Here is a 56,483-nt window from a genome sequence, read left to right on the forward strand (position 1 = left end):
ATCTGGCGCGGGACGCGACGCGCTCTGCGCGTCGCCCCACACGTTGCTGCGCAACGCGTGGGCCCCTCCCTTTGCCGGCCTCTCCCCGCCCCTGTCGGGGCAGCCCCTCAACAGAGGGGCTTGGTCCTCCAGATGCATCACGGGAGATCCGCGCGGTGCGATGCGCGGCGGGAATCACGCCGTAGTGACCCTGTACTGATCTGGCGCGGGACGCGACGCGCTCTGCGCGTCGCCCCACACGTTGCTGTGGAACGTGTGGGCCCCTCCCTTTGCCGGCCTCTCCCCGCCCCTGTCGGGGCAGCCCCTCAACAGAGGGGCTTGGTCCTCCAGATGCATCACTGAGATCCGCGCGGTGCGTGGATGCTGTTCCTGCTGGCAGGCTCATCCACGCATGGCGTGGATCTACCGGGGATATCCGTGCGGACGCTGCGGGTTACCATGTACGCATCACCTGCTGGAGCTTTTCCCCATGACCGCTGAAATCCTCGTTCCCGTTTCTTTCGGCGAGCTGCTGGACAAGATTTCGATCCTGCAGATCAAGTCCGAGCGCATCAGCGACGAGGGCAAGCTGGCCAACGTGCGCAGGGAGCTGTCGGCGCTGGAGCAGACCTGGATGGCACACCCGGCGGCCGTGAAGGACATCGCCAGGCTGCGTGCCGAGCTGAAGGTGGTCAACGAGCAGCTGTGGGAAATCGAGGACGACATCCGGCTGAAGGAGAAGGCGCAGGCGTTCGACCAGGGCTTCATCGACCTGGCGCGCAGCGTGTACCTGCGCAATGACGAACGCGCGCGCATCAAGAAGGCGATCAACCTGGCGCTGGGCTCGGCGTACGTGGAGGAGAAGTCCTATCAGGATTACGCGCAGCGCGTGTAATCCCGGGCGGCCTGCCGCTCACCCCAGGTGGTCGGCGACGTAGCGTTCGAAGGCAGCGATACCGTCTTCCACGGTGATCAGTTCCATCACATCGTCGAACTCGATCTTGGTGCCCCACTTCAGATCGGTGGCCTGCTTGGCGAGGTACTTGCGTGCCGCATCGTCGTAGCGGTCCACGCAATAGCGACGATCCGAGTACGGGCCGCTGCGGTTCGGATTGCTGGCCGCATGCAGGCCCAGCACCTTGGCGCCCATCGCGTTGGCGATGTGCATCGGGCCGGAATCGGGCGTCATCACCAGGTTGGCGCGGGCCAGCAGGGCGGGCAGCTGCTTCAGCGTGTCCTTGCCTACCAGGTCCAGCGCCGGCGTGTGCAGCTGTGCCTGGATGGCGTCGGCCATGCTGCGCTCAAGTTCGCTGCGGCCGCCGCACAGCACCACCTGCCAGCCGCGCGTAACCGCGTGGTTGGCCACGGCGGCGTAGCGGTCGGCGTACCAGTTGCGGCGCACGTGGCTGGAGCACGGCGAGATCATCAGCACCGGGCGACCATCGTCGTGCCACTGCGCGGCGGCCCACTCATATGCCGACTGCGGCACGGCCAGGTCCCAGCTGACCTCGGTCTGGCGCAGGCCCAGCGGTTCGCAGAAGCTGCCGATGGCATCGAGCACATGGATGCCGGGACGGTCAGGAATGCGTTCGTTGATGAAAAGCCCATGCAGGTCCTTCGAGCGGCTGCGGTCGTAGCCGATGCGGCGCTCGGCCGGAATGAAGGCCGACAGCAGGTTGGCGCGGAACGCGACCTGCATCTGCAGCAGCGCTTCGAAGCGCCCCGGCGGCAGCTGCCTGCGCAGTTCCTTGACCCCGGCCATGCCGCTCTTCTTGTCGTAGGGATGGAAGGTGACGCCGGGCAGGCCGTCGAGCAGCTTGTGGCCGACCTTGTCGATGATCCAGTGGATCGGCGTGTCCGGGCGCGCGGCCTGCAGGGTACGCACCAGGGGCACCACGTGGGTGACATCGCCAAGTGCGGACAGGCGCAGGAGGCACAAGGAGGAGGACGCTGATGCCATGTGTTGTTAGACTCAATGAAATGGTCGCATTCGACGCCAATGAAGCGCTGACGCCATGCCGCGAGGGTCGCGGCATCGGGGCCATTCTGTTCGACCGCGAGCGGCTGCGGCAAGCCGAGATCGGCCTGTTCTCGCCCCAGCACTGGGGCAGCAGGGCCCGGCCGGTGGGCGAGGGCGGCCGCGGCAGCGCCTGGTTCGTCGATGCGCCGTTCGGTGCCAGCGTGCTGCGCCACTACCTGCGCGGCGGCATGGCGGCCCGTATCAGCCATGACCAGTACCTCTGGCGCGGCTCGGACCGGACCCGCAGCTTCGCCGAATTCCGCCTGATGCGCGCCCTGCGCGAGAAAAAGCTGCCGGTGCCACGGCCGATCGCCGCGTTCTACATGCGCGAGGGCCTGCGCTACCGGGCGGCGATCCTGATGGAGCGGATCGAGGGCGTGCGCTCGCTGGCCGACCGCGCACTGGTGGCCGGCCGGGGGGCTCCCTGGGAGGAGACCGGGCGCCTGATTGCCCGTTTCCATCGTGCCGGCCTGGACCATGCCGATCTCAACGCGCACAACATCCTGTTCGATGGCAGCGGCCATGGCTGGCTGATCGATTTCGACCGCGGCGTGATCCGCATCCCGGCGACCGCCTGGCGCGAGCGCAACCTCAAGCGCCTGCTGCGCTCGCTGATCAAGCTGCGCGGCGAGCGCAGCGTGGAAGACGTGCAGAAGGACTACGCGCGGCTGCGCCGTGCCTATGACATGGCCTGGAACCGGGGCACCTGATGGACTGGGCGTTGCGTTTCCTCGGCGTCGGCAATGCGTCGGCGGTCGAGCTGGGGTCGCCGATGTCGGTGATCGAGCGCGATGGGCGCCCATGGCTGACCATCGATTGTGGTGGCGAAGGCCTGACCGCGTTCAAGGCGCACTACGGGCAGATGCCGCAGGCGCTGTTCGTCACCCATGTGCACCTGGACCACGTGGCCGGCTTCGAGCGCCTGTTCGTGGATACCTTCTTCAATGCGCACCGGCGCGGCAAGGTGCGCCTGTACGTGCCCGCCACGGTGGTGCCGCTGCTGCACAAGCGCATCGGGGATTACCCGAACGTGCTGGCCGAGGGCGGTGCGAATTTCTGGGATGCCTTCCAGCTGATCGTGGTGGGCGAGGCGTTCTGGCACGAGGGCGTGCGCCTGGAAGTGTTTCCGGTGCGCCACCACTGGCCGGAGACGGCCTATGGCCTGCGCCTGCAGGGCGCGCTGACCTGGAGCGGCGATACCCGGCCGATTCCGGAGATGCTGGCACGCTTTGCCAGTGACAACGAACTGATCGCTCACGATTGCGGCCTGCACGGCAATCCCTCGCATACCGGCGTGGACGATCTGGAGCGTGAGTACAGCGCCGAACTGCAGGCGCGGATGATGCTGTACCACTACGCCAGCGCGGCCGATGGTCTGGCGCTGGCTGCGCGTGGGCACCGCGTGGCGCAGCCGGGGCAGTGCGTGCCGCTGGCGAGCCCGACCGCCCCGCACGTGCTGGCCCAGGACCCGCCGTGAGCGGTACCGGCCAGCCCGCAGGTGCGGCGTTGGCTGCCGGGCTGGAGGCGCTGGAGCGTGCACTGCATGCGCCGCAGGTGCGTGCCGACCGCGAGCAACTGGCCGCATTGCTGGATGAGGAATTCAGCGAGATCGGCAGCTCCGGCCAGTGCTACGACCGTGCGGCCGCGCTGGTGGAGATTCCGCTGGAGCGTGCCCAGGTGCAGATCGAATCGGAGCAGTACGCCGTCTGGCTGCTGTCGCAGGACCTGGCCCAGGTGCGCTACCGCAGCCGCCATCACCTTGATGGGCCGCTGCAGCACTGGGTGCTGCGCAGTTCGCTGTGGCGCCGGCACGGGGACAGATGGCGCATGGTGTTCCACCAGGGCACGCCCGAGGCAGGGTAGCGCGGCGCCATGCCGGGCCAAGAATGCGAAGCCGGGGTCAGATCCCTTTGCCATGCAAAGGGAACTGACCCCAGTGCGGAAAAGGCGGTGGCCCCGCCGGCTGACCTCGGCGCCCGCGTCGATCGATACCGTTGCTGCCTTCCGGCCCTGGCGGGGTTTTCGACCTAGCGTCGCGAGGGGCCGACGGGGCCACCATAGAGACGTTGGCCGCCCGGTGGGCGGCCAGTTCACGGATCAGGGGAAACAGCGCGCGGCGCGCCGGAGACCACAGCCGGACTGCACATCGGGCTGGCCGATGGCAGACGCCCATTCTAGCGCAGGCAGGCCCATCGACGCCAGCTTCATGCACTGAATCGGCTGTAACCCGCTCCCGGCGGCGGCGGCCTGGGGCTGCCGCCGTTGCTAGAATGCCGGCCAGGAGGAACGACCTCCCCCACATCGGGAATCAAAGACCAGGACGGCCTGGCCCTACCAAGAGGAGGGCCGTCATGGCCTGGATCTATCTGTTGTTTGCCGGCCTGCTGGAAATCGTCTGGGCCGTGTCCATGAAGCAGTCCGAAGGCTTCACCCGGCTCACCCCCACCGTGGTCACCATCATCGGCATGATCGCCAGCTTCTGGTTGCTGGCGGTGGCCATGCGCAGCCTGCCGCTGGGAACCGCCTATACGATCTGGACCGGCATCGGCGCGGTCGGGGCGTTCGTGGTTGGCATTGTGTTCCTGGGCGAGCAAGTCAGCCCGATGCGGATCGGTGCGGCGGTGTTGATCGTTTCCGGCCTGGTGCTGATGAAACTCTCCAGCAGCTGAATTTATTTACTCATGGCGGGGAATGGATTCTCCGCCACATGCAGCAATATGCATTTTCGGCAAAACCATTTTGTCCGCCCCTGTTATTTGACGCACGTCATAAAAATAGGGCGCGTGATTCACATGCCGCTGGCACCGTCGGTCGCACAGTGCCGCCATTCGTCGGGCGAAATCGGGGAGTTTTCGCCTTGACGGACGCGCTGGCGCACCTGTCCCCGGGTGCGATCGCGTGAAGATGTGAAGATTTTCAGGAGTTAATGCCTTCAGGCCTTGTTCCCGTTCGGGGAGCCGGGGTGGGCCGCATTGTCTCCAAAAAACCTGCCAGCTGTGCCATCCGGTCTTTTCATGGAGATTTACCGATGAACCGCATTTACCGTCTGGTTTTCAATCGTGCCCTTGGGGTAATGCAGGTTGCTTCGGAGGTCGCCCAGAACCCCGGCGGAAGCGCGGTCAGCGCAGGGCGGGTGCCGCGATTGCGGGCGCACCAGCTGGCGGCGGCTTTGGCCGCCACACTGGCCAGCGGATCGGCATTCGCAGCGTGCACCGGCACCACAACCGTAAACTGCGACAGCACCACCAACATCAACAACTACTCCAACGCGACCAACGGCCTCACGCTGAACATCGCCGCGGGTGCATTGCTGCGTACGCCGCCGGTCGTAGGTGGCGGCAACGCAGCAACGCTGACCGGCGACAACGTGACGGTCAACAACAATGGCACGATCGATCCGAGCTCGATCATCCTCGCCTCGCCCGGCCTGGTCATCGGCAATGGTTCTGCCAACAACAGCGCGATCGTCGTCAACAACAACGCCAGCGGACAGATCAAGGGTGTCGTCAACATCGCGACGCTGCTGGGCTTCGGTGGACAGGCGCTGGTGGCACAGAATGTCAACGGCACCACCACCATCAACAACGCCGGCCTGATCAGCACGTCGCTGATCGGTGCAGGCAGCGTTTCCGACGCGACCACGGTAGTGACCTATGGTGGTGCAGCCGCCAATGTGACCAACACAGGCACCATCGACGGACGCGTCGGCCTGGGTGCTTCTGGCGGTAACACGTTCCTCAATGCGGGGGCGGTCAGTGGCAGCGTTCACCTGGGTGATTCAACCGGCGGCAACACCTTCACCGCAGTGTCGGGTTCCAGCGTTGTGAGCGGCGGCGGCAGCGCTCTTGCCGGCGTGATTACCGGTGTCACCGGGGTAAAGGTTGCGGCTGCGGGATCGGTCGACGCCGGTACCGGCAGTGGTGCGGCCAACAACACGCTGGTGTTGCAGAACGTCGTCAGCGGTCCGGGGTCCGGCACCGGCGGAGCGGTGACCACGCTGGGCTGGAACCAGTACCTCAACTTCCAGAAGCTCACCGTCAACAGCGGCACCTGGAACCTGCAGGGTGCGTGGGCGGGTGCGGGTACGACCACGCTCAATGATGGCCTGGTCAATTTCAACAATGCCGGTTCCTTCGGCACAGGGCTGTTCACCGCCAACGGCGGTGCCATCGCCTCCGCCACGGCCGGTCTGAACCTGGCCAACGCTTTCAGCCTTGGTGGAAATCTGTCCCTGGCAGGGACCAATGCGTTCAGCCTGGGGGGCTTTCTGTCCGGTACTGGCGGGCTGACGGTCAACAACACCGGCATCGTTACTCTCGGCGGCGCAAACCTGTTCTCCGGCGGCGTCAACCTCAATGCCGGCGGCCTGGTACTGGGCAATGCCGGTGCACTGGGCAGCGGCAACCTGACCGTGGGTGGCAGCGCTTCACTGGATACGACGGCGGGCTTCACCCTGGGCAACAATCTGGTGATCAATGGCGGGGGCTCGCTGAACCTGCTCGGCAGCAATGCGTTGTCATTGAACGGTTCGATCTCCGGTGCCGGCAACCTGACCAAGAGCGGCGCCGGCACCCTCACCTTGAACGGCGCCAATGCGCTGACCGGCAGTTTCAACCTGGCCGGAGGCGCGTTGGCGCTGGGCGCGGGCGGCAGCCTGTCACCCACCGGTGCGATCACGGTCGGCGTCGGTACCACCCTGGACCTGTCGGCGGCCGCCAACCAGACCATCGGTTCGCTGGCGGGCCTCGGCGGTTCGGTCAACCTGGGCAGCCACACGCTCACCCTCGCGGGGCTGGGCGATACCAGCTACAGCGGCACGTTCGCCGCAGGCACGGGTGGCCTGGTCAAGCTGGGCACCGGCGTGCAGACCTTGTCGGGCGTGAACAACCTCAGTGGCGGTGTGGCACTCAACGGCGGCGGCCTGCTGCTGGGCAATGCTGCTGCGCTGGGCAGCGGTGCGCTCAGTGTCGGCGGCAACGTGACGCTCGATGGAACCACGGGGGCGCTTGCACTGGCCAACGCGGTCAACCTCGGTTCGGGTGCCAGCCTCAATCTGCTCGGCAACCAGGCGTTGACGTTCAACGGCGTGATCGGTGGCGCCGGTGGCCTGGTCAAGAGCGGTGCGTCGTCGCTGACGCTCAATGGCGCCAACACCTTCGGCGGCGGCGTGGCGTTCAATGCCGGCAGCCTGGTGCTGGGCAACGGTGGAGCACTGGGAACCGGTGCGCTGAATGTTGGTGGCGTGGTGTCGCTCGACACCAGCGCGGCGCTTGCGGTCGGCAATGGCATCACGCTGGGCGCGGGTGGCTCGCTCAATGTGCTGGGCTCGAACGCATTGACGCTGGGCGGCGCCATCGGTGGCACCGGCAGCCTGGTCAAGAACGGTGCCGCCACGCTTACGCTGGGTGGCGCGAATACCTTCACCGGCGGCCTGGCGATCAATGCCGGCAAGGTTGCAGTGGGCAGCGGCGGAAGCCTGGCCGCCGGCGGTGCGGTCAGCCTGGCCGGCGTTGGCGCGGACCTGGACATCTCGCTCGGCGGCAACCAGACCATCGGCGCGCTGTCCGGTATTGCCGGCAGCACGGTGACGCTGGGCAGCAGCACGCTCACCTTCGGTGATGCCACCAACCAGACGTTCGCCGGCGTGATCGGCGGCACCGGTGGCCTGATCAAGCAGGGCACCGGCGTGCAGACGCTGAGCGGCGCCAACACCTTCAGTGGCGGCGTGAATCTGACGGCGGGTGGCCTGCTGCTGGGCGACAGCAGTGCGATCGGCAGCGGGGCGTTGACGGTCAGTGGCAACGGTTCGCTGGATGCCACGACAGCGCTGAACCTGGGCAATGCGATCAACCTCGGCGCGGCCCTGACCCTGCCGGGCAGCCAGAACCTGGCCCTGGCCGGCAACATCACGGGCACAGGCAGCCTGGTCAAGAACGGCGCGGCGACACTGACCTTGAACGGTACCAACACCTTCAGTGGTGGACTGAGCGCGAACGCTGGCGCCCTGCTGCTGGGCAACAGCGGCGCACTCGGCACCGGGACGCTGGGCATCGGTGGCAACGTCTCGCTCGACGGCAGTGCGCCGCTGAACCTGGGCAACAACGTGGCACTGGGTGCAGGCGCCGCGTTGTCGCTGCCGGGTTCGCAGTCGATCACGCTAGGTGGGGTGGTGTCCGGTGCGGGCAGGCTGGTGAAGAACGGTGCCACCACCTTGACCCTCAATGGCGCCAACAGCTTCGGTGGCGGGCTGACCGTCAACGGCGGCGGCCTGCTGCTGGGCAATGCCGGCGCGCTGGGCACCGGTGCATTGTCGGTGGGGGCCAATACCACGCTGGACAGTTCGGTGGCGCTGGACCTGGCCAACAGCGTCAACCTCGGCGCCGGTGCGGTGCTGGATCTGCTGGGCAGCCAGAACGTGTCGCTGGGGGGCGTCATCAGCGGCACCGGCGGGCTGGTCAAGAACGGTGCGGCGACACTGGCGTTGAATGGCGCCAATACGTTCAGCGGGGGCGTCGGGCTCAACGCGGGCGTACTGCAGCTTGGCAACGCACAGGCGCTGGGTACCGGCCAGCTGGACGTGGGCGGCAACGCTTCGCTGGATGCCACTGCGGCGCTTTCGGTGGGCAACACCCTCGGCCTCGCCGCCGGCGCCAACCTCACCGTGCTGGGCAGCAATGACCTGACGCTGACCGGTCCGGTGTTCGGCGCCGGCGGGCTGATCAAGGATGGCGCGGCGCGCCTCACGCTGTCTGGCGCCAACACGTTCGGGGGTGGCACCACCGTCAACGCCGGCACGCTGGCGCTGGGGGCCGGTGGCAGCCTTGCCGCGGCCGGTGCGGTGGATCTTGCCGGTGCCGGTGCGACGCTGGACATCTCCGCAGCCGGTGCCGCGCAGACCATTGGCGCACTCAACGGCGTCGCAGGCAGCCAGCTGGCGCTGGGCGCGCAGTCGCTGACCTTTGGCGGCGCCGGCAACGGCAGCTTTGCCGGCGTGATCGGTGGCACTGGCGGCCTGGTCAAGACGGGTACCGGCGTGCAGACGCTGTCCGGTGCCAACACCTTCAGTGGCGGTGTTGCACTCAACGCGGGTGGCCTGATCCTCGGCAATGCCAGCGCGCTCGGCACCGGTGCGCTGGGCATCGGTGGCACTACCACGCTGGACAGCACGGTGGCGTTGAACCTGGCCAATGCAGTGAACTTCGGTGCGGGCACGCAGCTGACGCTGGGCGGCAGCAACGATGTCACGCTCGGTGGCGTGGTGGCCGGCAATGGCAGCCTGGTCAAGAACGGTACGGGCCTGCTGACCCTCAACAACACCAACACCTTCGGTGGCGGCCTGACCCTGAACGGTGGTGGCCTGGTCGTCGGTGCGGATGGTGCGCTTGGTACCGGCGCGCTGGCGGTGAATACCAGCACCACGCTGGATGCGGGCGCGGCAGTGACGCTCGGCAATGCGGTCACGCTGGGCTCGGGCGTTGCACTGACGGTGCCGGGCAGCAATGCGCTGACGCTGTCGGGCGTGGTCGGCGGCAATGGCAGCCTGATCAAGAACGGCGCTACCACGCTGACGCTGTCCGGTGCCAACACCTACACCGGCGGTACCACCATCAATGCCGGCACGCTGGCGCTGGGCACGGGCGGCAGCCTGGCCGCGGCGGGTGACGTCACGTTGGGCGCGGGCGCCGGCTTCGATATCTCCGGTGCCGGCAGCAGCCAGACCATCGGCGCACTCAATGGTCTGGGCGGCAGCACGCTGGCGCTGGGCGGAAACTCATTGACGTTCGGTACAGCCGGCAACGCCGCGTTCGACGGCGTGATCAGTGGCGGCGGGGGGCTGATCAAGGTGGGCGCGGGCGTACAGACGCTGTCCGGTGCCAACACCTTTGGCGGCGGCGTGACCCTCAATGCAGGCGGGCTGGTACTCGGCAATGACGCGGCGCTGGGCACCGGTGCATTGACGGTCGGCGGTGCTGCCACGCTGGATACCACCGGCCTGGCAACGCTGGCCAACAACATCGCGCTCAACGCCGGGCTGACCGTGCTCGGGACCAACGCACTGACGCTCAACGGCGTCCTTTCCGGTGCCGGCAGCCTGACCAAGAACGGCAGCGCGACGCTGACCTTGAATGGCATCAACACCTATACCGGTGGCACCAACATCAACGCCGGCACGCTGGCGCTGGGGGCCGGTGCCAGCCTGGCGGCGAGCGGTACCGTGAACCTCGCCACAGGTGCCACGCTGGATCTGTCTGCCGGCAGCGGCACGCAGGTGTTCGGAACCCTGGTCGGCAACGGTACGGTGAACCTCGGCGCCAACTCGATCGAAGTCGGCGGCGCCACCAATGGCACCTTCAGTGGCTCGATCGCAGGCACGGGTGGCCTGACCAAGGTCGGTACGGGCATCGAGACGCTGACCGGTGCCAACACCTACACCGGCGGCACCTTCATCACTGCCGGTACGCTGGCGATTGGTCCGGGCGGCAGCCTTGCAGCCACCGGCGCGGTGACGCTGAGCGCTGCAGGCACCGGCTTCGATATCTCCACCGCAGGGGCCAACCAGACCATCGGCTCGTTGAACGGCGTGGCGGGCTCGACGGTGAGCCTGGGTGCACAGACGCTGACACTCGGTGGTGTGGGCAACAGCCTCTTCGATGGCGCGATTTCCGGCACCGGTGGCCTGGTCAAGAATGGCGCCGGCGTCCTCACACTGGGAGGCGCCAATCTGTTCAGTGGTGGCGTCGCACTCAACGGCGGTGGCCTGGTGGTCGGCAACAACGCTGCGCTCGGCAGCGGTGCGCTGGCAGTGGGCGGCAACGCGACGCTGGACGCATCGACAGGCGTCAACCTGGCCAACAACATCGGGCTCGCAGCGGGCGCGAACCTCGACCTGCTTGGCAGCCAGGCGCTGACACTGGGCGGTGTGATTTCCGGTACCGGCGGCCTGGTCAAGGACGGTGCGGCCACCGTGACCCTGAGCGGTGCCAACACCTACACCGGTGGTACCACCATCAACAACGGCACGCTGGCGATCGGCGCGGGTGGCAGCCTCGCCGCGACCGGCGCGGTGAACCTGGCCGGTGCCGGCACGTTCGACATTTCGGCGGGCAACCAGGCCATCGGCTCGCTGGCCGGCGTCGCCGGCAGTACGGTGGCGCTGGGTGGCAGCACGCTGACCCTGGGCGGCAACGTGGACAGCACCTTCAGCGGTGCGATCAGTGGCAACGGCGGTCTGGTCAAGAACGGCGCAGGCGTGCAGACGCTCAACGGCGGCAGCACCTTCAGCGGCGGCGTAACGCTCAACGCCGGCGGCCTGGTGGTCGGCAACAATGCTGCGCTGGGCACCGGTGCGGTGACGGTCGCAGGCGCTGCGACGCTCGATTCGAACACAGCGGTCACCCTCGCCAACAACTTCACCCTCAACAACGCGTTGACCGTCCTCGGCAGCAACAACCTCACCCTCAACGGCAACCTGAGCGGCACCGGCAGCCTGACCAAGGAGGGAGCCGCAACGCTGACCCTGAACGGCACCAATACCTACACCGGTGGCACCAACATCAACGCCGGTACATTGGCACTGGGTGCTGGCGCGAGCCTGCACGCCAGTGGCATCGTCAACCTGGCCTCGGGTGCGATCTTCGATCTGTCGGCGGGCAGCGGCACGCAGCAGTTCGGCACACTGGTCGGCAACGGTACGGTGAACCTGGGGGCCAACACGCTGACGATCGGTGATGCCAGCAATGGCACGTTCAGTGGTTCGTTGGCCGGCTCGGGTGGCCTGATCAAGGAAGGCTCGGGGACCCAGACGCTGACCGGCACCAACACCTTCACCGGGGGTACCACCATCAACGCCGGCACGCTGGCGATCGGCGCCGGTGGCAGCCTGGCGGCGACCGGTGTGGTGAACCTGGCCAATGCCGGTACCACCTTCGACATCAGCGCGGGTGGTGCGCAGGCGATCGGTTCGCTGGCAGGCGTGGCGGGTTCGACCGTTGTGCTGGGCGGCAGCACGCTGACCCTCAATGGCGTGGGCAATACCACGTTCGCCGGCACCATCGGAGGGGCCGGTGGCCTGGTAAAGAACGGCGCAGGCATCCAGGGCTTGACTGGCGTCAACGTCTTCACGGGCGGCGTGACCCTCAATGCCGGTGGCCTGCTGCTGGGCAACGACGGTTCGCTGGGCACCGGCGCGCTGACCGTGGGCGGCAACGCCAGCCTGGACGGCACCAGCGCGCTGACCCTGGCCAACACCGTGCAGCTGGCCAATGGCACGCTGACCCTGGCGGGCAGCAACGCGCTGACCTTGAATGGCCCGATCAGCGGCGCTGGCGGCCTGCTGAAAGATGGCGCGGCAACCGTCACCCTGGGCGGCGCCAGCACCTACACCGGTACCACCACCATCAACAGCGGCACGCTGGCGGTGGCGGCCGGTGGCAGCCTGTCCGGTGCCAGCACGGTGAACCTGTCCGGTGCCGGCACGTTGGACATCAGTGCCGGTGGCAGCCAGAGCATCGGTGGCCTGGCCGGCGTGACCGGATCCAGCGTGGTGCTGGGCGGTGCGACCCTGACCACCGGCGGCAACAACGGCAGCACCACCTTCGGCGGTGTGCTCAGTGGCACTGGTGGCCTGGTGCAGAGCGGCACCGGCACGCTGACCTTGAGCGGCGACAACGTCTATACCGGCGGCACCACCATCAATGGTGGCAGCACGCTGCAGATCGGCAACGGCGGCAGCACCGGCTCGGTGCTGGGCGACATCACCAACAATGGCAGCCTGGTCTACAACCTGGGCACGACGGCAACCGTGGGCGCGGTGGTCAGTGGCAGCGGCGGCCTGACCCAGGCCGGTAGTGGCACGCTGGTGCTGACCGGCAACAACACCTACACCGGCGGTACCACCATCAATGCCGGCGGCACGCTGCAGGTGGGCAATGGCGGTGCGACCGGCGCGATCGTCGGTGACATCACCAACAACGGTGCGCTGGTGTCCAACGTGGCCGGCAACACCTTGCTGGGCGGCACCATCAGCGGCACCGGTAGCCTGACCCAGGCCGGTGCCGGTACGCTGACCCTGACCGGCAACAACACCTATACCGGCGGTACCACCATCAATGCCGGTGGCACGCTGCAGGTGGGAAATGGCGGTGCCACCGGTGCGATCACCGGCAATGTCGCCAACAACGGCAGCCTGGTCTTCGACGTCGCGGGCAACACCACCGTCGGCGGCGCGATCAGTGGCAGTGGTGGCCTGACCCAGGCCGGCAGCGGGGTGCTGACCCTGGTCGGCAACAACACCTACAGTGGCGGTACCACCATCAATGCCGGCGGCACGCTGCAGGTGGGCAATGGCGGTACAACCGGCGCCATCGCCGGCGACATCACCAACAATGGTGCGTTGATTTCCAACGTGGCCGGCAACACCGCGCTGGGCGGCACCATCAGTGGCAGTGGCGGCCTGACCCAGGCCGGCAGCGGTACGCTGCTGCTGACCGGCACCAACACCTACACCGGCGGTACCACCATCAATGCCGGTGGCACGCTGCAGCTGGGCAATGGCGGTGCGACCGGTTCGATCGTCGGTGATGTCACCAACAATGGCACGCTGCTGTCCAACGTGGCCGGCAACACCACGCTGGGCGGCACCATCAGCGGCAGTGGCGGCCTGACCCAGGCCGGCAGCGGCACGCTGACCCTGACCGGCAACAACACCTATACCGGCCCGACCACCATCAACGCCGGTGGCACGCTGCAGGATGGCAATGGCGGTGCGACCGGTGCGATCGGCGGCAGTGTCGTCAACAACGGCAGCCTGGTGTTCAACGTGGGTGGCAACAGCACCGTCGGCGGCGCCATCAGCGGCAGCGGCGGCCTGACCCAGGCCGGCACCGGCACCGTGGTCCTGGCCGGCAACAACACCTATACCGGCGGCACCACCATCAACACCGGCGGCACGCTGCAGGTCGGCAACGGTGGCGCGAGCGGTGCGATCACCGGCAACGTCAGCAACAACGGCAGCCTGGTGTTCAACGTGGGCGGCAACACCACCGTCGGCGGCACCATCAGCGGCAGCGGCGGCCTGACCCAGGCCGGCACCGGCACCGTGATCCTGACCGGCAACAACACCTATACCGGTGGCACCACCATCAACGCCGGTGGCACGGTGCAGGTCGGCAACGGTGGGGCCAGCGGCGCGATCACCGGCAACATCACCAACAACGGTGGCCTGGTGATCAACACCGGTGGCACCACCACGCTGGGCGGCAGCATCAGCGGCGGCGGCAGCATCGTGCAGGCCGGCCCCGGTGGCCTGAACCTCGGCGGCAACAGTGGTGGCTTCAACGGTACCGGCCAGGTCACCGGCGGCGGCCTGAATGTCACCGGCACCATCGGCGGCCAGTGGACCATCGGCAGCGGTACCACGCTGTCCGGCACCGGCACCATTGGTGGCACCGGCGGTGGCGTGACGGTGTCCAGTGGTGGCGTGCTGTCGCCGGGTAATGGCCCGGGCAACGGCAGCGGCACAGGCAATGGCACCGGCACGATCACCGTGGGTGGCAACCTGACCCTGTCGCCGGGCAGCACGCTGGGCATCGATCTGGGTGCCAGCGGCAGCGATACGGTACAGGTGGGCGGCAGCGCCAACGTGGGTGGCAGCACCGTAAAGGTGAACACCATCTCGCCGAGCACCAGCTACCAGCAGGGCCAGCAGTACACGGTGATCAACGCGGGCGGTGGGGTGAGCGGGCAGTTCGCCTCGGCGAACTCGCCGTCGGCCTTCCTGACCATCACCCCGGTCTACACCGCCAACACCGCCAACCTGCAGATCGACGTGGCGCAGACGGCGGCGTTCACCACCGTGGCCAACACGCGCAACCAGTACAACACCGCTGCGGCGCTGGACAGCCTGCCGCAGAGTGGCGCGGCGCTGGGCCTGTACAACACGGTGCTGCTGTATGACGCCAGCACTGCGCGCAGCGCATTCGACCAGCTCTCCGGCGAAGTGCACGCGGCCAGCCGCGCGGTGCTGCTGTACGACAACTACCTGGAAGAGGGCATCCGCCAGCGCCTGGGCAGTGAGCTGCCGACCGTGCGTGGTGAGCGTGCCTCGGCCTGGCTGGCCGGTAGCGGCAAGGTGTTCAAGCAGGATGGCGATGGCAATGGCGATGAGATCCGTTCCAATCGCAATGCGGTGATGGCGGGTGTGGACTGGCAGCTGGGTGAACACGTGGTGCTGGGTGCGGCGGCCGGCAACGAACGGCTGGATACGCGCCTGTACGATCGCAGTTCGCGCGCCCGCCTGCGCGGCAACACGTTCGGCCTGTATGCACAGGGACAGTGGAACAACGGCTTTGCGGTCGGTGGCAGCGTGTCGCGCGGTGACTACCGCACGCGCACCACGCGTGAAGTGCCTCTGCTGGGCCAGACCCTGTACAGCCGCCAGGATTCGGACGTGACCATCGCCCAGGTCGAAGGCAGCTGGACCTGGACCCATGGCAGGACCCAACTGCAGCCGTACGTGCAGTTCACCCGGCACTGGGTCGACAGTGATCGTGCGCTGGAGCAGGGTGGCAGTGCCGCACTGGTGCTGGAAGGCGGCAAGGACACGCTCAACGTCAGCACGGTGGGCGTGCGGGGCCGCTGGGACGTGGGTAGCGGCGCGCGCTTCCCGGCGCAGCTGACCGTCGGCCTGGGCTGGCAGCATGCATCGGGTGACACCGATGTGGCCAGCCGCAACCGCTTCGCGGTCGGTGGCGATGCCTTCGATGTCTACAGCGCGGTGATGGCACGCAATGCGCTGGTCAGCCAGCTCGGCGTGGCGGTCGGCCTGGGTCGCAACAGCCAGCTGTCGATGTTCGTGCAGGGCCAGCACGGTGATGGCCGCCGCGATGTCGGCGGGCAGATCAACCTGCGGGTAGGCTTCTAAGCGGGGCGGGCCAGCGGTAGATCCACGCGCTGCGTGGATCTACCGGCGCGGAGGGAGTGAGACCTCCCGCGCCACGGTGTCGGCACTGCAACCACCTCGCTCAGTTCGCCGCATCCTGCGTGCGTCGCCGCAATCCGGCGGGCGGGTCGAACAGGCTCGACGGCACCTCATCGAATGTGACCTCGGTAACCCGCAGGCCGCGTTCGGTACGCTGGTTGCCGGTGCGTCCGCGGTAACCCAACAGCAGGCCCGTGCGGGTATCGATCCACAACGTGCCGGAGGTGGTGCCATCAGGGCCCTGCGCATTGTCATAGCGCCAGCCGGCAGCGAGGCGACCCAGGATGAACTCGCCGGGTGCGGGAGAGCAGCGCCCTCCGATCGTGTGGCATGGGGCGGCAGGATCGTACCAGTAGGGACCACTGGCGTCGGCGACCGGCAGCGTGTAGTTGCCGCGCTCGCTCACCAGCCATGCCCGGCCGCGCTGGCCCTGGGTGGTCAGCCATGCATCGGGCGCATTGTCGCCGCGGAAATCAATACGGATGGCAGGCCCGCGCAAACGGATCTCGACCTCGACCTCACCACCAGGCGAGCTTGGACCGAGTGGGCCCAGGCCATAAGCGCGTGCCAGCAATCGCGCCTGTGGAGGTTCGTTGTCAGCAGCGTCCGTGGATTGCGCGGCGACGGCCCAGGTTGCTGCCATCAACAGGCTGGCCAGCAGCACCTGCATGTCAGCGCGCCAGGTTGTTGCTGTCATGCACGGGGCTCTGCATGCGGACGATCGCGTAGGACTCGATCGGCATGCGGCGATGGCCGGTGATCGGGTCCTCGATCAGCATCGAGGCCGGGCGGAAGCTGTCGCCTTCGCTGACCAGGTCTGAAAGACCGGCAATCACCCGGTCGGCAAAGGGAACGATCAGGGGCATCGGATAGGTGACCTTGATCTTGAGGATGTTGGCGTCCTGCACGCTGACGCGGCTGCTGCCGACACGTGCATCGCGGAAGGCAAGATTGTCGTTCGGCAGCGCATAGCGCCCATCGAACTGGCGCTCGCGGAACTCGTTGTACGCCGCGCGGCTGGGTGAAATGACCTCGATCTTCGGTGACAGCAACGGGTTCTTCCACAGCAGGGCGACCTTGGCGCGGGCGGCGACGGCACCGGCGGCATCCGGCGAGGTCGCGTACAGGGGAGCCATCGCCATTTCCAGTGCGCTGCGCATCTCGGAATGATTGACGCCACTGACCGCGCCGGCACGCGCGGCCTGCAGCGTGGCGAAATCCAGCAGCGACTTGGCGCGATAGATCAGGACGAACTGGAAGATGACCAGGATGAGGAAGACGAAGGCCGGAACCACGATGCAGAATTCAATCAGCGATTGGCCCCGCTGCTGGCGGATGGATGTGCGGATGTGCTTCATTGCAACGCCCTCGTGGATGGCGGTGCCGCAGGCGGAGAAGGGCACCATTGGAACGTCTCGCCCAGCACCGGGGCAATATGCCTGAGGCTGTCCACCGGCATTTCCAGCGTCGAGTAGGCGCCGCGGCACCAGGCGCCGCGCCATGGGCGCACGGCCTCGCGCCAGCCAACGGCGCGCTGATCGCGGTCCAGGAACAACAGGTCGAGTGGATACCCCATGGCCAGGGTGTGCACGCTCGAGCAGGGGGTTATCAGCAGGCCTTGCCCAGGCTGGAGTGGCGCGCGCAACAGCAGGCCGCGCAGCCGCTGGTGCCAGCGATCGGCATGCCAGACGCAGCTGAGCAACTGCTGGTGGTTGCGGATCAGGGCGCCGGTTCTCATGTGCGGGGACTCACAGGATGCCCTGCTGCTTCATCTGCAGGAAGATGAAGTAGGCCAGGACGACGAAGATCAGCGGGAAGAAGAACAGCACCAGCGGCAGCATCATCTTCACCGGCGCTTCCAGGGCCAGCTTCTCGGCGCGAAGGAAGCGCTCTTCGCGGCGCTGCATGGCCTGCGAGCGCAGTGTGTCACTCAGGCTGGCACCCACCCGGTCCGCCTGGATCAAAGCGCTGGTGAAGCTGGTCACCTGGGAAATGTCGGCGCGATCGGACATGCGCCGCAGCGCTTCGGCACGCGGAAGGCCGGCGCGCAGATCACGCAACATGCGCGAGAACTCCTGTGACAGCGGACCGGGTGGACCCTTGTCGACGGACTGTTCGATCGCACCGGTGATGTTCAGGCCCGCTTCGACGGCCATGGTGATGAAGTCGAGGAAGATAGGCAGGTCGCGGATCACATGCTTGGAGCGCGCTTTCCGCCGTTCGCCCAGCCACAGCGTGGGATACATCCACCCGAAGGGTGCGCCGAATGCCAGGGCCATCAGCACGGAGCCGACTCCGAACCGGCCCAGCAGGATGATGGTGAGCAACAGGAAGGTACTGGCCACGGCGGCGGAGACGATCCGTGCGCCATACAGTTCTTCCGGTGACAGCACGAAGTCCTGGCCGGCCGACTGCAGGCTGCGATGCGCGCGCTCCAGCTGTGCCGAGGACAGGCGCGGCCCGGCCAGGCGCGTAGCGACCGTAATCAGCGGCCACAGGATGCGCAGCAGCAGCGGCAGCGGATCCTGGTAGTTGCGCTGGTCCACCTCGACCGACTGCACCAGTCCGCGCAGCGCGAATGCAAGCAGCCCAACAGCGGCAGCGGCAAGCAGTGCGACCAGGATGAGCAGGGCGTTCATATATCGATCGTCATGATTTTGCGGCACATGCGGTAGCCGAGGTATTCCAGTACCCCGATCAGGGCCATGACGCACCAGCCGATGAAGGTGTGGAACATGGGGTTCATCGTTTCTGGATAGAACAGCACGAGGAAGCCGACAAGGCCGGCTGGCAGCATCGCCATGACGATGCCCTGCAGGCGCCCCTGCGCGGTAAGTGCCTTGACCTTGCCTTCCATGATGAGCTTGCGCCGCAGCGTTTCGGCGAGCGTGGAGAGGCTCTCGGCGAGATTGCCACCAACCTCGCGCGAAATGCTGACGGCGGCCACGAACAGCTTCACGTCGGCAATGGGCACGCGGGCGGCGAAGTTGTCCAGCGCCTCCTCCGTGCGCACGCCCATGTGCTGCTCGCGCAGTACCAGTGCCAGCTCCTGGGCCAGCGGAGGCAGGCCGTCATGGGCCAGTGCTTCCAGCGCAGGATTGAAGCCGACGCCGGCCTTGAGGCTGCCGGCCAGCATCAGCAGCCCGTCGGGCAACTGCTGCTGGATCTGGTCGAGGCGGCGCTGCTTCAGCCACAGGTAGATCTTGCGTGGCGCTATGGCCAGCAGGATCAGGGCCAGGATCGGCAGCAGCAGGTTGCCGCCGGTGACGATCCACAGCAGCACGGGAATCGCCAGCAGCATCAGGACATTGGTCCTGAACAGCACGCGCGGGTCGACGAACAGGAACATGTCGGCCAGATTGACCCGCGCCTGGTCCATGAAGTTGGCGCGGTAACGGTCCATGAAGCCGGAGCTGGCACGCGCCAGCAACAGCACCGAGCCCGTCACGCAGGCAAAACACAGCAGGGCGATCAGCAGGATGTCACTCATTCCGCCGTCCCCCGGTACGGAAAATGTCCAGGTCAACGGCGACGCCGCGCTCGGCAAGCTCTTCATAGAACTCCGGCACTGCACCGGTCGCGACGAACTCGCCCACCACCTTGCCATCGCGTCCGGCAGTGGAGCGTGCCTTGAACAGGAACACATCCTGCAGCTGGATGGTTCCGCTTTCCATGCCCGTCAACTCAGTGATGTGGCTGACCTTGCGCGAACCGCAGGGGAAGCGCTTCTGGTGCACGATCAGGTCCACTGCCGACGAGATCTGTTCGCGCACCACTGTCATCGGCAGCTCCATGCCGGACATCATGACCATCACTTCCAGGCGCGACAGCGCCTCGCGCGGATTGTTGGCATGGGCGGTGGTCAGCGATCCTTCGTGGCCGGTGTTCATGGCCTGCAGCATGTCCAGTGCTTCGCCGCCGCGGCACTCGCCGACCACGATGCGGTCCGGGCGCATGCGCAGCGCGTTGCGCACCAGGTCGCGGATGGAAATATGGCCCTTGCCTTCCATGTTGGGAGGACGCGCTTCCAGGGCAACCAGGTTGGGCTGGACGAGCTTCAGTTCGGCCGCGTCCTCGATGGTGACGATGCGATCGGTATCGGGAATGAAGTTGGAAAGGATGTTGAGCAGGGTGGTCTTGCCGGAGCCGGTGCCGCCGGTGACGACGATGTTGCGCCGTTCGCGCACCGCAACGATCAGGAATTCCAGCATCGGCTGGCTGAGCGAACCGAAGGTGAGCAGGTCCTTTCCTTCCAGCTTGCGCTTGGCGAACTTTCGGATGCTGATGCTCGGGCCGCGCAGCGCCACCGGCGGAATGATGGCGTTGACGCGGGAGCCATCCTTCAGTCGCGCGTCGACCATCGGCGAGCTTTCGTCGATGCGGCGACCGAGGGGCGTCACGATGCGCTCGATGGCTGACAGCACCGCGCGGTCACTGGTGAAGACAATGGGGGACCGTTCGATCCGGCCCGCACGTTCAATGAAGATCTGGTCGTGCGCGTTGACCATGATTTCCGTCACCGTCGCATCGTCGATCAGGTCTTCCAGCGGGCCCAGGCCGATGGCCTCATCGAGCACCTCCTTGGCCAGCCTGCGTGGGTTGATCGTCTTGGGCAGCTCGGAGAACTCCCGTTGCATCACCTCATCGATCAGCTTGATCGTGGCGTTGCGCAGCGACTCATCGTCCATGCTGCGCACGTCAAGCCGGCGCAGGTCCATCTGCTTGACCAGCGAGGCATGCAGCTTTGCACGATAGACCGCCATGTCCGGCGGCAGCTGCTCCGGCCGCGCCAGCTGGCGTTCGCTGGATGGCTGCGCCGGTGCGGGTGCCGGTGCGGGCGTGGCGTCCACCGGTACATCGTTGGCCGCGCCCGCATTGAAACTTCCAGCATCGGCGAGGGGTTCGGCCGGCGGGTCGTCGTCCACCACCTGCAGCAGGTAGTCGCCGATCTGCACGCGGTCACGGCTGGTGAGCGGGCCACGGCTGCCTTTGACCTGTTCGCCATTCACCAGTACCGGCGAGCGGCCTCCCAGGCTCTCGATGAAGATGCCCTGGTCCTCGCGCTTCAGCGCCGCATGGCGTTGGGCGATGCTCCAGCCCTGCAGCACCACCAGGTTGCCGTCGCCACGGCCGATCCCGCATTCACGGTGCAGGCAGCGGACACGTCGCTGGTCGCGGTTGGGTGTGTCGATGAGGATGTTGAACATGCGACGGCTCCGGTCACTGCACGAAATCTTTGTTCCGGCGCGGCATGGCCTGCTGGCCGCGCTCCTGGATCTGTCGCGCACGCTCCAGGCCATCGAGGTTTTCCTGCGAGCCCGGCGTCACCACGCGCGGAGTAACGAACATCACCAGCTCGGTACGGTTGCCACGGAAGCCATCGGAGCGGAACAGCTTTCCGAGGATCGGGATATCGCCCAGCAGCGGCAGGCGCTTGGCATCCTGCTGCGCGCTGGAGTCGATCAGCCCGGAGATGACAATGGTTTCCCCAGCGTGGACATTGATTTCCGACTCGGTGCGGCGGGTGGTGAAGCCCGGAACGCCCTGCACGGTCACCGTCGGATCGACACGGCTGACCTCAGCCAGGATGCGGGTGGAGATGTCCTCATTGAAGTTGACCAGGGGCTCGATGTCGAGCTTGATGCCGTATTCCTTGTAGTCGACCGTGACCTGGCCGAAGCCCTGCGGAACCGGGATCGGCACTTCGCCGCCGGCCAGGAACTTGGCCTGCCCGCCGCTGCGGGCGCTGAGTTGGGGCGAGGCAAGCAGGAACGCCTTGCCCTTGTTCATCATCAGGTTGATCGCCGAGCCGATCTGCGTGGCGATGCCAAAGAAGGCCTGGGTTCCCTGCAGCTTGTTCGGCAGCAGCACGCCGTTGGCCGGGCTCTGCTCGGGGTTGATGCGGTAGTAGTTGTTGTTGGTGAAATCCTTGACGATGCCCGCCACCGGGCCACGGATGACGTTGTCCCACTGGATGCCGAGTTCTTCCAGCGCATTGGTGTCGAATTCCATGATCTTCACGTCCATCTGCACCATCGGGCGCATGCCCACCGGGTCGGCAGTAGTGAAATTCAACACCGTCGGGTAGATCTTCTGGATCGCATCAATGCGGCTGCCGATGCCCGGGTTGATGTCCTGGCCGGTAATGACCACACGGTCGGCGACCGCATGCACATTGATCTTTTCCACGTCGGCCAGCAGGGTACGGATGGTCTCGGCCAGGCTGACGGCATCGTTCTCGGAGATGTCCACCTGCACCTGCAGCTGCTTGCCGTTCTGCAGCCACAGGTGAACCGTGGTGGAGCCGGGCTTCATGCCCATCATGATCAGGTCGCGCGGGCCGACGTTGGTGACCTCGAGCATCTCGCCACTACCGACGGCCACGCGCTTGAGCCCGCTGGGCAGCGTGTAGACGGCGGCCTGGCCGGCATAGATCCGGGCGCGGGTGGGCAGTGGCACCGCGGGCATGGCCGACGCGCTGGTGCGATAGGCGGGATCGGGAACCGGCGCCGGGAAGGCGCTCTGCCCACCGGGTACCGGTGCATGGTTGGTGTTGGGCTGCGGTTGCGCCTGGACAGCAGGGCGCGGTGCGGCCATGACCGGTACCGGGGTCAGCTGGGTGCCGGTGGTCTGTGCCACGGCCAGCAGTGGCAAGGTGACAACAGCGATGGCCGCAGTGGCGGCGATGAGGCTGCGGATTCCATTATTGCTGCGCATTCGTCGACCCTTTGCCCCCAATGATGAATTGCACGCCAGCACGACCCTGCGTGCCGTTGCCGAGCAGTTCCCTCTGCGTCATGCCACTGAGGCCGAACGCACCACGATCCTCCACCTGGCGAAGCATCACCCGCATCGAACCCGCCTTGGCGGCGACCGTGAGTCGCTGCGCCTGTGCCGGTGTCAGTTCCAGAGTGATGTTCGAATAGCCCTGCTGGTCTTCCGAGGCCGGCGTTTCGCCGACGCGGTTGCCGGTTGCCAGAACGTTGATGTCCTCAAGCAGCGGCAGCACCCGGGCACCGGTCTGTTCCTGCTCGACGGTGAGCAGGATGTCGACGTGATCTCCGGGAGCAATCATGCCGGAGATCGAGTTCGTCTCGTCCACCTGGAGGGTGTAGCCCACGTTGCCCTTGGCGATCACGCGCGAGAACTGGTCGTACAGCGGTACCAGTGCACTGGCACCCAGCGGTGCACCTTCGCGGATCGGCGCGCGCAGCATGCGGCCGCTGTACTCGGACACATTGTCCGGCGTGATCGCATCGGCAGGCGGCAGGTCGGCGGGGACTTCGCGCACTGCAAGGTCGGCAACGGTGACAATGCTGCCCGGCTCCATGTCGGTCTTGGGCACGGCTACCGGCACCATTTCCACCGGCGGAGCGGCACGCTCGTTCACTGCCTTCTGCACGTAGCGCACGGCGACCAGGGCCGCGAACAGGCCGAGCGCGAGGGCGATGATGATGAAGACGACGTTGCGGTTGGCTTTCAGCGGGAGCGCCTTCATACGACTCCCATCGACAGCATGTAGGTGAACCCCTGGTACGCCTTGCGCAGTGAATCGATCAGCTCGAGCACGATGTTCGGCTCGGCGACCAGGACCAGGACACCGACGGAAGCGACCACGGCGTACTCGATCAGTGCGGCCCCGCGCTGGCGGCGTAGGGACGGGGGAATGCGTTTTCTCATGGCGGTGGTCTCAGTGCTGCGACTGGTTGACGACAATCGAGGTTCCCTGCTCGTGCCGGTTGAAGGTCATGGTCATTTCCTGGCTGCCCTTGCTGTAGCGGACAACGCACTGCAGCGCGATCATCGAACAGCCCGCAGGGCCGGAACTTCGGCTCCAGCCGTCCGCAGGGAGGCGGCTGGCATAGAAGGCATCGGTCTGGAACGGAGACAGCGTGCTTTCCATGGACAGGCTGCGCCCGGGCGTGTCCAGGTAGGTGATGTCATTGATCACCTGCGTCCCGGACGGTTTCGGGAAATCGGCGCCGGCCGCGGCATCGGGCTTGCGCTTGAGCAGGCGTGTAATGCCGATCTGTGACTGGCTGCCACTGCCCTTGGCCGATACCTCGATGGTCACGTAGTACTCGCCGTGTGCGTGGCCGATCACGGTCTTGCCGCCGACCTCGTTGATCACGGTCTGCCCGGGCCATTCGCGGTTGTAGTAGCTGACGATGGACGACACCGGCAATGCGGACGTGAAGCGCGAGATGCGCATGGGCAGGCCGTTGTAGAGCATGTCCTTGGCCACCCACTCGCTCTGCGCGCCCTCGGGCTCGGGAATGTCCGGCCAGGACGCGGCCAGCGCAGGCCAGGCGAACAGCAGCGCGGCCAGTGCCGCCAGCAGGTCAACGCGACGGCGCATAGGCAGGCAACTTGTCGACAGGCACCACGTCGGGCGCGATGTAACCGGGATCAAGCCTGCTCAGCGTCCCGATCATCGGGATGCCGGAGAGGCCGTCAAACGCCTTGGCGATGCCCGCCATGTGCTGGGATGGCACCAGTGGCTTGACCTGCGCGATCACCGAGCGTGACGAGTTGACCTTGAGCCCGGAACCGGCTGCATTCCAGGGGTCGGCCAGCACCACATGGGTGGCCTGCAGCTTCAGGCCCAGCGAATCGAAGGGTTCCAGATAGGCGGCAGCACTGCCGTTGGCACTTTTCAGATCCTGCACATCCAACCGCAGCTGGGCCTGGGTCAGGCCGTTGCGGTTGGGCGGGAACGAACCGAACATCGAGGTCACGTCGCCGATCTTCTTCATCATGCCGCCTGCCGACGTGCTGGTGTAGGAGACCAGGGCGAGGTCACCGCGCCGCACCAGCGGCTGGTTGGAGAAGGTATTCATCAGGACGTCGCCGACGGCGGCATCGCGTGCGCCGGTCTGCGCCTGGCTGACGATGGGATCGTTGGCACGCCCGAAATAGCGGTCGACGGCAAGATCGCGCTGGCGGCCGCTGGCCGGCAGCTTGTAGTCCGGCGATACGGTGGCTTCCCAGGCGATCGCGCGCGCGGCCTGCTGGGTGGCCTGGCGGGCGTGGATGTACTTGGCCAGGATCGGGATCAGCAGGAAGATCGGCACCAGCACGGCGCAGAGCACGGCGACTTCGGTGAGACTCTGGCCGCGCTGGCGACGCGCGCCGCGGAATGGGCGTTCCCTGTCCATGGCTACCTCAGCAGGTCATCGTTGGGAGGACGGTTCGCGCGGTACCTCGAGGTCGCCGCGTTCAAAGGGTTGGCCCACCGTCATGCGCTGCGTGGTCAGGCGGGTGCCATTGCCGTCGAGGGGTTCCTGCTCCAGGACAATGGCGTAGCGGCTCGGCCGGTAGTCGTTCAGTGCACCGGGGGTGAAGCCCCAGCTGGCACCAGCCGACCACACGCACTGGCTGAACCGTCCGTTCTCGTCCTTCCACACGTTGCACGGCTGGCCAGCGACCCTGCGGTTGCCCGCGCGCTGGAAGCCCGGCGAGGCGCTGCCTTCGTCGGCTTCGGCGGCAAAGCGGGTGAGCCCGTCGCTGTCGGCGGGGGACTGGCTACGCTCTCCCGTTGCCAGATCGACCTGCTCCACGCCGGAGGCGCTCTGGGTCTCCTGCAGGCCGGTGGCCTCCAGCCGGAACTGGCAGCTGGTCGCAGGGCCATCGTTGAGCAGGCGCCACTCGCGGGTACGGAACACTTCCTCTTTGCTGGAAAGCCAGGCTTCGTAACGAACGGTTCCCAGGCGGGCGACATCGGCGTCATCCAGTGCGCGGGTCGGCAATCCTGCCGCCTGGCAGTCGCTCAGTGCCTGCTGGTAGCTGGTGCGCGCCGCGTTGCGTCCATCCACCAGGGTTTCGGCAATCTGGTCAAGATGGATGCCCGGCATGTTCCTGGCAGCGGCGGGCTCGCCGTTGTCCGCCGCGCTGCCACAGCCGCTGATCAGCAGTGTGGCGATCGACAGGTGCAGGCGATTGAAAACAGCAAACGTCATGGCATCAAGGCTCCGGCTGCCGCCAGGGCAGCCTTGGTGGTGGCATCGGTCTTGACCAGTCGTGCCTGCCAGTAAGGGCTGAACAGGTTTCCGGTTTCACGCTTGCGGTCATCGCGGCTGAACATGCGCAGCTGCACCGGGCGGTCGAAGAACACCTGCGCGGAGGAAAGTGCGGCGATCTTGTTGTTGGCCATCCTGTCCGGCAGTTCCATCTGCGAGCCGGCCGGGGCGCCGATGCCGGCGCCGGACGTGGTGCGCGCGCTGGTGCCGGCGGTCTCGGCATAGATGGTGAAGACCGGGCCGACCTTGTCGCGGTCACGATCATTCTCGGCGTAGGGCTGCAGTGCCTGCCCGGCCTTGACGTCGTGATAGTCGCGCAGGCCGTTGTAGCCGGTGAAGAAGGCCTTGCGATGCTGGCCATTGGCGAAGCGCACGTTGGCATCCTGGCTGCGGTCGACAATCCACGCCGCGCCACGATTGCGGCGCACCGCTTCGCCATACGGGCGGTAGCGGCGGCGGTCCCAGTCCGAGTACCAGCCGTTGCCGTTGCCGAAGCCGTTGAGGAAGCGCTGGTTGCGATAGCTTTCCACGGCCTGCGCACCGCCCCAGCCGACTGGAATATCGATATCGGAAAGCGGCCATGGCAGCGGAAGCTCGACGGCCATGGTGTCCAGCGCTGCCCATCGGTTGTAGTCGACCATGTCGGTGCCGCCGGACTGCACCAGGAAGCCGAGGAAATCATCGCTGCGGCTCTTGCTGAAGCCATCACGCGACTGCATCACCACATTGCGGAAGCGGTCGGCGCCCTGGCGCTGCGTGGCCGAGCCACCGTTGGCGGTACGGGGAATGCTGTAGCGCTGCAGCAGCCGGTTCTCGGCCGTGGCCAGTTGCGTGCCGAGCACCGCGGTTCCGATGGTGCCCAGCTGTGCCTGCGGTGAGTTCCGCTGCAGCACATCCTTGGCGATGGTGTAGCTGTCCAGCCGCGATACGCCCTCGATGACGAGCTGCACCGAGGCGGCGAACATCATGTTGAGCTTGTCGATGGCGACGATGGCCGCCTGCGCGACAGGCTGGAACGCCTGGCGGGTGACCTTGAGAATGCGTTCGGCGACCTTGAAGGCGGTTGCCAATGCCTTGAACACCACGCCGATGTAGGGAATGGCGGAGAGCACATCCAGCGTGGTGCGGATGACGATGGAGGTGGTGTGCATCTGGTTCAGCCACGAATAGAGGCTGATCGTCTGTGCCACGGCCACTTCGTTGGCAACGCGGGCACGGTTCATGTAGGCCGCGTAGTTCAGTGCGCGTGCCTGCTGGATCGCAACGCTGTAGGCGGCGGCGTCAGCCGCATTGACCAGCTCCACCTTCTTGTTCACCACCTGCCCTGTGTTGAACAGCAGGACAATCCCGATGCATAGAACCAGAATGAGTGCCAGCCCGAGAACCATTGCTTGGCCGGCGACCGTTCGGTGGCTGGAAACGCCCCGGGCCGCACGGCTTCGTGCCAAAGCCAATGCGCTGCGCATAACGAATTCCTGGGCCGGAGGCCATGGCTGCCCGTCGCGCGCCGCGTGCGGTGCGCGCAGGGAGATTATGCTGGGAGGGCCCTGGCGGCTTCATGCCGCCAGGGCTGGGGTATTACTTGTTCTTGTACGCGTCCATGCCCTTGGTCTTGTCAGCTTCCTGCTGGGCGCTGTTGGCCTGGTTCTTGGCGCGGTTGATCGACTGCGTCGCGCTCTGGCCGGAAAGTTCTTTCGACATGCCTGCCACCTGGCTGCGAACCGTGCCTCCGAAGAAGGTGACGGCTCCGATCGCGGCGATGGCGATCAGCGCGGTGATGATGATGTACTCGGTCATGCCCTGACCGGCCTGCTTACGGGAAAAACGGATGTGACGACGGCTGCGTTCCATGTATTTCCTCCTTGATGGCAGGAATCCTCCCGGGTGTGCGGGATATTCGGCGTGTCCGCTGGGGGATCCTGATTAATGGCAGGGCGAGGTAAAGACAGGAAGCTCACACCCTGGTTCGTCGAAAATTTGTCGCTTGTTCGAGAACGGGGCCAAGCCTATCGACAGAAAATTGACGATACAAGTCAGGTTTTTCCGATATGCAATGAAATATTTGAAAATGTGATGCACATTGCAGATTAACAATTGTCTGCACATAATCACGTCAAATTTGAGCTAGATGCACCGCTTTTCGTTAAGGAAATTAACACTTAACTGACATATTTGTGTCACGCAGGCGGCTTGTGGTGCCGGAATATTGGCGCGCTACAGAGGGCGCGTGCACGGCCTGCTTCTTGTTCGAACGGCATGAGAGATCCGCGTGTTTTTATCTCGTTGCATCCGCGGCAAAACAAATGACCGTGCGGCGCGGAAAAGAAAAAAGCACATGCAGGGCATGTGCTTTTTCCGGAGCGCTTCAACGCAGTAACGTCGTGGTGATATCAGCGCTTGACCAGTTCCACGCGACGATTGGCGCGACGCCCTTCTTCGGTTGCGTTGTCGGCGACCGGCTGGCTCTGCCCATAGCCTTTCGCGCTCAGGCGTTCGGCTGCGATTCCACCGCCGACAAGACGCGTGCGCACCGACTCCGCACGCGCCTGCGAGAGCGTCTGGTTGTGCGATTGGCTGCCGCTGTTGTCGGTGTGTCCTTCAACGGAAAGGCGAAGCTGTGGGTCGGCCTTCAACAGCTGGGTGACCTGTGCGATCTGCGGTTCCGAATCGGGCAGGATCTCGGCGGCGTCGGTTGCGAAGTTCACCTGGATGGATACCTTGCCACTGCTGTCCAGTGCCTGTTTCAGCGTGTCCGCTTCAATGACCTTGGCCGTGATCTGCACCGGTTTTGTCTCTGCGACGAGCAGGCCGCCGGAGTTTCCACCCGAGCCCAGGTGAATCCAGATATCGCGATCTTCGCGATGGATGACATAGGTTTCTGCGGGTTCGTTGTAGATGTCGCCGATGCCGCCGACATAGGTGGTCGCCGCCTTGCTGTTGCCGATGTCACGCGATGCATCGGCCGGTATGGTGCCGGAGAAAATGCGCTTGCCCCCTAGGGCCTCGACCAGGCTCTGTACATTGCGGCTGAGCTCCAGCTGCGAATAAGGGTGATCGCTGCTGCTCTGCAGGACCGAAGAATGAACCTTGCCTTCAATCCATTCCACGCGATCGCCGGTCCAGAACGGTACGCGATCGAATTCGCTGTCTACGACGTCCTGGCTGGTGTAGCCCTGCGGCAGTCCGAGATAAGGGAAGCTGCCGATCGTTGCCTGCGATACGGGCAGCTCGGCAACATTGAACGCTGCGGCCTTCTGGCTTCCATCCGTGGCCGCAGCCGCCTGCGGTGATGGTTCGGCTGCGGTGCTGGAAGGTGCGGCCGAGGAAGCGCCACCCTCTGCAGGCGCTTCGCCAGCGCGCTTGCAGGCACCCAGTGCCAGTACCAGGCTGGCGGCCAACAGGCTCGCGCGCACTGCGGACATCGTCGATCCGTGCTTCTGCGTCATGAACGCACCTGCTTCATCAGTTCGTTGCAGACTTCGCTGGTGGGCTTGTACTGGCCCTTCTTCCAGGCATCGGTGATCTTCTTCTGTGTCTGCGCTTCGGCCGTGTCATAGGCCTGGTCGAAGCCTGCTTCGGCGCCGAACACGGTTTTTGCCTGTGCCTTGTGGCTTGCGCGCAGCTTGGCGGCCTGTTCCGGGGTTGCGCCGCACGCCAGGGCATTGCCTGCATGCGTGCCTCCCAGTGCGCCGAACTGCGCCGCACCGCCGCCCTGTGCGACTGCGGTGCCGCTGCCGATCAGCAAGGCGGAGGTGATCACTAGCTTCGTCATGAAATACCGCATGTTGATGTTCCTCATCCGGCCCGATAGCGGGCATCAATCCCCTGTGGCCCGAGCATAGCAACAGGCAGTGAGTGCCAGCGTGTCGTTGCATCGCCACGGCACGGCCAGTGGTCAGGGCGTGGACAGGAAGCGCGGGGTGCCACGACGTGGGGCAGATCCTGTCGTTGGACGGCCATCGAACGTGGAAGCGGGACGGTCGACCAGGCATCCCCGCACGGCGGAAACCCATTGATGGATCTGGAGCAACAAGCCCCTCTGTTGAGGGGCTGCCCCGACAGGGGCGGGGAGAGGCCGGCAAGGGGAGGGGCCCGAACGTTGCGCAGCAACGTCTGGGGTGAAGCGCGCGCAGCGCACTTCGCATCTCCCGCCAGCGGCTTCTGCGAGGTACAACCGATCAGGCATCCCCGCACGGCGGAAACCCATTGATGGCTCTGGAGCAACAAGCCCCTCTGTTGAGGGGCTGCCCCGACAGGGGCGGGGAGAGGCCGGCAAGGGGAGGGGCCCGAACGTTGCGCAGCAACGTTTGGGGCGAAGCGCGCGCAGCGCACTTCGCATCCCCCGCCAGATAACTGAAAAAGGCTGCCCGAAGGCAGCCTTTTTCAGTTATCTGGCGGAGAGAGGGGGATTGTCGGGTGCATCCATGCACCCGATCCCGGTGCGCGCTGCGCCCCGGGACCCGCCTTCGGCGGTCCGGTTCTGCTCCTGCAGAACCGTCGAACCCCGGCAGGGCTTCTCTCGCCCGATGCTCTCCGCCAGCCAAATAAAAAAGCCGCCCAGAGGGCGGCTTCTTCATTTGTCTGGCGGAGAGAGGGGGATTCGAACCCCCGAAGCGCGGTTTAGACGCTTACACACTTTCCAGGCGTGCTCCTTCAACCACTCGGACACCTCTCCGGATCCCTGCCATCGGCAAACGCCTCAGCAGGGGCGCAGATTCTAGCGGGCGGCGCGGCCGGACACAAGCACCCTGATCAGGGGCGCATCCAGCGGCATTGTTGGCGAGGGGGCTGGACAGGCATGGCACAATGGAACATCCGATGGAAAACGGTGGCCTGATGTCCTATCTCGTCCTTGCCCGCAAGTGGCGTCCGAAGCGTTTCGCCGAGCTGGTGGGCCAGGAACACGTGGTCCGTGCGCTCAGCAACGCGCTGGACAGCGGCCGGGTCCACCACGCGTTCCTGTTCACCGGCACCCGCGGCGTGGGCAAGACCACCATCGCGCGCATCTTCGCCAAGTCGCTGAACTGCGAGCAGGGTACCAGCGCCGACCCGTGCGGCCAGTGCGCGGCCTGCCTGGACATCGACGCCGGCCGCTACATCGACCTGCTGGAAATCGACGCCGCGTCCAACACCGGTGTGGATGACGTGCGCGAGGTGATCGAGAACGCGCAGTACATGCCCTCGCGCGGCAAGTACAAGGTCTACCTGATCGACGAAGTGCACATGCTGTCCAAGGCGGCGTTCAATGCGCTGCTGAAGACGCTGGAAGAACCGCCGGAGCACGTGAAGTTCCTGCTGGCCACCACCGATCCGCAGAAGCTGCCGGTCACCGTGCTCAGCCGCTGCCTGCAGTTCAACCTCAAGCGCCTGGATGAAGACCAGATCCAGGGCCAGATGACCCGCATCCTGGCGGCGGAAGCGATCGAGGCCGATGGAAGCGCCATCGTGCAGCTGGCCAAGGCCGCTGACGGCAGCCTGCGCGATGGCCTGTCACTGCTGGACCAGGCGATCGCCTATGCCGGCGGCGCGCTGCGTGAGGACGTGGTGCGCACCATGCTGGGTACCGTGGACCGCACCCAGGTGGCGGCGATGCTCGATGCGCTGGCCGACGGCGATGGCCCGCGCCTGCTGCAGGTGGTAGCCGCGCTGGCAGAGTTCTCGCCGGACTGGAGTGGTGTGCTGGAAGCGCTGGCCGAAGGGCTGCACCGCATCCAGGTGCAGCAGCTGGTGCCGGGCGCTGCCGCGGCGGAAGGCCTGGATGTCGCCGCATTCGCCGAGCGCCTGCGCCCGGAAGTGGTGCAGCTCTGGTACCAGATGGCCTTGAATGGCCGCCGCGACCTGCCGCTGGCACCCAGCCCGCGCGCGGGCTTTGAAATGGCCGTGCTGCGCATGCTGGCGTTCCGTCCGGCCGCAGCGGTACCGCCGGTGCCGAAGGCCGTCGACGGTGCGTTGGGCGGCACGCCGGGTGGCAACGCTGCCGGTGGTGGCGCCGGTACCGGTAGCCGCGATGCGACGCCGGCCGCTGCTGCCGCTTCGGGCAGCCCGGCGGTAGCGGCGCAGGCCGCCGCGCCGGTGCAGGCCGCGCCGCGCGAACCTGAACCCGAGCCCGAACCGGCCCCGCAACCGGAACCAGATCCGACGCCCGAGCCCGAGCCGGTTCCGGTGGAAGAGCCCGTGTCGCCGCCGCCGGTGAAGGCTGAGCCACAGGCGCCGGCGCCTGCCGTCACTGCAGAGGCAGGCGACGACCTGCCGCCGTGGGCCACTGACGAAGCCGAGGCGCGTGACGAGGCATTGGCGGCCGAGATGTCCGGCCCGGACGCCGCCATGGCTGCGCCCTGGCACGAACCGCCGGCTCCCGTCGCGGCTCCCAGCGAGCATGCGCCGCCCGAGCGCCCGTTCCGCGCCGAAGGCATTGCCATTGCGCCGGCCGAACATGCCAAGCCGGCCCCGGCGCATGCCGCCGCGCCGCAGGAAGGTGTCAGCGAGCTGGCCACGGCCGAAGACTGGCTGGACCTGGTCGCCAACAGCGGCCTGAGCGGCCCCTCGCGGCAGCTGGCCGCCAACGCCGCGTTCATCAGCTGCCAGCACGGGACCTTGAAACTGGGCCTTTCGCCCGGATTTGAATACCTGCGCTCGGAGCGCGCGCTGGCTGCCCTGGGCGAGATGCTGCAGAAGGCCCTCGGCCAGGCGCCGAAGATCGTGGTCGAGACCGTGGAAACCGAACACGTTCCGGCCGAGACCCTGCATCAGCGGGCCGACCGCCAGCGTGGCGAGCGGCAGCAGGTGGCAGAGGCCGTTTTCATGGACGACCCGGAAGTGCAGGTGCTGATCCAGCAGCACGGTGCCCGGGTTGTTTCCGATTCCATCCGTTCTTTTGACGAGTAAGACACCATGCGCGGAAACATCGCCCAACTGATGCAGCAGGCCCAGAAGATGCAGGAAAACCTGCAGAAGGCCCAGGAAGAAATCGCCAAGATCGAAGTGACCGGCAGTGCCGGTGGCGGCATGGTCAGCGTGACCCTGACCGGCGCCAAGGAATGCCGCAAGGTGCGCATCGATCCGTCGCTGACCAGCGACCCGGAGATGCTGGAAGACCTGATCGCCGCCGCCTTCAACGACGCTTCGAACAAGATCGACGCCGAGTCGAAGTCGAAGATGGGTTCGGCCACCGCCGGCATGCAGCTGCCGCCGGGCATGAAGCTGCCGTTCTGATTGCCAGCGTGGCACCCGTGCAAGCGGGTGCCACAGAATCTGTAGCCGTCGAGCCTGCTCGACGCCATGAAAGCATGCCGCCGTGTCCGCACCCCTGCTTGAACAATTGATCGACGCACTGCGGGTGCTGCCTGGCGTGGGCCAGAAGACCGCACAGCGCATGGCCTACCACCTGCTCGAGCGCGAGCGCGAAGGTGGCCAGCGACTGGCCGAAGCCCTGGCGCTGGCGGTGGAGCGCATCGGCCACTGCGCGCAGTGCCGCGACTTCAGCGAAACCGAGCTGTGCCCGACCTGTGCCAACAGCAGCCGCGAGCGCAGCCAGCTGTGCGTGGTCGAATCGCCGGCCGACCGCCTGGCCATCGAAAACGCCACCGGCTTCCGCGGTGTCTACTTCGTGCTGCAGGGCCGGCTGTCGCCGCTCGATGGCATCGGCCCGCGCGAGCTGGGCCTGGAGCAGCTGGAGCAGCGTCTGGCCGAAGGTGAGGTGCAGGAGCTGATCATCGCCACCAGTGCCACCGTCGAAGGCGAAGCCACCGCGCACTACCTGGCGCAGCTGGCGCGCGCGCGCAAGGTGCAGCCCAGCCGCCTGGCGCAGGGCCTGCCGCTCGGCGGCGAACTCGAATACGTTGACCGCGGCACGCTGTCGCACGCGTTCGGCACGCGCAGCGAATTCCGCGACTGAGCGCTGTCCGGGCAGCGCCCGGCGTGTCCGGCCTACAATGCGGAAGACACTCCCGCCGAGGCCGACCATGAGCAACGAAACCCTCTTCAGCAAGATCATCCGTCGCGAGATCCCGGCCACCATCGTCTACGAGGACGACGAGGTGCTGGGCTTCAAGGACATCGCACCGCAGGCGCCGGTGCACGTACTGTTCATTCCGAAGAACGAGATCATCCCGACCCTGGACGACCTGCAGCCGTCGCAGGCGCACCTGATCGGGAAGCTTGCCCTGGCTGCCGCCGAATATGCGCGCCGCGAAGGGTTCGCGCAGGACGGCTACCGCATCGTGATGAACTGCCGCGAGGATGCCGGGCAGACCGTGTTCCACATCCACATGCACCTGCTGGCCGGTGCGCCGCTGGGGCATTTCGGTACGCCGGGGCGCTGAGCGCCCGGCATCCACCATTGCCCGCAGTGGATCCATGCGATGCGTGGATGAAAAAAAGGCCGCCCGAAGGCGGCCTTTTTCGATCACGCATGGCCGGTGGCGATCACCACCAGCCCCAACGGCCGTAACCACCCCAGTACGGGCCATACGGGCCCGGGCCCCACGGGCCATAGGGGTAGGGCACCACATCGACCTGGCGCTGTTCCGGCCACAGGTAGATCACATCGGCCGACAGCTTCGGCAGGCGATAGTCGTACTCCCCGATGCGGGTGTTCTGGTAGCCGTCGATCTTGCCGATGAAGGTCACGTCGCGGCCGGCTTCAAACACGGCCGGGTCGTAGAAGCCGGCGCGGCAGGCAATGAAGCGGCCGTCGCTGGCGTCGGACGAGGTGGTGTTCGGGCGGCCACTGGCGTTGAGGGGGCGCGAGATCATCTGGAAGCAGGTCTCGCCCTGGCCGGGCTTGGTCTCGATGATGCGACCACCCCATCGGACCGGCGTGCCGACCTGCTGGGTGGCGACCGAGTCGCGCGGGGAGACCAGGCTGAACTGTCCCTGCAGCGGCTTGGGGGCCGTGGCGCAGGCCGACAGGGCCAGCGTGGCCACAGCGGTGAGGAGGAACTTGGTGTTCATGGGGAGGCTCCGGAAGTCGGGCGATGCCTGCGCAGGTCCCGCAATAATGAAGCGAGGTCGGTGCAAGTTCCAGCGTAACGCGCGTCGGCGAAACGCTGGCTGAGTGCCAGCAGGGCGGGGTCGGGGCGCACGGCGTGTACCCGTCGTGACCAGTCGCATGCCGTCTCGTGGGGGGCGCGGGCCAGGCCAAGGCGCGCATAGCGCCGCCCCAGCCGGTGCCAGGCGCGCAGCAGCGGGTCGCGCTCGCGCTCGCCGCGGGCCAGCAGCCAGGCCATCCATGCCAATGCCAGCAGTGCGGCGACCACGAAGCCGGCCACCAGCTGCGCCGGCCCGAGATCATCCAGCCCGAACGGCCTGAGCAGCTGCTGCTGACGGCGTGCGTCGAAGGAAAGCACCAGATCGTTCCAGCCACGGCGCAGCCAGTCACCCATCTGCCCCAGCTGCAGCCAGCGCTGCTGCAGCGGGGTGTCCGTGCCGGCCTGCAAGCGGTCGTCCAGCGTGTCCAGGATGCGTTCCGGTGCCACGGCCGCAGTCGGGTCCACCCGGACCCAGCCGCGCTGGGGCAGCCAGACTTCGGCCCAGGCGTGGGCGTCCATGCGCCGCACTACCCAGTAGTCCCCGATGCGGTTGCGGGTGCCACCTGCGAAGCCGGTCACCACCCGGGCCGGAATGCCGGCGTTGCGCATCAGCACCACGAAGGCCGAGCTGAAGTGCTGGCAGAAGCCGGCCTTGTAGTTGAACAGGAAATCGTCGACCGGATCGCGCCCGGCCACCGGGGTATCGAGCGTGTAGGAGAAGTCGCGGGTGATCCACTGCAGCGCTCGGCGGACGATGGCTTCGTCATCGTTGCCGGCCTCCTGCCGCCATTGCCGTGCCAGCTGGGCGGTGCGCGGATTGAAGCCGGGGGGAAGCTGCAGCGCGGCGCGGCGCAGGTAGGGCGACAGATCGGTGTCGAACCGTTGCGGAGGCGCCGAATGCAACCGCCAGCGGCTGAGCGCGGACAGCGTGCGGTCGCTGCGCAGGCTCATGTCCGCATCGAAACTGCTGCCTTCCGGTGCGCGGCTGGGCAGGTCCAGGGCCACCAGCAGGCGACGGTCGGTGGGTTCGTAGTCGATCTGGTAGTCCCATCCCTGTGCGGCGGCTTCGACCACGGGGGCGGGGCGCCGGGCCGTCGCGCGATCGCGGCTCCAGCGGTGGCCATCGAAGGAGGTCAGCACCGGGCCGCGCCAATAGCGCTGCGTGGGCTCGGGCACGGCGCCGAAGAACTGCACGCGCAGCGCCGGGGTGTCGTCGGCCATCAGGTCCAGCCATTGGTCCGGCGCCATGCTGTCAGCCAGGCCGGGTGTACCCACCGCTCGTTCGGGTACGCCCCACAACGGCGTGGACAAGCGCGGGAACAGCCAGAAGCAGGCCAGTGCCAGCGGCAGGCCGATGCCAAGCAGGCGGCCGACGCCGCGCAGTTGACCGTGCAGTGGCAGGCGTGGGCTGCGGCCCTCGTCCTGGGCCAGGCGTTGCAGGGCCAGCAGTGCGGCAACCGCGGCCAGCGCGGCCAGTCCCGTGGTCAGCGGGCCCTGGTCGAGCAGGAAGGCCGCGAACGGCGAGAACAGCGCGAAACCGAGCAGGCTGCGCGCATCACGCAGGTTGCGCAGTTCGCTGGATTTGATGGCCAGCATCGCCGCCAGCAGCGCACAGCCGGTATCACGCCCCGGCCGCACCATGCCCATCTGCCAGACGATGGTGGCGAGCATGGCCAGCACCAGCAGCAGGCGCACCGGCATCGGCAGCACCCGCCGCCAGGAAAGCGCAGCGGTCAGCACGGCGGTGATCGCGATCACGACGGCCAGCACCGGCGGCAGCTGCAGCAGCAGTGGCAGCAGCGCCAGCGCTGCGCTGGCCAGGGTCCAGCTGCGGGCGTTGCGATCGAGCAGGACGGCAGGCTCAGTCATGGGGCATCAGCGCCAGTGCGCGCAGGCACAGGTGGTGGTGGCTGGCGCCCTGGCCGGGCCCGAACGGGGGATGGGCTGGAAGCAGCAGCGTGTAGCGCCGGCCTTCGCGCTCGGCCATGTCGACCCAGCGTGCCAACCGCGCGATGCGTGCTTCATGGCCCAGCGGCGCCAGCGTGCGCCAGTCCAGCACCACTTCGATGCCGATCGGCTTCTCGTATTCGCGTACCAGCAGGCTGTCGCGGCGTGCCGAGTGTTTCCAGGCAATGCTGCGCGGGGCGTCGCCGGCACGATAGGGGCGCAGCTGGTGCAGCTCTTCGCCACTGGCATGGGCGCGGGTGTGCAGTGGATCGCTGCCACTTTCCGGAAGGGGTGGTGCCAGTGCCTCGGCCAGTGGATAGACCAGCAGCGGCTGCTCCGGCCACACCCACGACCATGCCCGCACCAGCCCCAGCGGCTGCGTGCTGGACAGGCGGATGCGCGGCAGTTCCAGCCAGCCGCGGCGCTCGCTGGGGACATCCAGCTCCACTTCGCCGCGACCGTGTGCAGGCAGTGCGACCCACGCCTCGCTTGCGCCCAGCTGCAGGTGCAGCCCGTGGCGCGCGCGCGGGTCGCGCAACGACAGGTCCACGCGCAGGCGCAGGGGGTGCCCGGCCGGAACCGGCTCGGCGGAGATTGCATCGATCTGTATGCCGGACAGCTGCAGGTGCGCGGCAATGGCGCTGGCGATCGCTGCTGCGGCCAGCAACAGTGCCAGCAGCAGGGCCGGGTTGTTGTTGTAGTTCAATGCGCCCAGCAGCATCGCCGACAGCAGGGTGGCGACGAACAGGCCGAAGCGCGTCGGCAGTACATAGATGCGATGGCGATCCAGTCGCTGCGGCAGGGCTTCGGGCCTGCGTGGGCGTGCCAGCAGCTGCATGCGTGCCCAGCGTGTGGCCACCTTCAGTCCACCGCGACGGTCTGCAGGATCGCCCGCGCCAGTGCCGGCCCGGAGCTGGATTCGGCCTCCGCCACCAGGCGATGGCCGGCCACTGCCACGAACAGGGTCTGCACGTCTTCGGGCACCACATGCCCGCGGCCGAGCAGCAGTGCATGCGCCCTGGCGGCACGCAGCAGGGCCAGCCCGGCGCGCGGTGACAGGCCCACGCGTACGCCGGCATGCTGGCGGCTGCGGGTCAACAGTGCCTGCACGTAGTCGATCAGCGCGTCGCTGGCGTGTACCTGGCCAACGGCTTCACGCAGCGCACGCACCTGGGTGTCATCCAGCTTCGGCACCGCGCGGGCGATCAGGTCGCGGCGATCGCTGCCACGCAGCAGCTCGCGCTCGGCCTGCACGCTCGGGTAGCCCATCGCCAGCCGCAGCAGGAAACGATCGAGCTGCGAATCCGGCAACGGGAAGGTGCCGGACAGGTCGACCGGGTTCTGCGTGGCGATCACGAAGAATGGATCGGGCAGTGGATGCGTCTGTCCATCCAGGGTGACCTGCTGCTCGGCCATCGCCTCCAGCAACGCACTCTGCGTGCGCGGCGGTGCGCGGTTGATCTCATCGGCCAGCAGCACGTGGGTGAACACCGGGCCGGGGTGGAACTGGAACTGGCGGCTGCCGGCCTCGTACACCGATACGCCCAGTACGTCCGCCGGCAACAGGTCGGAAGTGAACTGCACGCGCTGGAAGCTGAGGCCGAGGCTGCTGGCCAATGCATGCGCCAGCGTGGTCTTGCCCAGCCCGGGCAGATCTTCGATGAGCAGGTGGCCGCCGGAAAGCAGGGCGACAAAGGCCAGCCTGACTTCCGGCACCTTGCCCAGTACCAGTGCGTTCACCTGATCCTGTGCCTCCCGCAGGGCCTGGCGCAGTTGATCGGTTAGCATGCTGGGATTGGGGGACGAGGCTGGCATGATCGTCTCAGGTCTGGAATCCACTCGATTATCCATAGAGCAATGCAAGGCGAACAGCGCGCACGGGCAATATTTCTCTGGTTATGGACGCTGATCACAGCGGCCAAGCTGGTGGTGGCTGCACGCCTGCCGCTGTTCGTCGATGAGGCGTTCTATTGGCAGGAAGGCCAGCACCTGGCCGCCGCCTATTCCGACCTGCCGGGGTTGACAGCATGGCTTGCACGCCTGGGCGTGGAAATCGGTGGCCATCACGTGCTCGCATTGCGCCTGCCGTTCCTGGCCATCGGTGCGTTGCTGCCGTTGCTGGTGGTGCGCATCGCCACGCGCTGGTTTGGCAACGTCGCAGGGTGGCAGGCGGGCAGCCTGACCCTGCTGATGCCGCTGTCGGCCACGCTGGGCCTGCTGGCCGTGCCGGATGTGCCGATGGCGCTTGCGGCGGTGATCTGCCTGCACGCCGGTGCGCGCCTGCTGCACAACGTGGATGCGTCGTCGGCGATGAAGCTGGCGCTGGGCCTGCTGATCGGTGCGCTCAGCCACTACCGTTTCATTGGCGTCATCGGTGTCGGCTTCATTGCGCTGCTGGCGCTGCCGCAGGGCCGCCGCATGCTGGCCGACCCGCGCGTATGGGTGGCGCTGGCGGTGGGTGTACTGGCCTGGCTGCCGTTGCTGGCGTGGAATGCGGACAACCATGATGCCGGCCTGAAGTTCCAGGTGGTCGAGCGCCACCCGTGGACGTTCGAGTGGGAAGGGCTGTGGTTCCTGGTGATCCAGCCGATGCTGGTGACGCCGATCCTGTGCATCGCGATGTGGAAGGTCGCCCTGGCGGGTACCCGCAGCGGTGGTGGTGTGCGGGTGCAATGGCGCTATTTCGGCCTGGTGGGCGGGGTGTCGACGCTGGGCATCTTCCTGCTGGGCTTCTTCACCGATGTCGAGCGGATCAGTTTCCATTGGCCGTTGCCGGGCTACCTGGCGCTGCTGGTGGCCGTGCCGGTGGTCCTCAACGGCTGGCCACGCTGGCTGCGCCGCACCGGCTGGTGGCTGGCAGCTGCAGGCACCGTACTGGCTTTCGGCTACTACCTGATGGCGTCCACGCCGGCGCTGCGCGAGCAGATGGCTGGCAGCAAGTACTACCCGCGCAACTTTGCCGGCTGGCAGCCGCTGGCCGTGGCGGTGCGCGACGAACTGCGGCAGATGCCGCCGGGCACGCGTGTGCTGGCGGGCAACTTCAAGGTCGGTGCCGAACTGGGCTTCCAGCTGGGCAACGGTGATATCGAGGTGCTGCCGCACCCGCTCAACGACAAGCATGGGCGGACCGCACAGCTGGCACAGTGGGGCCTGCTGCACGAAGGCCCGCGCAGTGCGCCGATGCTGCTGGTGCTGTCACCCAGCGACCAGCGCTACCGCGATCTGCTGGCGCGCTATCACGCGATCTGCGAGCAGGTGGGGCCGTTGCCGGCGCCGCGCGTGGTCAGCAGCGATCATGGTTTCCAGCGCTTCCTGCTGTTCCAGCTGCCGGTGCAGCGCGCGCAGGGGCCCTGCGTGACGCCGGCAATGGCCTGGCTGGATGCGCCGTCCAACGGTGAGAAGGTCTCCGGAACGCTCGCCATCAAGGGCTGGGCATTCAAGGACGGCGTGGGGTTGGCGCGCATCGAAGTGCTGGTCGATGGCCATTCGATTGGCGATGCGCGCTACGGGCGCATGTTCGACATCCGCCACACCTGGCCGGACAGCACCGATCCGCAACATCCGGCGGTGGGCTTCGACGCATCGCTGGATACCACCACGCTGGCGCCGGGGCGGCATTGGCTTGGCCTGCGCCTGCACGGCCGCGACGGCAGTGTGGAGGCGTGGCAGGAGCAGCCGTTCGAAGTTCGTTGAGGTACCCTGGTCCTGTAGAGCCGAGCCGATGCTCGGCTGCTTCTGCTACAGATGGCGGGCAGCCTCGAAAAAAACGGCCGAGCAAGGGCTCGGCTCCACCGTTCACGGCACCGCGAATCCAGCCCTGCGCAGCAGGCCGCACAGCGCGATCAGTGGCAGGCCGACCAGCGCGGTCGGGTCGCGGTTGTCGATTGCCTCGAACAGGCTGATGCCCAGGCCCTCGCACTTGAAGCTGCCGGCGCAGTCCAGCGGCTGCTCGGCGGCGACGTAGCGGATGATTTCCTGCGGGTCCAGCACGCGGAAGCGTACTTCGGTCAGATCCAGGGTGGCGAGGGATTCTCCATCCCGCCTGAGACTGATTGCCGTGTGAAAGCGCACCGTCTGTCCGGACATCGCCGCCAGCTGCGCACAGGCCGCCTCGGCCGTGCCCGGCTTGCCCAGCGGCTGGCCGTTCAGGTCGGCCACCTGGTCCGAGCCGATCACCCAGGCGCCCGGATGGCGGGCGGCCACGTCGGCGGCCTTGGCGGCGGCCAGGCGCGTGGCCAGGGCCAGCGGGGTCTCGGCGCCCAGAGGGGTTTCATCCACGTCCGGGCGTGCGCAGTCGAAGGGCAGGCCCAGCCGTTCCAGCAGTTCGCGACGGTAGCGGGAGGTGGAGGCCAGGACCAGTGACATGTGACAATACCGGGGCAGGGCGCGGCAGTCTGGCCCCTCCACGGCGCCAGCGGCAAGTGCTGCAGGGCGGGCATTTGACAGCGGGCGGTGCGATCCTTAGTATTCAGCGGCTTATGTCCGCGAACGTGCCCGAAACGCTGGATGCCTGGCGGATGGTTGTAGCGCGAAGGCGCTTCGACGGTCAGGTCTCCCTGGCTGAATTGACCCGCCTGCAGGGGTTGGTCGCAGATACCGACGGCGAGTGTGTCTACTCGCTTGAATTCGGTCGCGACGACGTCTTGCGGGTATCCTATGTGGAACTGACCATCGACACCGCGCTGCCGCTGACCTGTCAGCGCAGCATGCAGCGATTCCTGTTGCCGGTGAAGGTGACCCAGAGGCTTGGCCTGATCCGCGACGAGGACGAGGAATCGTCCCTGCCGGAGGAATACGAGGCGTTGCTGGTGCCGGAAGACGGCCAGCTGCGTCCGCTGGATCTGGTCGAGGACGAATTGGTGCTGGCGGTGCCCGTGGTGCCGCTGTCGCCCGACGGTGAAGCAGTCGACAAGGACTGGGCACCGAGCGAAGAAGAAACGAAGAAGGCCAACCCGTTTGCGGCGTTGGCAGCACTGAAGAAACAATAGCAGCCGGATTGTCGTCGGCGGCTGCGGCGAAAGCGAAAGTGTGCTGGGCGCTGGCGTCCTGCGCGACGATACGACGAAGCAAATCGAACCGAGTTTGGAGCAATCCCATGGCTGTGCAGAAATCCCGTGTCACCCCGTCCCGCCGCGGCATGCGTCGTGCCCACGACGCCCTGAGCGCCAAGCAGCTGTCGACCGACCCGACCACCGGCGAAGTGCACCTGCGTCACCACATCACTGCCGACGGTTTCTACCGCGGCAAGAAGGTCATCCAGACCAAGACCTCGGCTGTCGAAGAAGATTGATGTGCCGGGAAGGCCGCTGCCTCCGGGCAGCGGCCTTTGCCTTCTTTCCCGGGCGTGCCGGTGATCGGCGGCCCGCGCAACAGGAAACATGATGAGCAAGCGGATCTATTCGAGGATCGCGGGCACCGGTAGCTATTTGCCGGAAAAAGTCCTGACCAACGCCGACCTGGAAAAAATGGTCGAAACCTCGGATGAGTGGATCCAGTCGCGCACCGGTATTCGTGAACGGCACATCGCGGCCGAAGGCGAAACCACCAGCGACCTTGGCTACAACGCCGCCCTGCGCGCGCTTGAAGCCGCAGGCATCGATGCCTCGCAGCTCGACATGATCGTGGTCGGCACGACCACCCCTGATCTCATTTTCCCGTCCACCGCGTGCCTGATCCAGGCCAAGCTCGGTGTGGCCGGGTGCCCCGCCTTCGACGTCAACGCAGCCTGTTCCGGCTTCGTGTTCGCGCTGGGTGTGGCCGACAAGTTCATCCGCTCCGGCGACTGCAAGCACGTGCTGGTGATCGGCACCGAAACGCTGACCCGCATGGTCGACTGGAACGATCGCACCACCTGCGTGCTGTTCGGCGATGGCGCCGGCGCCGTCGTGCTCAAGGCCGACGAAGACACCGGCATCCTCAGCACCCACCTGCATGCCGATGGCAGCAAGAAGGAACTGCTGTGGAACCCGGTCGGCGTTTCGACCGGCTTCAAGGACGGCGCCAACGGTGGCGGCACCATCAACATGAAGGGCAACGACGTGTTCAAGTACGCCGTCAAGGCGCTGGACTCGGTCGTGGACGAGACCCTGGCCGCCAACGGCCTGGACAAGTCCGACCTGGACTGGCTGATCCCGCACCAGGCCAACCTGCGCATCATCGAAGCCACCGCCAAGCGGCTGGAGATGTCGATGGACCAGGTCGTGGTGACCGTCGACAAGCACGGCAACACCTCCTCCGGCTCGGTGCCGCTGGCGCTGGATGCCGCGGTGCGTTCGGGCAAGGTCGAGCGTGGCCAGTTGCTGCTGCTGGAGGCCTTCGGCGGCGGCTTCACCTGGGGTTCGGCCCTGCTGCGCTATTGATAGTGCAAGTTACGACAATGTGAAGTCTTGTCGTTACGGCCCCTCCGGGGCCGTAACGCGTTTAAGGAGGACCTGTCATGGTTGAGCCCATCGTCATCGAAGGGCAACGTGCCTGGCTGAAGCAGTACGGCAAGGGAAGCCGGGCAATGGCCTTGGGCCTGCTCAATTTTGTTGCGCGCCGTTTCCATCTGGATGCGCTGCGCCCGCCGCCGCACCGCGGTGGCGACGCCGCACGCGAAACCGAGGCCCGCCGCCTCGCGGAACTGCAGGCGCAGGGTGTGAACGTGCCGGACGTACTGGGCACCGGTCATGCCGCGCTGGTGATCGGCGACAACGGCAGCTCGTTCAATACCTGCCTGCGCGAAGCCGACGAAGCCGGTCGCGATCGGCTGGTGATGGCGGCGATGCTGGCCATTGCTGAAGCTCATGCCCGCGGCGCCTATTTCGGCCAGCCGTTGCCGCGCAACCTCACATGGGATGGCGAGAAGGTCGGCTTCATCGATTTCGAGGAAGATCCGCTGGAAGTGATGGATCTGTCCGAAGCGCAGGCCCGCGACTGGCTGATGTTCGGTTACGGCGTGGCCAAGTACTACGCCGACCGCCCCGGGCACCTGCAGGCGATGATGGCCGAGGCGATGGGTGACGTTCAGGCGCCGGTGCGCGAGCACGTGCATGCGGTCAGCGGCCGCCTGCGCAGCCTGGCACGGGTCTGCATGAAGCTGGGCCGTTCGGCGCGCGCGCTGGCCCATTCCATCTTCATCGCCCACGGCGCCAGCACCGCCGGCGTGTTGATGCTGGTGGGCCTGTGCGTGGATTTCCTCGCCGACGGCGACCTGGACGTCCTGCAGCTGTTCTGCTGATGGCTGACAGGGGTCAGATCCCTTTTCCTGCGGAAAAGGGATCTGACCCCGTTGCGCTTGCCCGGCCGCGCTCCATACGCCTGCATACGCGCACGTACAGACGACACAGCGGATTCGCCCTTATCATGGCCCGCTTCGATTGCAACAAGCGGATGACCGCGTGACCGTATCCACCCTCGCTTTTGTCTTCCCCGGCCAGGGCTCGCAGTCTGTGGGCATGGTGGCCGAGCTGGCCGAACTGCACCCACAGGTGCGTGAAGCCTTCACCGAGGCATCCGATGGTGCCGGCGTCGACCTGTGGGCGCTGTCCCAGGGCGGCCCGGAGGAAATGCTCAACCGTACCGAATACACCCAGCCGGCCCTGCTGGCCGCGAGCATCGGCGTGTGGCGCGCCTGGAACGCCGTGGGCGGTCCGCGCCCGTCGGTATTGGCCGGCCACAGCCTGGGCGAGTACACCGCCCTGGTTGCCGCAGGCGCACTGAGCCTGCATGACGGTGCGCACCTGGTGCGCCTGCGCGGCCAGCTGATGCAGGAAGCCGCACCGGCCGGTGTCGGCGCCATGGCCGCCGTGCTCGGCGCTGAAGACCAGCTGGTGCTGGACGTCTGCGCCGAAGCGGCAGGCAGCCAGGTGGTGGTGCCGGCCAACTTCAATTCGCCGGGCCAGATCGTGATCGGTGGCGACGCCGACGCGGTCGACCGTGCGCTGGCGCTGCTGGCCGAGAAGGGCGTGCGCAAGGCGGTCAAGCTGGCCGTCAGCGTGCCCTCGCACACCCCGCTCATGCGCGAAGCCGCCAACCGCCTGGCCGAAGTGATGGCCGGCCTGTCCTGGCACGCGCCGCAGCTGCCGGTGGTGCAGAACGTCGACGCCCAGGTGCACAGCGGCATCGACGCGATCCGCACCGCGCTGGTCCAGCAGCTGTACCAGCCGGTACAGTGGACCGGGTGCGTGCAGGCGCTGGCTGCCCGTGGCGTCACCCGGATCGCCGAGTGCGGCCCGGGCAAGGTGCTGACCGGCCTGGTCAAGCGCATCGACAAGGCCATCGACGGCCGTTCGCTGGCCACGCCGGGCGACTTCGACGCCGCCCGCGAGGCATGGTCGGCCTGATCCCCCCTGTTCCTGCCGACCGTACCGGTGGCCGCGGCAAGCGGCACGGGTGCGGCGGTCGCCCCAGCCTGAGGAAAACATCATGAGCAAGCCCCTGCAGGGTGAAATCGCACTGGTCACCGGCGCCAGCCGTGGCATCGGTGCCGCCATCGCCGATCTGCTGGCCGCCCAGGGCGCCACCGTCATCGGTACCGCCACCACTGAATCCGGCGCTGCCGCGATCGGCGAACGCCTGGCCGCCCACGGTGGTCACGGCCGCGCGCTGAACGTCACCGATGCCGCCGCGCTGGACAGCGTGCTCGATGGCATCGCCAAGGAATTCGGCCCGATCTCGATCCTGGTCAACAATGCCGGCATCACCCGCGACAACCTGCTCATGCGCATGAAGGACGAGGACTGGGCGTCGATCATCGACACCAACCTGACCAGCGTGTTCCGCACCAGCAAGGCGGTGATGCGCGGCATGATGAAGGCGCGCAAGGGCCGCATCATCAACATCGCATCGGTGGTGGGCGTGACCGGCAATGCCGGCCAGGCCAACTACGCCGCGGCCAAGGCGGGCATCATCGGCTTCAGCAAGTCGCTGGCCAAGGAAATCGGTTCGCGCGGCGTCACCGTCAATGTTGTCGCACCTGGCTTCATCGACACCGACATGACCAAGGCGTTGCCGGAAGAAGCGCGCACCGCGCTGATCAACGACATCGCCCTCGAACGCCTGGGGTCGCCGGAAGACATCGCCCATGCGGTGGCCTTCCTGGCCAGCCCGGCTGCCGGTTACATCACCGGCGAAACCCTCCATGTGAACGGCGGCATGTACATGCCGTAAGCAAGGGGCGCAGGGATTGCGCCGCAAGTGGTTGATCTGCGGAGGTTTTTGCTGCAATGCAAGGCCGCGCCGGTTTCCACTACACTATCCCACGGCCATCGCCTTTGATGGCGACCACTTTTGAACCACAACTCCATCTGGAGCGAGATCCCATGAGCACCATCGAAGAACGCGTCAAGAAAATCGTCGTCGAACAGCTTGGCGTCAAGGAAGAAGAAGTCACCAACAGCGCATCGTTCGTCGATGACCTGGGCGCTGACTCGCTGGACACCGTCGAGCTGGTGATGGCCCTGGAAGAAGAATTCGAGTGCGAGATCCCGGACGAAGAAGCCGAGAAGATCAGCACCGTGCAGGCCGCCATCGACTACATCAAGGCCCACGTCAAGGCCTGATGTCAGACGGCAGTGCGCGCGCGGGCCCACGCTCGCCGCGCACCGCACCCCATGGGGCCGCAGTTGCGGCCCCGTGTGTTTGAGCATCACACCGAAGCAAACCGCGTTGCCCGTTGAAATCAGCCGGGCCAGGAGAATCAGCAATGAAGCGTCGCGTCGTCGTAACCGGCCTGGGTATCGTCTCGCCGTTGGGCAATGATCTGGCCAGCAGCTGGGAAGGCATCACCCACGGTCGTTCGGGCATCGGTCCGCTGACCAACGTTGCGGATGCCTATCTGGATCGGTTCACCACCAAGATTGCCGGTGAGGTCAAGGGATTCGACATCACCGCCGACAATGAACTGTTCGGCAAGTTCCGGGTCAGCGGCAAGGATGCCAAGAAGATGGACCCGTTCATCCATTACGGCCTCGGTGCCTCGTTCATGGCCCTGCACGACTCGGGCCTGGAGATCACCGACGCCAATGCCGAGCGCATCGGCGCCATCGTCGGCGCCGGCATCGGCGGCCTGCTCGGCATCGAAGAGCAGACCATCGAGTTCCACGAGGGCAAGAAGATCTCGCCCTTCTACGTGCCAAAGACCATCATCAACATGCTGCCGGGCCAGCTGAGCATCATCACCGGCCTGAAGGGCCCGTCGTTCTCGGCGGTGTCGGCCTGCGCGACCTCGAACCATTCGATCGGTACCGCGATGCGCATGATCCAGTACGGCGACGCCGACGTGATGGTGGTTGGCGGTGCCGAGCGTGGCTCGTCGCCGACCGCGCTGGGCGGCTTCTGCGCGATGAAGGCCATGAGCACCCGCAACGATGCCCCGGAACAGGCCTCGCGCCCGTGGGACAAGGACCGTGACGGCTTCGTGCTGGGCGACGGCGCCGGCATCCTGATCCTGGAAGAGTACGAGCACGCCAAGGCGCGTGGCGCGAAGATCTACTGTGAACTGGCCGGCTTCGGCGCCAGCTCCGACGCGTACCACATGACCGCACCGAGCGAGAACGGCGAAGGCGCCGCGCGCTGCATGGCCATGGCTATGAAGGACGCGGGCGTGAGCCCGGAACAGGTGGGCTACCTCAACGCGCACGGTACCTCCACGCCGCTGGGCGACCTGGGCGAGACCATGGCGATGAAGACCGCCTTCGGCGACCACGCCTACAAGATGATGGTCAGCTCCACCAAGTCGATGACCGGCCACCTGCTGGGTGCTGCCGGCGGCGTGGAAGCGATCTTCTCGGTGATGGCACTGCAGGACAACGTCATCCCGCCGACCATCAACCTGCAGCAGCCGGGCGAAGGCTGCGACCTGGACTACGTGCCCAACGAAGCGCGCCAGGCCAAGGTCGACGTGGTGATGTCCAATGGCTTCGGCTTCGGCGGCACCAACGGCACGCTGGTCTTCAAGCGCGTCTGACCGAGTTGTAGCGTCGGGCCATGCTCGACGCCGCGTTCTACGGAGCCGCCGCAAGGCGGCTTCCGTGCATCTGAACCCCCGAACTGGCCGCCATGACCCACGCACCGCTGATCCACCCGCTGCCGCACCCGATCGATCTGCTGGCCCTGCAGCAGCATGACCCGGCGCGCTTTCCGCTGCTGATGGAATCCACTGCCTCGGGCACCGCGCAGGGCCGCTGGAGCCTGCTGCTGGCCACGCAGGGCGACTGCCTGCGGCTGGATGCCGATGGCCAGGTGCGCGACCAGCACGACGCGGTGCACGCCGGCAGCTTCCTGCAGGTGCTGGACCGTGCCTGGCAGCGCGAACGCCTGCTGCATGACGGCAGCCACAGCCTGCCGTTCCGCGGCGGCTGGGCGCTGATGCTGGACTACGAAGTGGCCAGCCAGATCGAACCGGTGCTGCCGGCGCGTGCGCGCGAGGACGGTCGCCCGACCGCGCTGGCGCTGCGCTGCCCGGCCGCGGTGCTGCATGACCATCACAACGGCGCCAGCTTCGTCATCGCCGAGGCCGGCGAGCAGGCGTTGCTGGATGCGCTGGTGGCACTGGCCTCGGCCGCGCTGCCCGAGGCCGGGCAGGGCTGGCAGCCGCCGCAGGCGGTGGGCGAGGATGCGCCGCAGCGCTTCACCGACGGCGTGCGCCGGGTGATCGAGTACCTGCGTGCCGGCGACGTGTTCCAGGTGAACCTGTCGCGGCGCTGGAGCGCGCAGTTCGCTGCGCCGGTCAGCCCGCAGGCGCTGTACGCGCAGCTGCGCCGCGCCAACCCGGCACCGTTCGCCGGCCTGTTCAGCGCGCACGGCCGCCATGTGGTCAGTTCCTCGCCGGAGCGGCTGGTGTCGGTGCATGCCGGCCACGCGCAGACCCGTCCGATTGCCGGCACGCGTCCGCGCTTCGAGGGGGACGATGATGCCGCACGCATCCAGGAGCTGGTCGGCCACCCCAAGGAGCGCGCCGAGCACGTGATGCTGATCGACCTGGAGCGCAACGACCTGGGCCGCATCTGCATGCCCGGTACCGTGGTGGTCGACGAGCTGATGACGGTGGAGAGCTACGCGCACGTGCACCACATCGTCAGCAACGTCAGCGGCCACCTGCGCCCGGAGGTCACCCCCGGCGAGGTGATCGCCGCCACGTTCCCCGGTGGCACCATCACCGGCTGCCCCAAGGTGCGCTGCATGCAGATCATCAGCGAGCTGGAGCAGGTGCCGCGCGGCGCCTACACCGGCGCGTTCGGCTGGCTGAACCGCGATGGCGACCTGGACCTGAACATCCTGATCCGCACCGCCGAAGTGGATGGCCACCAGGTCAGCTTCCGCACCGGCGCCGGCATCGTGGTCGATTCGGACCCGGACAAGGAACTGGACGAGACCCGCGCCAAGGCCCGCGGCCTGCTGCGCGCGCTCGGCCAGCAGGGCTGATCCGGTCGGGGTCGGATCCCTTGCGCACCGCGCGAGGGCTCTGACCCCCGCAGTCATGCCGCCGGGCGTTCATCCACGCATGGCGTGGATCTACTGATCGACCGTTGGCCGGCATGCAGGCGCCACCCCGGTCATGACCCCAATCCACCGGCACGGTATCCTGCACGACGGAATCGAGTTCAGAGGTAGTCCATGGCGGGAGCCAAGCGCGGGTGTCTGTTCGTGGTAACGCTGGTGGTGGTGCTGGCTGCCGTCGTGGCCGGCGCGGGCGCGTGGTTCTTCTACCAGCAGACCCGGTTCGCCGACGCCCCGATCACCCCGACCGCCGAGAGCGTGGTCATCGCCAGCGGCGATGGCATGAACAGCGTGCTGCGCAAGCTGCGCGATGCCGGCGTGGACGAGGGCCAGGACACCCAGTGGCAACTGCTGGCGCGCCAGCTCGATGCGGCCGGCAAGCTGAAGGTGGGCGAGTACGCGCTCAGTGGTGAGCTGACCCCGCGCGAGCTGCTGCTTCGCATGCGCGCCGGCAAGGTGCTGCAGCACCGCGTCACGATTGTCGAGGGCTGGAACATCCGCCAGCTGCGTGCCGCGCTCAAGCGCGCCGAGCCGCTGCTGCACACCACCGACAACCTGGATGACGCCGCGTTGATGCAGCGCCTTGGCTTCGGTGGCCAGCACCCGGAAGGCCGCTTCCTGCCGGAGACCTACGTTTACCAGCGCGGCGACAGTGATCTGGACGTGCTCAAGCGCGCCCACGCCGCAATGGAAAAGGCGCTGGACGAAGCCTGGGAAAGCCGCGCGCCGGACCTGCCGATCAACACGCCCTACGAACTGCTGACGCTGGCGTCGATCATCGAGAAGGAAACCGCGCTGGCCAGCGAACGCCCGCAGATCGCCGGCGTGTTCATGCGCCGCCTGAAGATCGGCATGCGCCTGCAGACCGACCCGACCGTGATCTACGGCATCGGTGCCGCGTATGACGGCAACATCCGCCGCCGCGACCTGACCACCGATACGCCGTACAACACCTATACCCGTGCGGGCCTGACCCCGACCCCGATCGCCATGCCCAGTCGCGACGCGCTGATGGCCGCGGCGCAGCCGGCCGCCGGTGATGCGCTGTACTTCGTCGCCGTGGGCGACGGCAGCGGCGCGCACGTGTTCTCGCCCAGCCTGGACCAGCACAACGCCGCCGTAGCCCGCTACCTGCAGCAGCTGCGCCAGCAACGTACCCAGGAGACCCCGGCGCAATGAGTCCCGCGCTGCTTCGCCACCCGCGTTTCGTCAGCCTGGAAGGCGGCGAGGGCGCAGGCAAGACCACCGCCATCAATGCCATCCGTGACTGCCTGCGCCGCCACGGCCACGAGGTGGTGCTGACCCGCGAGCCGGGCGGTACGCCACTGGCCGAGCGCATCCGCGGCCTGCTGCTGAAGCCCGATGCCGAGATCGCTGCCGAACCGCTCAGCGCCGAAGCCGAGCTGCTGCTGGTGTTCGCCGCACGCGCGCAGCATGTGCGCCAGGTGATTCGGCCGGCGCTGCAGCGCGGTGCCTACGTGCTGAGCGACCGCTTCACCGATTCCAGCTACGCCTACCAGGGCGGTGGCCGTGGCTTGGACCCGCAGTGGATTGCCGACCTGGAGCGCCGCGCGGTCGGCCTGCTGCCGGGCCTGACCCTGCTGCTGGATGTGGACGTGGCCGTGGGCCGCGCCCGTGCCAATGGCCGCGACCTGTGGCCGGACCGCATCGAGAGCGAGCAGGACGATTTCTTCCAGCGCGTGCGCGCCGTGTTCCGCAGCCGCGCACAGCAGGACCCGCAGCGCTTCGCGCTGATCGACGCCGGCCAGGTGCAGGAACGCGTGGCCGCCGATGTGGTCGCACATGTCGAGCGTTGGCTGCAGGAAGGGGAGGGCGCATGAGCACGTTTTCGCCGTGGCAGCAGCGCGCGTTCGACCAGACCGTGGCCGCGCTCGACGCCGGTCGCCTCGGTCATGGCCTGCTGATCTGCGGCCCGGCCGGGCTGGGCAAGCGCGAGGTGGCGCTGGCGCTGGCCGACCACGTGCTGGCGCAGGGTGATGCAACGCACGCCACGCGCACGCGCCAGCTGATCGCCGCCGGCACCCATCCGGACCTGCAGCTGGTCAGCTTCATTCCGAACAAGAGCGGCGACAAGCTGCGTACCGAGATCGTCATCGAGCAGGTGCGCGAGATCACCGACAAGCTGGCGCTGACCCCGCAGTACGGCGTGGCGCAGGTGGTGATCGTCGATCCGGCCGATGCGATCAACCGCTCGGCGGCCAATGCGCTGCTGAAGACCCTGGAAGAGCCGCAGCCCGGCCGCTACCTTTGGCTGATCAGCAGCGACCCGGCACGCCTGCCGCAGACCATCCGCAGCCGTTGCCAGCGACTGGAATTCAAGCTGCCGCCGCAGCACGAAGCACTGGCCTGGCTGCAGCAGCTGGGCCACAGTGAAGCATCGGCGCGCGAAGCGCTGGAGGCCGCCCGCGGCCATCCCGGCCAGGCCGACAACTGGCTGCGCGAAGACGGCCTGAGCCTGCGCCGCGAAGTCGGTCGAGATCTGGAACAGCTGGCTGCCGGCAAGACCGGCGCGGTGGAGCTGGCGCAGAAGTGGTGTGGTGATGACAACGCGGCGCTGCGCCTGCGCTTCGCTGCCGATCTGGCGCTGGCCCAGGCCAGCACCGATGCCTTGACCACGCCGGAGCGATTGCACAAGCTTGCAGCCTGGTTCGATGCGGCCAACCGCACCCGCGACCTGCTGCGCACCACGGTGCGTGCAGACCTTGCGGTGGTCGAGTTGCTGCTGGCCTGGAACAAGGTGAACGAGCGGCCTGCCGCAAGGGGAAATCGATGAGTGCCAGCAACGCCCGCCAGGGCATCCTGTCCCTGGCTGTGAAGGACAAAGCCGCGCTGTACAGCGCGTACATGCCGTTCGTGAAGAATGGCGGCATCTTCGTGCCCACGCCCAAGCGCTACTTCCTGGGCGACGAGGTGTTCCTGCTGCTGACGCTGCCCGATTCCAGCGAGCGTCTGCCGGTGGCCGGCAAGGTGATCTGGGTGACCCCGGCCGGCGCGCAGGGCAACCGCACCGCCGGCATCGGCGTGCAGCTGGCCGACGGTGCCGAAGGCGAGGGCGTGCGCCACAAGATCGAGACCCTGCTGGCCGGGCTGACCGGTTCGGACAAACCGACCCATACGATGTGATTCCGGTAGCGTCGGGTCATGCCCGGCTGCGTGCCCCGAAATGCCCGTGAACACGACTGTGAAAAACTGTTGACGGCCTCTGAAAAGCCCCTATAATGAGCGGCTCAGCAACACACCGGGCGGTTAGCTCAGCGGTAGAGCATTGCCTTCACACGGCAAGGGTCACAGGTTCGATCCCTGTACCGCCCACCAAATAGTAGACCTGACTTTTCAGGTGTTATGAAGAAGCCGGCTTTCAGCCGGCTTTTTCGTATGCGCAGAGTAAGTGCATGGAGGTCGTGTCGGCTCCAAGTAACCGGTGACTCGCCGTCAGATGGATATGGGACTCTACTAGCTTACCCTGGCCCGCTTTGACTTTTTCCCTAGCGAAAAGGCTTGTGCGTACATAGTCAAGCAGGTCTCTGCGTTCGATTACCCGCTCCACTATCACCTGTACGCTTTCGTACTCGAAACCCTTCGTGAACTCCACTATCCGTGTCCTTGCAAGTCGATGGTCGAAGTTCGAGGACGTCTGGATGACCGATTTTAGGTTCAGCGCTTTTCGATTCTCATTCGATTGTTGAGCGCAGCCCGACTTCAGAGGCCGATCATCGCCGATTGCGATACCGTCGTCGCTTTACTAGCTCAAATGCAGATATGGCAGCAAAGAAAACTGCATACGCCGCCCACAATCTGAATGATGCGCGAAAGGGATGCGGATTTCCTGATTGAATCGCAATGAAGTAGAGGGCGCCAAGAACGAGAATGCCCCCGGCTTGGTATGCGAGAAAGCCACGTAGTACTGGATTCACTTCTTCTTCTCCATCGTCTTTTGTGCCGCATCTACGGCGGCTCCGGCGGTGCTCTGCCCTAGCTGTGATGCTCCCGCTTGTGTGATCGACTGACGAGGAATTGCGACTCCTGTTGATGCGGTGGTGGAGGCGATGTTCGGGGCGCCGGGAGATGCGGAGCTGCTCAGCCTATTCAGAGCGCCTTTGGCGGCTGGTCCCGCGAAGTCGCCTGCTGCAGCTGCAACACCGGAACCTGCCAGACCACCAACAGCGCCTCCGGTCGCTGCCGTGAGCACTCCACCAGCGGAAATCGGCTCTCCCTTGAGGGCGCTCTCTGCGGCGGCACCGGCGCCGCCAGTGACGAAATTCGCCGCTGCTTGAATGGCAACGGCTCGGCCGACAGAAATCACTCCAGACTCCACGGCTGCGACAGCGATACCGCCCACGCCGCCTGAGACCGAACCCACCCCTGCTGCTATCAATGCCTGCGTCTGATCGATTGGTTTATCCGGATTCATCAGCTTCTGGATGGCAATATTGGACAGGCCCCCCGCTATCGCGCCATAGATGAATGGCAGGGCTGGATTTCGCCCATCTGGATCAGTGAATTTGTACGGATTCCCGTTGGCATACCGATAGCGATTGAACTGGCCTACAGGCTGGTCATACGCTGAGACCGGGTCCACTGAGAGGAAGACTCCCAGCTCCGGATCCATGTATCGCTGTTGCATGTAGCTCAAGCCCGTAGTCGAGTCGCTCACATGCCCTGTGTATCCGGGTCCGTCGGTGACCTGTCCTCCTACCAGGGTCCCATAGGGCTCGTAGTCATAACGCTTTATCACGTTGCCGTTGGCGTCGCTCTCAGCAACAAGGGAGCCAAGGGCGTCGGTATGAATGTAGGTAACCGTCTCCGGACCTTCAGCGTTCGCGGATGGAGGCAGGCCAAGCCCAATTGGCAGCGCAATGTGTAGCCAAGTACTTGCTGCAACCAGTGTTCGGAGACGAACTCCAACCCTTGATGCGCAGGCGGATTCATCGCCCGCGTTCCTTTTGAATGTATGCATCCTTTCTTTCCCCGAAAGCGCTGTCCAAGATGACTTGACTAGGCAGTATGACCGTGGCGTTCGTGCACCGATCCGAGTGGATCATATACCGCAATGGCCGCCTTCGCTGGGTAGAAGAGCCGCGTCCATCCCTGTGCCACCTACCATGTTGCAGAACAAAAAGGGCCTCCAGCAATGGGCCATCTTTGCTGCGCGTGCATCAGCCAGGTCTTCCTGCCGCGAATCCCATGGCATGGCCTAGCCCATCCTGTGCAGCGCGCGCGATCTGGCGTGCGGCAACGATCAATCCGTCCCGATGGAAGTCACCGAGTTGATCCTGCGGATCGCCATCCAGGCGCGCACGTTCGGCGGCATGCAGTAGATCCAGTACGGCATTCAAAGCGGCCAGCGAGCGGTCGAGCGAGCCGAAGCCTGTGGCGCTGAGTGTCTGCGGGGTACATGCGCGCCCGGCTTGGTCATCACCGGCGCGGATGGCATCGAGGCAGGAAAGGAACGTTGGGCGCGAAGGCGGCAGCAGTCGCTCCGCTAGAGCGCATTCGATCTCACGCGCAAGGTCTTCGGGCACGTCGGCTGCGACGTCGCCGATAAGCGCGTGCAGGCGGGGATGGATGGCGGTTCGGTTGGTCATGGCGAAACCCTCACTGGCGTAGGGCCACCTTCTGGAGTGAAGGTGGCGGACGGTGCGGGTTGGCGTGCCAAGGCAAACAAGCTTCAAGGGAGAAGAACGCCTGGCGGATCTTGCGATCCCCACGCACCGCCCGCCATTGAGGGCAGTCGGTGCATTCTCTCAACTGCGATTTCTCTCGCAGTCCTTGAAGCCTGTTCGTTTATTCGAGACGCCAATCCCGGCCAAGGCGTCTTGCCTCGGCGCGGCGATCTTCAAGCCGGGCCATCACATCAGTCTGTAAGGAAAGTTCTCAACTGGCCCTAGGCAGGCCAGACGTTTTCCGATGTGTGCCGTCGGACACCTGCGAGTAGTGCGGCCCATCACTGATGGCGCACATCGCCGCCCCTGCCGACCGTGCACGAGACGACTCCAGAGCGGCGCCGCCACGGCAATCGCGTCACCCTGCGCGGCGATGAGCAGAAGAAGGCGTTGTACCTGGGCATTGCCGATGGCCTGCATGCGGCGGTGGGTATCCGCCGCGAGGATGTGTTCATCAACCTGGTGGAGGTGAAGAAGGAGAACTGGTCGTTTGGCAATGGGCAGGCGCAGTACGTGAGTTGATGCGGGAACGGTGCCTGCGCCTCACGCGGTTTGGTCAGGCCATGCGCGGCGACGCCTGCTGTTGTGCCTGTTGCTCGTCCTGCGCCAGCCGGCTTGCGTCGCGGGATTGCTGCTGCACGTTGACCTGCTGATACAGCGTGTCCGCGTCGCCCTGCTGCGTATCGAGCAGGGACAGGCGCTGGCGATTGGCGGCAGGGTCCGGCGAGGCGGTGTCGCCGCTGCGATGCAGGAATACGTAGCCGGGTGCCTCGGCGGTGCTGTTTGAACTGAATGCCACCTGCAGCGTGTCCTTTTCGCTGAAGCCGGCCTGCACCGCCGCGTGGGTCAGATGGCCGGCCAGTCGTTCGTGCTCCTGTCCGGGGGGCAGTCCCTGCTGTTCGCTGGCCTGGGCGAGTGCGGTACGCACTTTCTGGTCCAAGGCATGAAGGCTGTGCCCCGGTGCGCGCGCGTCCGCAGCCAGACGCTCGCCCAAGGGGCCATCAATACCATCGGTTTCGCTGAGCAGACGCTGCTTCAAGCTGCGCTCGGGCAGGGGATGGGTGGTGGTGCGGTTGAGTTCGCTGTTGGGGAAGGGCGGTTCAATGCTGTCCACGCCATGGATGTTGCGCAGGGGGCGATAACCGTCCTTGCCCTGTGACTGGACGCCCAGCGGAATGCGGACGTCTGGCAGCAATTGGCCGACGGGGCCGCCGATGCTGTTCACGTCCAGGCTGTGCTTGCGCTGGATGCCGGCATGATTCAATGCGTCCCAGGTGAAGTCCACGCAGTTGTGACGCACGTCGGCGTAGTGCTTGCTGAAGCCGTGCGCCACTGGATCGTCGCCGA

General features: G+C 66.4%; 49 protein-coding genes, 2 tRNA genes, 1 other RNA gene and 1 pseudogene (1 of these 53 running past the window's edge). 26 read left to right on the top strand and 27 right to left on the bottom strand.

All coding sequences use genetic code 11. The features are described from left to right. Nucleotides 1–469: 469 nt before the first annotated feature. A complete protein-coding gene (locus AC5P5W_RS00005) occupies nt 470–874 on the top strand; it encodes a DUF6165 family protein (RefSeq protein ID WP_014646159.1) in 405 nt (134 codons plus the stop codon). An 18-nt stretch (nt 875–892) separates the two neighbouring features. On the opposite strand, the gene AC5P5W_RS00010 is transcribed toward AC5P5W_RS00005, so the two are convergent. Then, nucleotides 893–1,939: a glycosyltransferase family 9 protein gene (locus AC5P5W_RS00010; protein WP_111205556.1), complete on the bottom strand. Its 1,047-nt coding sequence runs from the start codon at nt 1,937–1,939 to the stop codon at nt 893–895. Nucleotides 1,940–1,959: 20 nt separating this feature from the next. On the opposite strand from AC5P5W_RS00010, the gene AC5P5W_RS00015 reads away from it, so the two are divergent. From AC5P5W_RS00015 to AC5P5W_RS00025, 3 genes are read left to right on the top strand one after another with little or no spacing between them, the layout of a single operon-like run. Then, on the top strand, nt 1,960–2,709 hold the full coding sequence (locus AC5P5W_RS00015; RefSeq protein WP_032958195.1) for a 3-deoxy-D-manno-octulosonic acid kinase: 750 nt from the start codon (nt 1,960–1,962) through the stop codon (nt 2,707–2,709). Then, the gene (locus AC5P5W_RS00020; RefSeq protein WP_046429135.1) at nt 2,709–3,476 is read left to right on the top strand and encodes an MBL fold metallo-hydrolase; all 768 of its coding nucleotides are present in this window, start codon (nt 2,709–2,711) and stop codon (nt 3,474–3,476) included. Before AC5P5W_RS00015 ends, AC5P5W_RS00020 begins: the two co-directional genes overlap by 1 nt. Beyond that, on the top strand, nt 3,473–3,862 hold the full coding sequence (locus tag AC5P5W_RS00025) for a DUF4440 domain-containing protein (protein ID WP_197574226.1): 390 nt from the start codon (nt 3,473–3,475) through the stop codon (nt 3,860–3,862). The genes AC5P5W_RS00020 and AC5P5W_RS00025 overlap by 4 nt, the downstream gene beginning before the upstream one ends. 90 nt (nt 3,863–3,952) lie before the next feature. On the opposite strand, the gene ffs is transcribed toward AC5P5W_RS00025, so the two are convergent. Then, nucleotides 3,953–4,049, bottom strand: an RNA gene (gene ffs, locus AC5P5W_RS00030) — signal recognition particle sRNA small type. A 301-nt stretch (nt 4,050–4,350) separates the two neighbouring features. Between ffs and AC5P5W_RS00035 the strand changes: the two genes are divergently transcribed. After that, the gene (locus AC5P5W_RS00035) at nt 4,351–4,668 is read left to right on the top strand and encodes a DMT family transporter (protein ID WP_005415486.1); all 318 of its coding nucleotides are present in this window, start codon (nt 4,351–4,353) and stop codon (nt 4,666–4,668) included. Nucleotides 4,669–5,027: 359 nt separating this feature from the next. Further along, nucleotides 5,028–15,920 (top strand): autotransporter-associated beta strand repeat-containing protein, encoded by a 10,893-nt coding sequence (locus tag AC5P5W_RS00040; protein ID WP_495220743.1) that lies wholly within the window; start codon nt 5,028–5,030, stop codon nt 15,918–15,920. A gap of 100 nt (nt 15,921–16,020) precedes the next feature. Here the strand turns inward: AC5P5W_RS00040 and AC5P5W_RS00045 are convergent, their stop codons facing one another. The 17 genes from AC5P5W_RS00045 to AC5P5W_RS00125 form a co-directional block, all read right to left on the bottom strand. Further along, entirely contained in the window at nt 16,021–16,647 is a 627-nt protein-coding gene (locus AC5P5W_RS00045; RefSeq protein WP_032958203.1) for a hypothetical protein, read from the bottom strand. A 1-nt stretch (nt 16,648) separates the two neighbouring features. Next, complete coding sequence (locus AC5P5W_RS00050; protein WP_032958205.1) at nt 16,649–17,335, bottom strand: TadE/TadG family type IV pilus assembly protein; 687 nt, start codon at nt 17,333–17,335, stop codon at nt 16,649–16,651. Continuing rightward, nucleotides 17,332–17,715, bottom strand: a complete 384-nt coding sequence (locus AC5P5W_RS00055) for a DUF192 domain-containing protein (protein ID WP_041863110.1) — start codon at nt 17,713–17,715, stop codon at nt 17,332–17,334. The genes AC5P5W_RS00050 and AC5P5W_RS00055 overlap by 4 nt, the downstream gene beginning before the upstream one ends. A gap of 10 nt (nt 17,716–17,725) precedes the next feature. Then, on the bottom strand, nt 17,726–18,616 hold the full coding sequence (locus AC5P5W_RS00060; RefSeq protein ID WP_014646167.1) for a type II secretion system F family protein: 891 nt from the start codon (nt 18,614–18,616) through the stop codon (nt 17,726–17,728). Further along, a complete protein-coding gene (locus tag AC5P5W_RS00065) occupies nt 18,613–19,467 on the bottom strand; it encodes a type II secretion system F family protein (RefSeq protein WP_014646168.1) in 855 nt (284 codons plus the stop codon). Before AC5P5W_RS00065 ends, AC5P5W_RS00060 begins: the two co-directional genes overlap by 4 nt. Next, nucleotides 19,460–21,184, bottom strand: a complete 1,725-nt coding sequence (locus AC5P5W_RS00070) for a TadA family conjugal transfer-associated ATPase (protein WP_111205553.1) — start codon at nt 21,182–21,184, stop codon at nt 19,460–19,462. Before AC5P5W_RS00070 ends, AC5P5W_RS00065 begins: the two co-directional genes overlap by 8 nt. Before the next feature lie 13 nt (nt 21,185–21,197). Next, nucleotides 21,198–22,694: a type II and III secretion system protein family protein gene (locus AC5P5W_RS00075; RefSeq protein ID WP_197574228.1), complete on the bottom strand. Its 1,497-nt coding sequence runs from the start codon at nt 22,692–22,694 to the stop codon at nt 21,198–21,200. Next, on the bottom strand, nt 22,681–23,475 hold the full coding sequence (gene cpaB / locus AC5P5W_RS00080; protein WP_014036170.1) for a Flp pilus assembly protein CpaB: 795 nt from the start codon (nt 23,473–23,475) through the stop codon (nt 22,681–22,683). Before cpaB ends, AC5P5W_RS00075 begins: the two co-directional genes overlap by 14 nt. Beyond that, nucleotides 23,472–23,657, bottom strand: coding sequence for a hypothetical protein (locus AC5P5W_RS00085; protein ID WP_014646171.1), 186 nt, complete (start codon nt 23,655–23,657; stop codon nt 23,472–23,474). The genes cpaB and AC5P5W_RS00085 overlap by 4 nt, the downstream gene beginning before the upstream one ends. Nucleotides 23,658–23,667: 10 nt before the next feature. Beyond that, on the bottom strand, nt 23,668–24,336 hold the full coding sequence (locus AC5P5W_RS00090; protein ID WP_014646172.1) for a hypothetical protein: 669 nt from the start codon (nt 24,334–24,336) through the stop codon (nt 23,668–23,670). Further along, entirely contained in the window at nt 24,320–25,135 is an 816-nt protein-coding gene (locus AC5P5W_RS00095) for a TadE/TadG family type IV pilus assembly protein (RefSeq protein ID WP_014036173.1), read from the bottom strand. The genes AC5P5W_RS00090 and AC5P5W_RS00095 overlap by 17 nt, the downstream gene beginning before the upstream one ends. Nucleotides 25,136–25,150: 15 nt before the next feature. Beyond that, nucleotides 25,151–25,936 carry a hypothetical protein gene (locus tag AC5P5W_RS00100; RefSeq protein ID WP_014646173.1) on the bottom strand — a complete coding sequence of 262 codons (786 nt, stop codon included), beginning with the start codon at nt 25,934–25,936 and terminating at the stop codon, nt 25,151–25,153. After that, nucleotides 25,933–27,462 (bottom strand): pilus assembly protein TadG-related protein, encoded by a 1,530-nt coding sequence (locus AC5P5W_RS00105; RefSeq protein WP_343200248.1) that lies wholly within the window; start codon nt 27,460–27,462, stop codon nt 25,933–25,935. Before AC5P5W_RS00105 ends, AC5P5W_RS00100 begins: the two co-directional genes overlap by 4 nt. A gap of 112 nt (nt 27,463–27,574) precedes the next feature. Then, complete coding sequence (locus AC5P5W_RS00110; protein WP_014036176.1) at nt 27,575–27,847, bottom strand: hypothetical protein; 273 nt, start codon at nt 27,845–27,847, stop codon at nt 27,575–27,577. 539 nt (nt 27,848–28,386) lie between these two features. After that, the gene (locus tag AC5P5W_RS00115) at nt 28,387–29,394 is read right to left on the bottom strand and encodes an OmpA family protein (RefSeq protein WP_168708242.1); all 1,008 of its coding nucleotides are present in this window, start codon (nt 29,392–29,394) and stop codon (nt 28,387–28,389) included. Nucleotides 29,395–29,438: 44 nt separating this feature from the next. After that, nucleotides 29,439–29,768 (bottom strand): hypothetical protein, encoded by a 330-nt coding sequence (locus AC5P5W_RS00120; protein ID WP_126411778.1) that lies wholly within the window; start codon nt 29,766–29,768, stop codon nt 29,439–29,441. 810 nt (nt 29,769–30,578) lie between these two features. After that, nucleotides 30,579–30,671, bottom strand: a tRNA-Ser gene (locus AC5P5W_RS00125). Nucleotides 30,672–30,814: 143 nt separating this feature from the next. On the opposite strand from AC5P5W_RS00125, the gene dnaX reads away from it, so the two are divergent. From dnaX to AC5P5W_RS00145, 4 genes are all read left to right on the top strand, one after another. Then, a complete protein-coding gene (dnaX, locus tag AC5P5W_RS00130) occupies nt 30,815–32,881 on the top strand; it encodes a DNA polymerase III subunit gamma/tau (protein WP_197574229.1) in 2,067 nt (688 codons plus the stop codon). Nucleotides 32,882–32,887: 6 nt separating this feature from the next. Continuing rightward, the gene (locus AC5P5W_RS00135; protein ID WP_005408298.1) at nt 32,888–33,208 is read left to right on the top strand and encodes a YbaB/EbfC family nucleoid-associated protein; all 321 of its coding nucleotides are present in this window, start codon (nt 32,888–32,890) and stop codon (nt 33,206–33,208) included. Between the two features lie 82 nt (nt 33,209–33,290). Further along, a complete protein-coding gene (recR, locus tag AC5P5W_RS00140; protein ID WP_049441038.1) occupies nt 33,291–33,890 on the top strand; it encodes a recombination mediator RecR in 600 nt (199 codons plus the stop codon). 67 nt (nt 33,891–33,957) lie between these two features. Then, nucleotides 33,958–34,317 (top strand): histidine triad nucleotide-binding protein, encoded by a 360-nt coding sequence (locus AC5P5W_RS00145; protein ID WP_014646179.1) that lies wholly within the window; start codon nt 33,958–33,960, stop codon nt 34,315–34,317. A gap of 103 nt (nt 34,318–34,420) precedes the next feature. On the opposite strand, the gene AC5P5W_RS00150 is transcribed toward AC5P5W_RS00145, so the two are convergent. From AC5P5W_RS00150 to AC5P5W_RS00165, 4 genes are read right to left on the bottom strand one after another with little or no spacing between them, the layout of a single operon-like run. Further along, nucleotides 34,421–34,948 (bottom strand): Slp family lipoprotein, encoded by a 528-nt coding sequence (locus AC5P5W_RS00150; protein ID WP_014036182.1) that lies wholly within the window; start codon nt 34,946–34,948, stop codon nt 34,421–34,423. Beyond that, complete coding sequence (locus AC5P5W_RS00155) at nt 34,945–36,894, bottom strand: transglutaminase TgpA family protein (RefSeq protein ID WP_197574231.1); 1,950 nt, start codon at nt 36,892–36,894, stop codon at nt 34,945–34,947. Before AC5P5W_RS00155 ends, AC5P5W_RS00150 begins: the two co-directional genes overlap by 4 nt. Then, nucleotides 36,887–37,810, bottom strand: coding sequence for a DUF58 domain-containing protein (locus tag AC5P5W_RS00160; RefSeq protein ID WP_049441032.1), 924 nt, complete (start codon nt 37,808–37,810; stop codon nt 36,887–36,889). Before AC5P5W_RS00160 ends, AC5P5W_RS00155 begins: the two co-directional genes overlap by 8 nt. A gap of 23 nt (nt 37,811–37,833) precedes the next feature. After that, nucleotides 37,834–38,787 (bottom strand): AAA family ATPase, encoded by a 954-nt coding sequence (locus AC5P5W_RS00165; RefSeq protein ID WP_032958559.1) that lies wholly within the window; start codon nt 38,785–38,787, stop codon nt 37,834–37,836. Between the two features lie 42 nt (nt 38,788–38,829). Here AC5P5W_RS00165 and AC5P5W_RS00170 point away from each other — a divergent pair, with 42 nt between their 5' ends. Further along, a complete protein-coding gene (locus AC5P5W_RS00170) occupies nt 38,830–40,665 on the top strand; it encodes a glycosyltransferase family 39 protein (RefSeq protein WP_046429196.1) in 1,836 nt (611 codons plus the stop codon). Nucleotides 40,666–40,767: 102 nt separating this feature from the next. Here AC5P5W_RS00170 and AC5P5W_RS00175 read toward each other — a convergent pair whose 3' ends face one another. Next, nucleotides 40,768–41,337: a Maf family protein gene (locus AC5P5W_RS00175; RefSeq protein ID WP_197574232.1), complete on the bottom strand. Its 570-nt coding sequence runs from the start codon at nt 41,335–41,337 to the stop codon at nt 40,768–40,770. 113 nt (nt 41,338–41,450) lie between these two features. Here AC5P5W_RS00175 and AC5P5W_RS00180 point away from each other — a divergent pair, with 113 nt between their 5' ends. From AC5P5W_RS00180 to AC5P5W_RS00245, 14 genes are all read left to right on the top strand, one after another. Then, on the top strand, nt 41,451–41,960 hold the full coding sequence (locus tag AC5P5W_RS00180; protein ID WP_049404889.1) for a YceD family protein: 510 nt from the start codon (nt 41,451–41,453) through the stop codon (nt 41,958–41,960). Between the two features lie 107 nt (nt 41,961–42,067). Further along, complete coding sequence (gene rpmF / locus AC5P5W_RS00185; protein WP_004154640.1) at nt 42,068–42,262, top strand: 50S ribosomal protein L32; 195 nt, start codon at nt 42,068–42,070, stop codon at nt 42,260–42,262. A 91-nt stretch (nt 42,263–42,353) separates the two neighbouring features. Continuing rightward, a complete protein-coding gene (locus AC5P5W_RS00190) occupies nt 42,354–43,331 on the top strand; it encodes a beta-ketoacyl-ACP synthase III (RefSeq protein ID WP_014646186.1) in 978 nt (325 codons plus the stop codon). Between the two features lie 77 nt (nt 43,332–43,408). Further along, a complete protein-coding gene (locus tag AC5P5W_RS00195; protein ID WP_014646187.1) occupies nt 43,409–44,191 on the top strand; it encodes a BUD32 family EKC/KEOPS complex subunit in 783 nt (260 codons plus the stop codon). 160 nt (nt 44,192–44,351) lie between these two features. After that, nucleotides 44,352–45,296: an ACP S-malonyltransferase gene (gene fabD / locus AC5P5W_RS00200; protein ID WP_197574233.1), complete on the top strand. Its 945-nt coding sequence runs from the start codon at nt 44,352–44,354 to the stop codon at nt 45,294–45,296. A gap of 82 nt (nt 45,297–45,378) precedes the next feature. Further along, nucleotides 45,379–46,122, top strand: coding sequence for a 3-oxoacyl-ACP reductase FabG (gene fabG / locus AC5P5W_RS00205; protein WP_005408312.1), 744 nt, complete (start codon nt 45,379–45,381; stop codon nt 46,120–46,122). 152 nt (nt 46,123–46,274) lie between these two features. Beyond that, complete coding sequence (acpP, locus tag AC5P5W_RS00210) at nt 46,275–46,514, top strand: acyl carrier protein (protein WP_005415509.1); 240 nt, start codon at nt 46,275–46,277, stop codon at nt 46,512–46,514. 143 nt (nt 46,515–46,657) lie between these two features. Next, the gene (gene fabF, locus AC5P5W_RS00215; protein WP_134808562.1) at nt 46,658–47,920 is read left to right on the top strand and encodes a beta-ketoacyl-ACP synthase II; all 1,263 of its coding nucleotides are present in this window, start codon (nt 46,658–46,660) and stop codon (nt 47,918–47,920) included. Between the two features lie 92 nt (nt 47,921–48,012). Next, nucleotides 48,013–49,377 (top strand): aminodeoxychorismate synthase component I, encoded by a 1,365-nt coding sequence (locus AC5P5W_RS00220; RefSeq protein ID WP_164077249.1) that lies wholly within the window; start codon nt 48,013–48,015, stop codon nt 49,375–49,377. Nucleotides 49,378–49,569: 192 nt separating this feature from the next. Further along, nucleotides 49,570–50,631 carry an endolytic transglycosylase MltG gene (gene mltG / locus AC5P5W_RS00225; RefSeq protein ID WP_046429210.1) on the top strand — a complete coding sequence of 354 codons (1,062 nt, stop codon included), beginning with the start codon at nt 49,570–49,572 and terminating at the stop codon, nt 50,629–50,631. Beyond that, a complete protein-coding gene (gene tmk, locus AC5P5W_RS00230; protein WP_111205522.1) occupies nt 50,628–51,293 on the top strand; it encodes a dTMP kinase in 666 nt (221 codons plus the stop codon). The genes mltG and tmk overlap by 4 nt, the downstream gene beginning before the upstream one ends. Continuing rightward, on the top strand, nt 51,290–52,246 hold the full coding sequence (locus tag AC5P5W_RS00235) for a DNA polymerase III subunit delta' (protein WP_046429215.1): 957 nt from the start codon (nt 51,290–51,292) through the stop codon (nt 52,244–52,246). The genes tmk and AC5P5W_RS00235 overlap by 4 nt, the downstream gene beginning before the upstream one ends. After that, a complete protein-coding gene (locus AC5P5W_RS00240; RefSeq protein ID WP_005412452.1) occupies nt 52,243–52,596 on the top strand; it encodes a PilZ domain-containing protein in 354 nt (117 codons plus the stop codon). Before AC5P5W_RS00235 ends, AC5P5W_RS00240 begins: the two co-directional genes overlap by 4 nt. A gap of 117 nt (nt 52,597–52,713) precedes the next feature. Then, nucleotides 52,714–52,788 (top strand) — tRNA-Val (locus tag AC5P5W_RS00245). A gap of 595 nt (nt 52,789–53,383) precedes the next feature. On the opposite strand, the gene AC5P5W_RS00250 is transcribed toward AC5P5W_RS00245, so the two are convergent. Next, the gene (locus AC5P5W_RS00250; RefSeq protein ID WP_080052965.1) at nt 53,384–54,430 is read right to left on the bottom strand and encodes an RHS repeat-associated core domain-containing protein; all 1,047 of its coding nucleotides are present in this window, start codon (nt 54,428–54,430) and stop codon (nt 53,384–53,386) included. 199 nt (nt 54,431–54,629) lie between these two features. Further along, nucleotides 54,630–55,058: a hypothetical protein gene (locus AC5P5W_RS00255; RefSeq protein WP_014646194.1), complete on the bottom strand. Its 429-nt coding sequence runs from the start codon at nt 55,056–55,058 to the stop codon at nt 54,630–54,632. Between the two features lie 453 nt (nt 55,059–55,511). Here AC5P5W_RS00255 and AC5P5W_RS00260 point away from each other — a divergent pair. Then, nucleotides 55,512–55,658 (top strand): annotated as a pseudogene (locus AC5P5W_RS00260) (tautomerase family protein); the annotation flags it as partial. Nucleotides 55,659–55,692: 34 nt separating this feature from the next. On the opposite strand, the gene AC5P5W_RS00265 reads toward AC5P5W_RS00260, so the two are convergent. Further along, a protein-coding gene (locus AC5P5W_RS00265) for an XVIPCD domain-containing protein (protein WP_014646196.1) crosses the window boundary here: on the bottom strand, nt 55,693–56,483 show its 3' portion. Its footprint extends 307 nt past the window's final position; 791 of the gene's 1,098 nt are visible here — the last part of the coding sequence; the start codon falls outside the window, past its right edge; the stop codon is at nt 55,693–55,695.

This window comes from Stenotrophomonas sp. YJH_SMC_123, from assembly GCF_059368215.1.

Excerpts from the sequence above, each read along its gene's own strand:
- AC5P5W_RS00005 (WP_014646159.1), top strand. The coding sequence starts at position 470 with ATGACCGCTGAAATCCTCGTTCCCGTTTCTTTCGGCGAGCTGCTGGAC.
- AC5P5W_RS00010 (WP_111205556.1), bottom strand. The coding sequence starts at position 1,939 with ATGGCATCAGCGTCCTCCTCCTTGTGCCTCCTGCGCCTGTCCGCACTT.
- AC5P5W_RS00015 (WP_032958195.1), top strand. The coding sequence starts at position 1,960 with ATGGTCGCATTCGACGCCAATGAAGCGCTGACGCCATGCCGCGAGGGT.
- AC5P5W_RS00020 (WP_046429135.1), top strand. The coding sequence starts at position 2,709 with ATGGACTGGGCGTTGCGTTTCCTCGGCGTCGGCAATGCGTCGGCGGTC.
- AC5P5W_RS00035 (WP_005415486.1), top strand. The coding sequence starts at position 4,351 with ATGGCCTGGATCTATCTGTTGTTTGCCGGCCTGCTGGAAATCGTCTGG.
- AC5P5W_RS00040 (WP_495220743.1), top strand. The coding sequence starts at position 5,028 with ATGAACCGCATTTACCGTCTGGTTTTCAATCGTGCCCTTGGGGTAATG.
- AC5P5W_RS00045 (WP_032958203.1), bottom strand. The coding sequence starts at position 16,647 with ATGCAGGTGCTGCTGGCCAGCCTGTTGATGGCAGCAACCTGGGCCGTC.
- AC5P5W_RS00050 (WP_032958205.1), bottom strand. The coding sequence starts at position 17,335 with ATGAAGCACATCCGCACATCCATCCGCCAGCAGCGGGGCCAATCGCTG.
- AC5P5W_RS00055 (WP_041863110.1), bottom strand. The coding sequence starts at position 17,715 with ATGAGAACCGGCGCCCTGATCCGCAACCACCAGCAGTTGCTCAGCTGC.
- AC5P5W_RS00060 (WP_014646167.1), bottom strand. The coding sequence starts at position 18,616 with ATGAACGCCCTGCTCATCCTGGTCGCACTGCTTGCCGCTGCCGCTGTT.
- AC5P5W_RS00065 (WP_014646168.1), bottom strand. The coding sequence starts at position 19,467 with ATGAGTGACATCCTGCTGATCGCCCTGCTGTGTTTTGCCTGCGTGACG.
- AC5P5W_RS00070 (WP_111205553.1), bottom strand. The coding sequence starts at position 21,184 with ATGTTCAACATCCTCATCGACACACCCAACCGCGACCAGCGACGTGTC.
- AC5P5W_RS00075 (WP_197574228.1), bottom strand. The coding sequence starts at position 22,694 with ATGCGCAGCAATAATGGAATCCGCAGCCTCATCGCCGCCACTGCGGCC.
- cpaB (WP_014036170.1), bottom strand. The coding sequence starts at position 23,475 with ATGAAGGCGCTCCCGCTGAAAGCCAACCGCAACGTCGTCTTCATCATC.
- AC5P5W_RS00085 (WP_014646171.1), bottom strand. The coding sequence starts at position 23,657 with ATGAGAAAACGCATTCCCCCGTCCCTACGCCGCCAGCGCGGGGCCGCA.
- AC5P5W_RS00090 (WP_014646172.1), bottom strand. The coding sequence starts at position 24,336 with ATGCGCCGTCGCGTTGACCTGCTGGCGGCACTGGCCGCGCTGCTGTTC.
- AC5P5W_RS00095 (WP_014036173.1), bottom strand. The coding sequence starts at position 25,135 with ATGGACAGGGAACGCCCATTCCGCGGCGCGCGTCGCCAGCGCGGCCAG.
- AC5P5W_RS00100 (WP_014646173.1), bottom strand. The coding sequence starts at position 25,936 with ATGACGTTTGCTGTTTTCAATCGCCTGCACCTGTCGATCGCCACACTG.
- AC5P5W_RS00105 (WP_343200248.1), bottom strand. The coding sequence starts at position 27,462 with ATGCGCAGCGCATTGGCTTTGGCACGAAGCCGTGCGGCCCGGGGCGTT.
- AC5P5W_RS00110 (WP_014036176.1), bottom strand. The coding sequence starts at position 27,847 with ATGGAACGCAGCCGTCGTCACATCCGTTTTTCCCGTAAGCAGGCCGGT.
- AC5P5W_RS00120 (WP_126411778.1), bottom strand. The coding sequence starts at position 29,768 with ATGACGAAGCTAGTGATCACCTCCGCCTTGCTGATCGGCAGCGGCACC.
- dnaX (WP_197574229.1), top strand. The coding sequence starts at position 30,815 with ATGGAAAACGGTGGCCTGATGTCCTATCTCGTCCTTGCCCGCAAGTGG.
- AC5P5W_RS00135 (WP_005408298.1), top strand. The coding sequence starts at position 32,888 with ATGCGCGGAAACATCGCCCAACTGATGCAGCAGGCCCAGAAGATGCAG.
- AC5P5W_RS00145 (WP_014646179.1), top strand. The coding sequence starts at position 33,958 with ATGAGCAACGAAACCCTCTTCAGCAAGATCATCCGTCGCGAGATCCCG.
- AC5P5W_RS00150 (WP_014036182.1), bottom strand. The coding sequence starts at position 34,948 with ATGAACACCAAGTTCCTCCTCACCGCTGTGGCCACGCTGGCCCTGTCG.
- AC5P5W_RS00155 (WP_197574231.1), bottom strand. The coding sequence starts at position 36,894 with ATGACTGAGCCTGCCGTCCTGCTCGATCGCAACGCCCGCAGCTGGACC.
- AC5P5W_RS00160 (WP_049441032.1), bottom strand. The coding sequence starts at position 37,810 with ATGCAGCTGCTGGCACGCCCACGCAGGCCCGAAGCCCTGCCGCAGCGA.
- AC5P5W_RS00165 (WP_032958559.1), bottom strand. The coding sequence starts at position 38,787 with ATGCCAGCCTCGTCCCCCAATCCCAGCATGCTAACCGATCAACTGCGC.
- AC5P5W_RS00170 (WP_046429196.1), top strand. The coding sequence starts at position 38,830 with ATGCAAGGCGAACAGCGCGCACGGGCAATATTTCTCTGGTTATGGACG.
- AC5P5W_RS00175 (WP_197574232.1), bottom strand. The coding sequence starts at position 41,337 with ATGTCACTGGTCCTGGCCTCCACCTCCCGCTACCGTCGCGAACTGCTG.
- AC5P5W_RS00180 (WP_049404889.1), top strand. The coding sequence starts at position 41,451 with ATGTCCGCGAACGTGCCCGAAACGCTGGATGCCTGGCGGATGGTTGTA.
- rpmF (WP_004154640.1), top strand. The coding sequence starts at position 42,068 with ATGGCTGTGCAGAAATCCCGTGTCACCCCGTCCCGCCGCGGCATGCGT.
- AC5P5W_RS00190 (WP_014646186.1), top strand. The coding sequence starts at position 42,354 with ATGAGCAAGCGGATCTATTCGAGGATCGCGGGCACCGGTAGCTATTTG.
- AC5P5W_RS00195 (WP_014646187.1), top strand. The coding sequence starts at position 43,409 with ATGGTTGAGCCCATCGTCATCGAAGGGCAACGTGCCTGGCTGAAGCAG.
- fabG (WP_005408312.1), top strand. The coding sequence starts at position 45,379 with ATGAGCAAGCCCCTGCAGGGTGAAATCGCACTGGTCACCGGCGCCAGC.
- acpP (WP_005415509.1), top strand. The coding sequence starts at position 46,275 with ATGAGCACCATCGAAGAACGCGTCAAGAAAATCGTCGTCGAACAGCTT.
- fabF (WP_134808562.1), top strand. The coding sequence starts at position 46,658 with ATGAAGCGTCGCGTCGTCGTAACCGGCCTGGGTATCGTCTCGCCGTTG.
- AC5P5W_RS00220 (WP_164077249.1), top strand. The coding sequence starts at position 48,013 with ATGACCCACGCACCGCTGATCCACCCGCTGCCGCACCCGATCGATCTG.
- mltG (WP_046429210.1), top strand. The coding sequence starts at position 49,570 with ATGGCGGGAGCCAAGCGCGGGTGTCTGTTCGTGGTAACGCTGGTGGTG.
- tmk (WP_111205522.1), top strand. The coding sequence starts at position 50,628 with ATGAGTCCCGCGCTGCTTCGCCACCCGCGTTTCGTCAGCCTGGAAGGC.
- AC5P5W_RS00235 (WP_046429215.1), top strand. The coding sequence starts at position 51,290 with ATGAGCACGTTTTCGCCGTGGCAGCAGCGCGCGTTCGACCAGACCGTG.
- AC5P5W_RS00240 (WP_005412452.1), top strand. The coding sequence starts at position 52,243 with ATGAGTGCCAGCAACGCCCGCCAGGGCATCCTGTCCCTGGCTGTGAAG.
- AC5P5W_RS00250 (WP_080052965.1), bottom strand. The coding sequence starts at position 54,430 with ATGCATACATTCAAAAGGAACGCGGGCGATGAATCCGCCTGCGCATCA.
- AC5P5W_RS00255 (WP_014646194.1), bottom strand. The coding sequence starts at position 55,058 with ATGACCAACCGAACCGCCATCCATCCCCGCCTGCACGCGCTTATCGGC.